The sequence below is a fragment of the Azospirillum sp. genome (assembly GCF_035628975.1).
GTDB lineage: Bacteria > Pseudomonadota > Alphaproteobacteria > Azospirillales > Azospirillaceae > Azospirillum.
In genome coordinates this window covers 1-53,230 of sequence record NZ_DASPIS010000007.1, presented here as the reverse complement: position 1 = coordinate 53,230, position 53,230 = coordinate 1, and the positions used below count along the sequence as shown (strand labels likewise).

Genomic DNA, 53,230 nt, shown 5'->3' with positions numbered 1-53,230 from the left:
AACGTCGGTGGCCGAAACGATGGCGCCGAGGCGCTTGGCGGTGGCGATGGCCTGCAGGCCGGCGACGCCGACGCCCATGATGAAGGCACGCGCCGGCGGAACGGTGCCGGCGGCGGTCATCATCATCGGGAAGGCGCGGCCATACTCGCTGGCGGCATCCACCACGGCTTTGTAGCCGGCGAGGTTGGCCTGGGAGGACAGCACGTCCATGACCTGGGCGCGGGTGATGCGCGGCATGAACTCCATGGCGAAGGCGTTGACGCCGGCATCGGCGTAGGCCTTCACATGGTCGCGGCTGTTGTAGGGGTTGAGGATGGCGAACAGCAGCGTGCCTCGGCGCATCAGCGCCAGCTCGTCCTCGCCGCCTTCAGCGGCGATGAGCGGACGCTGCACCTTCAGCACGATGTCGGCATCGGCCAGAGCCGAGGCCGCATCGGCGGCGATGGCGGCCCCCGCCGCCTCATAGGCCGCGTCGGGAAGGCTGGAACCGAGACCGGCCCCGCTCTCCACCACCACGTCCAGTCCCAAACCCTTCAGCTTCTTCACCGTCTCCGGTGAGGCGGCCACGCGAAGTTCGCCCGCACGTCGCTCCTTTGGAATGGCGACTTTCATTAGATAAGACTCCCCTGCCTCAGATACGCCGATCCCGGCATCCCCCATGGGTCATCGGCCCAGACGACGGGCATACATGCCGCATCCGTGTGACTTTGTGAAGCCGAACCCCTCGATGGTAATACCAGCCTATACAGTGCATCGCAACAAAGGGAATGGCTGCGTGAGCCTATCGTACGATTGTTTCAGATAATAAGACAAACCAGCCACGGGCTGTTCAAATCCGCGCGGCGGAACCGGGTGTACGAAGGAACCAGCGCGACGCGATGACGCAGGCGCAAGCCCGCCCCGTCCGACCGGGTCACATCGTCGGCTTGCCAATCCCCCCGCCCGCCGATATTGTCCCGCCCCTGTTCCAGAACACCCCCATCGTTTGAGGTTTTGCCATGTCCGACGTCGGCGGCATCGCGGCTGATCGCCTGAAGTCCTTCGTCGAGCGCATCGAGCGTCTCGAAGAGGAAAAGCGCGGCCTGCAGGAAGACATCAAGGAAGTCTACGCCGAGGCGAAGGGCACCGGTTTCGACACCAAGATCATCCGGCAGATCATCCGCCTGCGGAAGATGGACAAGGCCGACCGCCAGGAGCAGGAAGCCATCCTGGAGCTGTACAAGGAAGCGCTGGGCATGGTGGAGTAACGACCCGGGAGGTGACGGCCGTCAGTTGCAGCCGGCCATCATCAGCCCCAGCGTCTTTTCGTCCGCCTCGTCCGGCAGAACCTCGCCGACGATGTGGCCGTCGAACATCACGACGATGCGGTCGGCCAGGGCGCGGATCTCGTCCAGTTCCACCGAGACCAGCAGGATGGCCTTGCCCTGGTCGCGCAGGGCCACCAGCCGGCGGTGGATGAACTCGATGGCGCCGATATCGACGCCGCGGGTCGGCTGCCCGACCAGAAGCAGGTCGGGATTCCGTTCGATCTCGCGCGCCAGCACGATCTTCTGCTGGTTGCCGCCGGAGAAATTGGCCGCCGCCAGCGTGCCGTCGCGCGGCCTGGTGTCGTAATCCTCCATCTGGCGGGCGCAGTTGGCGGCGATGGAGTCGCGGTCCAGCAGCACCCGCCCGTTCCAGGCCGGATCGTCCTGGAAGCCCAGGATCGAACACTCCTCCGCCGAAAACCCGGTGACGAGTCCGACCTTCTGCCGGTCCTCCGGCACATGGCCGACGCCGAGCCCGCGCAGCGCGCGGGCGTTGAAGCGGTTCGCATGGCCGGCCAGTTCCTCCCCCCGCAGCCGGATCGAGCCGCCAGTTATGGGCCGCATGCCGGCCAGCGCCTCCAGCAGTTCGGACTGGCCGTTGCCGGACACCCCGGCGATGCCGACGATCTCGCCCGCCCGCACCGACAGGCCGACGCCCTTCACCCGCTCCACGTCCGACGGATCGCGCACCCGCAACCCCTCGACCCGCAGCACCTCCGCCCCCGGCTTGGCCGGCGTCTTGTCGACGCGCAGCAGAACCTTGCGGCCGACCATCAACTCGGCCAACTGCTCCCGGCTGGTGTCGCGTGTGGCGACGTTGGCCACCACCTGCCCGCGGCGCATCACCGTGACGTTGTCGGTCAGCTCCATGATTTCCCGGAGCTTGTGGGTGATGATGATGACCGTCTTGCCCTGCTGGCGCAGCGCCCGCAGGATGCGGAACAGGTGGTCGGCCTCCTGCGGGGTCAGGACGCCGGTGGGCTCGTCCAGGATCAGGATGTCGGCGCCGCGGTAGAGTGCCTTCAGGATCTCCACCCGCTGCTGGGCGCCCACCGGCAGCTCGCCCACCGGGCTGTCGAGATCGACCTCCAGCCCATAGTCGCGGGCCAGCCGGGTCAGTTCGGTCCGGGCGCGGGCAAGGCCGCCCGACAGGGTCACCCCGCCTTCCGCCCCCAGCAGGACATTCTCCAGCACGCTGAAGGGATCGACCAGCATGAAGTGCTGGTGGACCATGCCGATGCCGGCGGCCAGCGCGTCGCGCGGCGTCCGGATGGCGGCAGGATTGCCGTTCACCCGGATCTCCCCGCCATCGGCGCGCAGATAGCCGTAGACGATGCTCATGATCGTCGACTTTCCGGCGCCGTTCTCGCCGATCACCCCGTGGATCGTTCCGGCCGGCACGGACAGCGACACGTCGCGGTTGGCATGGTTGGTGCCGAACCACTTGTTGATCGCCACCGTTTCCAGAGCGATGCCGGAGCGGGCGGGCGGCGGGTTTTCCTGCATCATCGACGGAGCCGGTCCCAGGGAGTGTATCAGGGCTTGTACGGCTTGACCGCCAGCGAGCCCGCGATGATCTGCTTCTCGGCCTCCTCCAGCTTGGCTTCCATCTCCGGCGTGATCAGCTTGCGGTTATGCTCGTCCAGCGCATAGCCGACGCCGTCCTCCTTCAGGCCGACGACGCGGTGGCCGGCCTTCCAGCTGCCGTCCTTCGCCGACTTCATGCAGTCATGGACGACGACGTCGACCCGCTTGACCATGGAGGTCAGCACCTTGCCGGGATGGACGTGGTTCTGGTTGCTGTCGACGCCGATGGCGAGCTTGCCGGCATCCGATGCCGCCTGCATCACGCCGAGGCCGGTGGCGCCCGCCGCGGCGAAGACCACGTCGGCGCCGCGCGCGAACTGGCTCTTGGCCAGCTCGGCCCCGCGGCCGGGATCGTTCCAGGCGGCCGGCGTGGTGCCGGTCATGTTGACGAACACCTCGTCGCTGGCCGCGACATGCTTCACGCCCTGCTCGTAGCCGGTCAGGAAGTTGCGGATCAGCGGGATGTCCATGCCGCCGATGAAGCCGACCTTGCCGGTCTTCGACGCCAGAGCCGCCGCCATGCCGACCAGGAAGGAGCCCTCCTCCTCCTTGAAGGTCACGGACTGGACGTTGGGAGCCTCCAGCTTGTCGTCGATCAGGCAGAACTTGGTGTTGGGCGACTCCTTCGCTACCTTCTCCACCGCCGCGGTCTGCGAGAAGCCAACGGCGACGATCACCGAGGCGCCACGGCGGACCAGCGTGCGCATGGCCTGTTCGCGCTGCCCCTCGTTCGTGATCTCGAACTCGCGATAGGCGGTGCCGGTCTCCTTCTTGAAGCGCTCGGCGCCGTTATAGGCGGCCTCGTTGAAGGACTTGTCGAACTTGCCGCCCTGATCGAACACCACGGCCGGCGAGAAGTCCTGCGCCAGCGCCTGGGGGCCGACCGCGGTGATCGCCGTCATCGCCAGCATAGCGGCAAGGATACGCGTCTTCATGTCCCACCCACTCCGGAAAGCCGAAACTTGACCCAAAGGATAACCGCGCCATCATTCCGCACAACAGGGAAAGCGGACGATACGGTGCAGCGAATCGCGGCGCCCCCGGTTGACGACGGGAACGGGGGCGTTTATCACCCCCGCCGATAGTCGTTGCGTCGAACCGGTGGCGGATTGCCGCAGCCAGCGGGCCACGGGAACGACCACGGCAATTGGCGACAGAAGTACGGGGGCGACGCTCGGTGGATGAAGTCTGGGTGCTTTTGCAGGGAATCGTTCTCGGATTCGCCATCGCCGCACCCGTGGGGCCGATCGGTCTTCTGTGCATCCGCCGCACCCTGCAGCACGGCCCCCTGATGGGTTTCTTCACCGGATTCGGCGCCGCGGTGGCCGACACCATCTATGGCGCCATCGCCGCCTTCGGCGTTTCGGCGGCGCTCAGCTTCCTGCGCGGGCACGAGACGGCCTTCCAGCTGATCGGCGGCATCTTCCTGCTGGTGGTGGCGATCCGCACCTTCCGCCAGCAGCCCGACGCGGAAGAGCGGGAGGCGGCATCCGCCCCTGACACCAAATCCTGGTTCACCGGCTTCATGACCGGGCTGTCGCTGACCCTGACCAACCCGGCGACCATCATGGCCTTCATCGCCATCTTCGCCGGGTTCGGGTTGGGCGGCACGCTGGACCGGCTGGAGGCCTCGACCCTGGTGCTGGGCGTCTTCATCGGATCGTCGCTGTGGTGGATGACGCTGTCGATGGGCGTCGCCGCCGTCCGCCACCGCATCTCCGACCGCGGGCTGACCATGCTGAACCACTGCACCGGCGTGGCACTCGGCGTTTTCGGCCTGTGGGCGCTGGGCATGGCCGCGACCGGCATCGTCGGCATGGCCTGAGCCCATAAGAAGCCGACCGTCAGCAGCCTGCGGTCGGCGTGGCGGAAGGGGCGTCCGGCGCCGCGGTTCCCTTGCGCAGCAGATGCAGGTGCTTGGTCAGCCGCCACAGATAGAGCCCGACCAGCACCACCAGCAGCCCGACGGTGAAATAGCCGATCAGCCGATGCGCGAAGGGCCAGGTGGACAGCATGTAGCCGGTCCAGGCCAGCAGCGCCGTCCAAAGGATCGAGCCGATGCCCGAAGCCAGCGAATAGTTCAGGATCGACATCCTGCACGCCCCGGCCGGGATCGAGATCAGGGTCCGCACCCCCGGCACCGGCTGCGAGAACAGCACGGCGATGCCGCCGTGCTTGGCGAACCAGTCGGTGCTCTGCCGCACCTTCTTCGGGTTGATGGTCAGCCAGGGACCGTATTTCTTCAGGAAGGCCTCAAGCCGATCACGGCCCATCAGCCGGCTGGGCAGGAACCACACCAGCTGCCCGGCCAGCGAGCCGAGCCCGCCGGCGATGGCGACCCCGACCAGCGTGAACTCGCCGGTCGCCGCTCCGATCCCGGCCAGCGGGATCACCGACTCGGCCGGCAGCGGCGGAAAGATCCGCGCGAGCGCCACCAGCAGGAAGATCCCGATATAGTGGAGGTGGTGCATGGTGTGCACCAGCCAGTCCGTCAATCCGCCATCCATTCCGTTCCGTCCTCCCCCAGCGGTCGATATGACCCGCATCAGGAAAACGGCCGGCTGTGGCGGGCGGTTCCCGCCCCCTTCGGCAGGGCAGGATTGAGCCGTCGGGGTAAGGCGGACCGGCATTCGGCGGCCGGAGTCGGGAGCGTGTCGATAGGAAAAGCCGATCGGTGGACAGGCGCATCGCGCGGGGCCACTCAGGCCGCCGTCGCCATCCCTCCGCCGGAGCCGCTGTTCTCCCGGTGGCAGCGCCGCAGCCGGAAGGCGGTCACCAGCGCCAGCATCCCGAACGCGATCAGATAGGCCGCCACCCCCCAGGCAAGCGCCAGCAGGCCCAGCGCCGGCAGCACCCACATGCTGAGACCGAACAGGATCGACAGCAACCCGGCCACGCCCCAGGCCCATTTGCCGTGGGTGCGGTCCATGCGCCAGGCGCTCATCACCTCGGCGAAGCCGGTGATGACCGACCAGGCGGCGATCAGGAAGACCAGGGCGAACAGGCTGGCGGCCGGCCACAGCGCGGCGACGATGCCGGCAACCAGGCTGACCACGCCCTCCAGGATGAAGGGCAGCGAGCGTTCATGGTGGCGGGAGGCGCGGATGCCGGCGAGGATGGCGAAGACGCCGTCCAGCAGCAGATAGGCGGCGAAGGTCAGCGCCAGCGTGGCCACCGTCACGCCCGGCATCATCAACGCCAATATTCCCAGCAGGATGGCCGCCGCCCCGCGCAGCGCCAGCGCCCACCAGTTGCGCGCCAGCAGCATGTTCATGCTGCGCAGGCGGCTTGCAGGCTCGGGCGTCGCCCGCCGTGCCGGATCGTAGGACATGAAACGCCTCCCGCTGCCCGTTTTGCGAAATGACAACAGGAGGCGAAGGGTTTTGTTGCCGGCCCTGGCAGGGACGATGCGGGACCGCTCAGTTGCCGCGGCCGAAATCCGATCCGCGTGCCGGCTCCTTGAAATAGAACATCTCGCGGTCGAAGGCGACGTCGGTGCGCGGGTTCAGCAGGGCGACCTCGGTGGTCATGCCCTGGGCGTCCAGCACCCGCCACTTGCGCAGCTGGAAGGGGCGGTCCTCGAACACCAGGGTCAGCGTGCCCTTGCCGGGATCCTTGGTCTCCAGCAGACTGACCTCGATCACGCCGGGGGCCTGGAAGACCTCGGTGACGGTCACGTCACCCGACAGGCGGATGTTCTTGCGCAGGATGAAGTCGGCCAGCGTCGATCCGATGGGGGCGCTCGACTGCTGGCGCATCTCGCCGTCCCAATAGAAGACGAAGCTGCCGTCGGCGACGATGAAGTCCTTCAGCGGCCGGTCATATTCCAGCCGCATCCGGCCGGGCCGCCACAGATAGAAGGTCCCGGTCGCCTGCCGCCCGTTGGGCGCCACCTGCAGGAACTTCGACTGCAGGGTGGTGATGTCGTTCAGATACTCCTCCACCTTGGCGACGATGGCCTGGTCCTGCGCCGACAGCGACACGGGCGCGGCGGGCGCGGCGACGGCGGACGGAGCGAGCATGGCCGGCAGCGAAGCCAGGAGTGCGGCGGACAGCAGGGCGCCAGGCAACAGGGAGCGGGAGAGGCGGCGAAGCACGATCTTCATCCTTGGTCGTAGTGGCCCGTATTGCTTGGCCGGGCAGTGTGGCGGACATAAGGCGTCCGCCCCCCGCTGCCAAGGATTACCGATGCCGGCAGAGTGGCTGCTTCAAAGTGGCTGCTTCAAAGCGGCTGGCCCCGGATCATCCGGGGCAGGTCGCCGACCACGCCCATGGCGTGCTTCATGAAGAAGCGCTTGACCGGCGGCAGGCGGTTGATCGCCGCCATGCCCAGGTTGCGCGCCAGCTTCAGCGGCGGGATGCTGTTGGAGAACAGGTGGACCAGCCCGTCGCACACCGCCGCCAGAAGCACGGTGTCGAAGCGGCGCCAGCGCTGGAAGCGGGCCAGCACCTCCGGCCCGCCGACGTCGAGGCCGAGACGGTAGGCGTCGACCACAACCTCGGCCAATGCCGCGACGTCGCGCATGCCCAGGTTCAGCCCCTGCCCGGCGATGGGGTGGATGGCGTGCGCCGCCTCCCCCACCAGGGCCAGCCGGTCGGCGACGAAGCGGTCGGCCAGAAGCACCGACAGCGGCCAGGCCTCGCGCTTGGTCAGCAGCGTGATCTCGCCCAGATAGCCGCCGGAGCGGTGCTGCAACTCGTCGATGAACTGGTCGTCGGGCAGATTGAGGTAGGTGTCGACCAGCGAGGTCTTCTCGCTCCACACGATGGAACAGCGGTTGTCCGTCATCGGCAGGACGGCAAAGGGTCCGTTGGGCAGGAAATGCTCGACCGCGACGCCGTTGTTCGGCTCGGTGTGGCGGATGGTGCAGATGATGGCGCTCTGATCGTAGGACCAGCGCCGCACCCTGATGCCGGCGCTCTCGCGCGCCAGCGACCGACGCCCGTCGGCGCCGACCAGCAGCCGGCCCCGCACCGTCCGCCCGTCGGCAAGCCGCACCGACACGCCGGACCGCGTGCGCTCCACCGCCGTCGCCTGGGCCGGCGCCAGATGGACCAGCCCCGGCAGTTCGGCCGCGCGGGCGAACAGGGCGCGGCGGATGTCCTTGTTGTCCAGAATCCAGCCGAAGGGCTGGTGCTTGCCCTCCATCGCCAGTTCGGTGTGGTCGTAATGGATGAACATCGGCGAGAACTGGTCGGCGATCCGGATGTCCAACATCGGGCCGGCCTGATCGGCCATGTGGCGCCAAACGCCCGCCGCCTCCAGCACCATCTTGGAGGCGTAGGAGATGGCGGTGGTGCGGATGTCGAAATCCCCGCCGCCCATCCGTTCCGGGCTGTCCCGGTCGATGCAGACCACCGGCACGCCGGCGCTGGCCAGCGCCGCCGCCATGGTCAGCCCGGCCAGACCGCCGCCCAGCACTACGACCTCGGTGGTGATGTCGCCGCCGACGCCTCCCTGGGGGGGGACGGTCGCGTTGCCCGATTCGGTGCCCGGTACGGCCATGATGCTCGCTGCCCTCTCGCCTTCTTGTGCCTGCGCTGCGACCGGCCGGCCGGACTTGAGCCTTGCCGGTGCCACGCGCGGTGAAACAATTGTCGCACAGGGGCGTCCTGTCCAGTCTCCTGTCCCCGGCCGATGGTCGCCGTGCAGCGGACAGATTGCCGCTGAGCAATTTTTGAGCAAATGCCGCCCTTTTGAGCGCTCAATCAACAGGCATATTCCCATTGTTGCGGCGCATTTCAACCGGCACGATTCTTGTAATCGTTGCTTTTTGCGGTCGACGCGAACAGGCTTGGGCCATATCAGCGGAAGGACGGAACGGCTGTCGGGCCGGACTGGAACCGCAACTGGCGGCCACAGCCTTTATCCGCGGCCGGAACAACGCTTTAAGGGGAAGCCACATGAAACTGGTTATGGCCATCATCAAGCCGTTCAAGCTCGACGAAGTGCGCGAGGCGCTGACGTCGCTCGGGATCCAGGGCCTGACCGTCAGCGAGGTCAAGGGCTTCGGCCGCCAGAAGGGCCAGACGGAAATCTACCGCGGCGCCGAATATTCCGTGAGCTTCCTGCCCAAGGTGAAGGTCGAGGTCGCGGTGTCCGACGACCAGTACGAACAGGTCGTCGAGGCGATCCAGAAGGCCGCCAACACCGGCCGCATCGGCGACGGCAAGATCTTCGTGCTGGAGATCGCCCAGGCCGTGCGCATCCGCACCGGTGAGACCAACTCCGAGGCGCTGTAAGGCTGCCAGCCCCAAGGCTGCCGGCCCAAGGCTGCCGGCAATGACGGGCGCGCGTCTGCGCGCCTGTCCGCTTTCTCAGCCGGCAAACGCATCCGCCGCCATCGCACGCGCATAGTCGCGCAGGTCGGTCGGCCAGTCCGCCGTCAACGCATCGAACCGCGCATGGTCCGCGGCATAGAGCGCCCGAACCGCCTCTTCATAGCCCGGCCGATCGCCGGCCAATTCCAGCATGACGTGATAGGCGGCCTCCTGCGCACGGCGCACGCGGTCCTTCGCCTCGTTCCCCTTGCGCGCCTCGTCCACCAGCTTGCGCAACGCCACCGACGCCCCGCCCGGCTGGGCGTTCAGCCACTCCCAATGACGCGGCAGCAGCGTCACCTCCCGCGCCACCACCCCCAGCTTCGGCCGGCCCGGCCCCCGCGGCGGGGGAGCGAGACGCCACGCGACCTCCTCATCGCTTCCCCGCAGATCGAGGTCGACCGCCTTTCCGGTGGCATCGTCGAACACCAGCACCGGCGGTCCGTCCGGTTCCGCGTCCAATACCGCCCGCAACGCCCGTGCGACGCTCAGCGCATCCCCGGCGGCAAGACGTCGCTCGCCCCGGAAGGCGGTGCAGAGGGTCTCGGCGGTGACGGACATGGATGGACTCCGGTTGTGAGAACGGTGTTTTACCCGGATGGAATATGGGAGTCACTATCATCCGGGTATAATGCTGGCGCAGGAAAGGGAATGACTCCCCTGTGACCGTTCGGCCACCTGCCGCGCTCAGCCGCAATCAAGGGCTTTGGGCGCTTGTGCCCCCCGTGCCCCGCCGATAGGATCGGTCGCTCGTAAGGCGTGGCCGTCGCCCCTGGCCGGGGTGTGGCACCCAGGGTGGGAAGAGGGTTCCGGTCGTCATGGTCTCTGCCGATTTCAGCGTCAACAGCGGTGCCGTCTTCACCGAGGCGATCGGCAACGATCGGCTCGACCTGCTGACCGACTATCCCTTCACCCGGCTGGCCAACCTGCTGGCGCCGATCACCCCGCGCGCCAATGTCGCCCCCATCCTGCTGACGGTGGGCGAGCCGCAGCACACCCCGCCCGCCATCATCGAAGAGACGCTGCGCGCCAACGCCGCCGGCTGGAACAAGTATCCGCCGGTCGGCGGCACGCCGGAATTCCGCGCCGCCGCCGGCGACTGGCTGAACCGCCGCTACGACCTGCCGGCCGGGCTGCTGCATGCCGACAGCTCGATCCTGCCGCTGTCCGGCACGCGCGAGGCGCTGTTCATGCTGGCCCTGCTGGCGGTGCCGACGCGCAAGGCCGGGCGCCAGCCGGCGGTCCTGATGCCGAACCCGTTCTACGCTCCTTACGAAGGGGCGGCGGTGATGGCGGGGGCGGAGCCGGTGTTCCTGTCGGCCAGGCGCGAGACCGGCTTCCTGCCCGACCTCGACGCGCTGACGCCGGAGTTGCTGGAACGCACCGCCCTCTTCTATCTCTGCACCCCCGCCAACCCGCAGGGCGCCGCCGCCTCGCCGGCCTATCTGGCCAAGGCCATCGGGCTGGCGCGGCAATACGGTTTCGTGCTGGCGGTCGACGAGTGCTATGCCGAGATCTGGCTGGACGCGCCGCCGGTCGGCGCCCTCCAGGTCGCAACCGCCCTGCCACACGAGGACGGGAAGCCCTGGGCGAACCTGCTGGTCTTCCATTCCCTCTCCAAACGGTCGAGCGCCGCCGGCCTGCGCTCCGGCTTCGTCGCCGGCGACCCGGCGCTGATCGGGCGCTTCTCGCGCCTGCGCAGCTACGGCTGTGCCGGCATGCCGCTGCCGATCCTGGCCGCCAGCACCGCGCTGTGGCGCGACGAGGCGCATGTCGAGGAGAATCGCGCCGCCTACCGCGCCAAGTTCGCGGCGGCGGAGGCGGAGCTTGGCGGGCGCTACGGCTATCACCGGCCGGCCGGCGGCTTCTTCCTGTGGCTGGAGGTCGGCGACGGCGAGGAGGCGGCCAAGCGGCTGTGGGCGGAGGGCGCCGTCCGCGTGCTGCCCGGCGCCTATCTGTCGCGCAGCAACCCCGGCGAGCCGAACCCCGGCGAGGCCTTCATCCGCGTGGCCCTGGTGCAGGACACCGACACCGTCGCCCAGGCCTGCGCCGCCATCGTCCGCATTCTCGGCTGACCGGTTCCGGCCAGTCCCTGCTCCGACCAGCCCGTCTTTTCGGTTTCTACAGCACGAGGTTTCCGCCCCATGGCCCGACCCGCCGGCCCCACCTCCGCGCGCCCCCGGCCCAGCCTGGGACGGACCGCCCCCAGCCCGCGCAAGGGGTCGCCCCGCGACGGCGGCAAGGAGTTGGGCGCCAAGGATCCGGGGAAGGACCGCCTGCGTGCCGGCCGCAGCCGGCAGGAAAAGCCGCCCTTCTTCTCCCCGGCCATGCGCGCCTTCGTCGTCGCCCGCGCGCGGGAGGCGATGGGCTTCGTGCTGGGGCTGTTCGGCCTGCTGCTGATGGTGCTGCTGGGCAGCTACGACCCGCGCGACGCTTCGCTGAACTCGGTTCCCGCCACGGCGGGGGACACCCACAACCTGTTCGGCCCCCCCGGTGCCTATGTCGCCGACCTTCTGATCCAGTCGCTGGGTTGGGCCGCCTTCGTCATCGCGCTGGTGCCGATGTTCTGGGGCTGGCGGCTCGGCGCCCAGCGCAAGCTGGGGAACCCGCTGTTCCGCACCGTGCTGGCCCTGTGGGGGGTGATCCTGGTGTCGATGGCGCTGGCCGGCCTGACCGACGCCTCCACCGATCCTCTCGCCCCGCTGCCCGGTGGCAGCATCGGCCAGATCCTGCTGCGCGGCGTCGGCAACCTGTTCGGGGCCGAGCCGATGGTGGCGACCGTCGCTGCGGTCGGCGGCGGGCTGGTGCTGTTCCTGGCGGCCGGCCTGACGATCGGCGAATGGATCGCCAGCTTCCGTGCGCTCGGCCGCGGCACGGTGAACGGCGTCCATCTGATCCGCAACAGCGCTCGCAACGGCGTCGACGCGCTGCGCCGCCATGGCCGCAGTGCGGCGCAGGCCGCGGTGCAGACCGCCTCCATCGCCGTGGACGACGCCTTGCGCGGCGATGAGGCTTCCAAGCGCAAAGGCCCCCGCTTCGACGATGCCGTGCGCGTCGATCCGCTTCCCCCCGCCGGCCTGGACGCCGGGCCGGTGCCGCTGCCGGCCACGCCGTCCGCCGCCGACAAACCGCTGCGCCCGGTCCCCATCGTCACCCCACCGAAAACCACCGCGCCGGAGAGCAGGGGCGACAAGGCCGGCACCTTCCAGCACCGCCTGCCGCTGGGCGAGGAAGACGGGCCGCCGGGCTATGAGCTGCCGCCGCTCGACCTGCTGCAGGTGCCGCCCACCGGCATCCGCGGCGAACAGCTGGACGAGGCGGCGCTTCAGCGCAACGCCGGCCAGTTGGAAGGCGTGCTGGGCGATTTCGGCGTGCGCGGCGAGATCCAGAAGGTCCATCCCGGCCCGGTCGTCACCCTGTACGAGCTGGAACCGGCCCCCGGCACCAAATCGTCCCGCGTCATCGGCCTTGCCGACGACATCGCCCGTTCCATGAGCGCGGTGTCGGTCCGTGTCGCCGTGGTGCCCGGCCGCAACGTCATCGGCGTCGAACTACCCAATGCGAAGCGGGAGACCGTGCTTCTGCGCGAGTTGATGGCGGCGGAGGGCTTCGACAAGCATGGCGGCAAGCTGGCGCTGGCGCTCGGCAAGGACATCGGCGGCCAGCCGGTGGTCGCCGACCTCGCCCGCTTCCCCCACCTGCTGGTCGCCGGCACCACCGGTTCGGGCAAGTCGGTGGCGATCAACACGATGATCCTATCGCTGCTCTACCGGCTGCCGCCGGAACGCTGCCGCTTCATCATGATCGACCCCAAGATGCTGGAGCTGTCGGTCTACGAGGGCATTCCCCATCTGCTGACGCCCGTCGTCACCGACCCTAAGAAGGCGGTGGTCGCGCTGAAATGGACGGTGCGGGAGATGGAGGACCGCTACCGCAACATGTCCAAGCTGGGCGTGCGCAACATCGAGGGCTACAACGCCCGCCTGCGCGAGGCGCGCGAGGGCGGCGAATCACTGACCCGCCGCGTCCAGACCGGCTTCGATCCCGACACCGGCAAGCCGCTGTTCGAGGAACAGCCGCTCGACCTCACCGAGCTGCCCTACATCGTCGTGATCGTCGACGAAATGGCCGACCTGATGCTGGTCGCCGGCAAGGACATCGAGGCGGCGATCCAGCGTCTGGCCCAAATGGCGCGCGCCGCCGGCATCCACCTGATCATGGCGACGCAGCGCCCGTCGGTCGACGTCATCACCGGCACCATCAAGGCCAACTTCCCGACCCGCATCAGCTTCCAGGTGACGTCGAAGATCGACAGCCGCACCATCCTGGGCGAACAGGGCGCCGAACAGCTGCTGGGCCAGGGCGACATGCTCTACATGGCCGGCGGCGGCCGCATCACCCGCGTCCACGGCCCCTTCGTCTCCGACCACGAGGTCGAGCAGATCGTCAGGTTCCTCAAGGCGCAGGGCGAGCCGAATTATGTCGACGCCATCCTGGAGGACGAGGAGGGTGAGGAGTCCTTCGATGACGGCAGCCTGCCCGGCACCGGCGGCGGGTCGGGCGACGACCTCTACGACAAGGCGGTGGCGGTGGTCTGCCGCGAGCGCAAGGCCTCGACCAGCTTTATCCAGCGCCAGCTGCGCATCGGCTACAACTCCGCCGCCCGCCTGATCGAGCGGATGGAGACCGAAGGGGTGGTCAGCAAGCCCAATCACTCCGGCAAACGCGAAGTGCTGGCGCGCAACATCGACGAATGAGTGTTTTTGGACACCCCGTTGACAGCGGGCGGGTGCAACACCAATATCGGGGGTAGGCAGGCCTGGGACTGGTACTCCCCGGCCCGCCCGCCCGATCTTAGTGCATCAGAAGGTCAAGCAGCCGCTTGACGATCTCCAGCACCAGGATCAGGAGAGTGAGGAAGCGTTCCATCCTCAAGCCCTCCGTTCGTGCGGCGGCGATGGCGGCCCTTCCGCCATCGCGTCCGCCGGCGGACTATGGCGCAGGCGGGCACGTCCGCAAACGGGAAACTCACGCAGTCGTATTCTTTCCCCGATTGCACTCAGCGCCGCAACGGCACCAGCGATCCCAGCAGGAACAGGGCGGCGGCGGCCACAACCACGCTTGGGCCACCCGGCAAATCCCAGTTCAGCGACGCCAGCAGTCCGGCGACCACTGCCAGGACGCCCAGGACCGATGCCAGCGCCGCCATCCCTTCCGGCGTGCGGGCGAAGCGGCGGGCGGCGGCGGCCGGGATGATCAGCAGCGAGGTGATCAGCAGGATGCCGACGATCTTCATGGCGATGGCGATCACCAGCGCGATCAGCAGCATGAAGGCCAACCGTAGGGCGTCGACCGGCATGCCCTCCACCCGCGCCAGATCCTCGTCCACCGTCACCGCCAGCAGCCGGCGCCACAGCAGCGCCAGCCCGGTCAGCGCCACCGCGCCGCCGCCATAGATCGCCATCAGGTCGCCGTCGGTCACCGACAGGATGTCGCCGAACAGATAGGCCATCAGGTCGACGCGCAACGTCTCCAGGAAGGCCAAAGCCACCAGCCCCAGCGACAGCGAGCCATGCGACAGGATGCCCAGAAGCGTGTCCGCCGCAAGGTTGCGCCGCCGCTGCAAGGCCACCAGCGCCAGCGCCAGCGCCACGCAAACCGCCATCACGCCGACCATCGGGTTGACGCCCAGCAGGAAGCCCAGCGTCACGCCCAGCAGAGCCGAATGGGCCAGCGTGTCGCCGAAATAGGCCATGCGCCGCCACACCACGAAGGATCCCAGCGGCCCCGCCAGCAGGGCGATGCCGCCGCCGGCGATCAGGGCGCGGATCACGAAATCATCCATGGCAGCAGCCCCCGTCATGATCGGGCACGACCTTGCCGTCCTCGGCATGGGCGTGGTCGTGATGATGGACATAGACGGCGAGGTCGCCGGCATGGCCGCCGAACAGCGCATGATATTCCGGATGCCGGCTGACATCCTCCGGCCGTCCGGAACAGCAGACATGGCCGTTCAGGCACACCACCCGGTCGGTGCGCGCCATCACCGTGTGCAGGTCGTGGCTGACCAGCAGCACGCCGCAGCCGCGCCGCTGCCGCACCTGGGCGATGCGGTGGAACAGCTCCGCCTGCCCATGGACGTCCACCGCCTGGTCCGGCTCGTCCAGAACCAGCAGGTCGGGGTCGCTTAGCAGGGCACGGGCCAGCAACACCCGCTGCATCTCGCCGCCGGAAATGGTCTGCACCGCCGAGTCGGCCAGCCGCGCCACCCCGGCCTCCTCCAGCGCCGCTTCCACCCGGTCGGCGGTCACCGGCCGCCAGAGCGCCAGGAAACGCCGGACGGTCAGCGGCAGCGTCTGATCCACCGACAGCTTCTGCGGCATGTAGCCGATGCGCAGGTTCGGGCGCCGCAGCACCCGTCCGCCGTCGGGCGCCACCAGCCCCAGCACGGCGCGCACCAGCGTCGTCTTGCCGGCGCCGTTGGGGCCGATCAGCGTCACCACCTCCCCCGGCTGGACGGCGACGTTGACGCGGTCCAGCACGGTGCGGCGGCCGAAGCGGACGGTCAGATCCTCGGTCCAGGCGAGCGGGCCGGCGAAGAGCGCGGAGGTATCGCGGCTTGGATGGGGTGTTGACATGTTATGTTATAACGTGACACCAAAGTGAACGTCGCTTCCCTATGCGCTGAAACCAGCAGCCTGTCCAGCAAGTCGAGAGGATCCCTCCCATGCGCCGATTCGCGCTGTTCACCACCCTGACCGCAGCCCTGACCGCAGCCGCCGCGTTGCCGGCCCATGCCGAGGTGCCGAAGGTGGTGGTGTCGATCAAGCCGATCCACTCCCTGGTCGCGTCGGTCATGCACGGGGTGGGCGAGCCGACGCTGCTGGTGCGCGGCGGCGCATCGCCGCACAGCTACACGATGAAGCCGTCTGACGCGAAGGCGCTGTCGACCGCCGATCTGGTGGTCTGGGTCGGGCCGGAGCTTGAGAGCTTCCTGGAAAAGCCGCTGAAGGCCAATGCGCCCAAGGCGACGCGGCTGACGCTGATGGACCTGAAGGGCCTGACCCTGCTGGAAACCCGCGAGGGCGGTGCCTGGGAGGCGCATGATCATGGCCACAAGGGAGGTCATGATCATAAACACGATCACAAGGGCCACGATCACGCCGAAGAGCACGAGGAACTGAACAGCCACATCTGGCTCGACCCCGCCAACGCCCGCGCCATCGTGACCGCTACGGCGGAGGCGCTTGCAGCCAAGGACCCCGCCGGCGCCGAGGCCTACCGCACCAACGCCGACCGCACGCTGCAGCAGCTCGACGCGCTGGACGCGGAGCTGAAGGCCGCGCTGGCGCCGGTGAAGGACAAGCCCTTCGTCGTCTTCCACGACGCCTACCAGTATTTCGAGGCGCGCTACGACCTGTCTGCGGTCGGTTCCATCACCGTCAGCCCGGACCGCCGCCCGTCGGCCAAGCGGCTGTCGGCGATCCGCGCCAAGATCGGCGGGCTGGGCGCCGCCTGCGTCTTTGCCGAACCGCAGTTCGAACCCGCGCTGGTCCAGACGGTGGTGGAGGGCACCAAGGCCAAGACCGGGGTGCTCGACCCCGAGGGCACCGAGCTGCCGGAGGGCGAGACGCTCTACCCCACCCTGCTGCGCAACCTCGCCGCATCGCTGCGCGGTTGCCTTGGCGCTTAAGCCCAGGCCGGGCCTGTGCTAAACCGCTGAGAGGGCGGAAAAGTCCGGCCGGAACGCTGAACAGGGGATGGGCGTCATGAAGATCGGTGTCGTCGGGTGCGCGGGGCGCATGGGGCAGATGCTGGTGCGCGAGATCGCGGCGACCGCGGGCTGCACGCTGGCCGGCGGAACCGAGCGGGTGGGCGGCCCGGCGCTGGGCAAGGACCTGGGCGTGCTGGCCGGGCTCGACCCGCTGGGCGTGACCGCCATCGACGATCCGGTCACCCTGTTCGCGGAGGCCGACGCGGTGATCGACTTCACCAGCCCCGACGCAACGGAGCGTCACGCCGCCCTGGCCGCCCAGTCCGAAACCGTGCTGGTCGTCGGCACCACGGGCCTGAACCCGTCGCAGCAGGCGGCCATCGCCACCGCGGCCACCCACACGGCGATCATCCAGTCGCCGAACATGTCGCTGGGCGTCAACCTGCTGCTGGCGCTGGTGGAGCAGGTCGCCCACACGCTGGACGACGACTTCGACATCGACATCCTGGAGATGCACCACCGCCGCAAGGTGGACGCGCCGTCGGGCACTGCGCTGGGCCTCGGCCATGCCGCGGCGGCCGGGCGCGGGGTCAAGCTGGAGGATGTCTGGCAGAAGGTCCGCGACGGCCACACCGGCGCCCGTCCGCGCGGCGAGATCGGCTTCGCCACGCTGCGCGGCGGCGATGTCATCGGCGACCACACCGTGATGTTCGCCAGCGAGGGCGAGCGGATCGAGCTGACCCACAAGGCCTCCGGCCGCCAAATCTACGCCAGGGGCGCCGTCCGCGCCGCCCTGTGGGCGCAGGACAAGACGCCGGGCCTCTACAGCATGCGGAACGTGCTGGGTCTCTGACCCTCCGCAGGGGGGCGGCTACACCCCCGCCCCTTCCCGCGTCAGCACCGCCAGGAAGGCGTCGACGACGCGCGGGTCGAAATGGCGGCCCGATTCGGCACGCAGCAGATCCAGCACCTCGTCGATGTCCCACGCCTTCTTGTAGGGGCGGCGGTGCAGCAACGCATCGAAGACGTCGGCGACGGCGACGATGCGGCCGGAGAGCGGAATGGCGTCGCCTGCCAGCCCATGCGGATAGCCGCTGCCGTCGAATTTCTCGTGATGGCTCTCGGCAATCTCCGCCCCCATCGACAGGTAGCCGCGCCGGTCGCCGCCGCAGGCGTCGCGCAGGATGCTGCCGCCGATGGAGGCGTGGTCGCGCATGACAGCCATCTCCGCCTCGTCCAGCCGGCCGGGCTTGCGCAGGATGGCATCCGGGATGCCGACCTTGCCCACGTCGTGCAGCACGCTGGCCAGCCCGATGGTGTCGCAGAACCAGTCGTCCAGCTCGTCCGCAAAGTCGCCGCGGGCGAGCAGTTCGCGCGCGATCGCCGTGGCCCAGCGGCCCAGCCGCTTCACATGGTCGCCGGTGACCTCGTCCTTGTACTCCGCCAGCTTGCCGAGCGCATGGACGGTGGCGACCTGCGCCTCGTTCAGCCGCTCGTAGAGCCGCAGATTGTCCAACCCGACCGCCGCCTTGGTGCAAAGCAGTTCCAGCAGCGGCCGGTCGCCCTCCGCAAACGGCCCGCCGAGCAGGCAGAGAGCCAGCGGCGCCGAATCACGGCCGCGCAGGACGGCCACGCCGTGCCGCGCCCCCCATCGCACCTGCCCATCGCCCGGTGCGGCGGCCAGCGCGGCGGCGATGTCGGCCACGGCCTCCGCCGGCGGATCGGCCGGCAGCCCGGCTTCGGCGAGGATCGTCACGCCTCCGTCCTCCCCGGCCCCGCACAGCAGGGCGGTGGTGGCGTCGGTCACCAGGGCGGACGCCCGTCCCACCAGACCGGCCAGGAACTGGGACCGCGACCGCAGACCGGCCAGATGGACGGCCGCCTCCATCACCCGCTCCAACCCCTGCCGGCCGCGTTCGATGGTCGCGATATGCTGGTAGGAGCGCAGGGCCGCGACGGTGGCGGTGTAGAGCTTCTGCGCCGTCAGCTCGCTCTTGGCCTTGTAGTCGTTGATGTCGTAGGCGGCGATCACCTGCCGCTCCGGCGCCTGCCCCGGCTGGCCGGTGCGCAGGATGATGCGGATTTGCCGGTTGCCCATCTCCTCGCGGATGTGGCGGACCAGCTTCAGCCCGGCATCGTCGGTCTCCATCACCACGTCCAGCAGAATGGCGGCAATCCCCGGATTCTCGGCCAGCAGCGACCGCGCCTGCCGCGCGGTGTAGGCGGACAGGAAGCGGACCGGCCGCTCCTCGAACGTCATTTCGCCGAGCACGACGCGGGTGATGGCGTGGACCTCGTGGTCGTCGTCGACGATCAGGATCTGCCAGGGCGGGTTCTGCCGAACGCCGGCCGCATCGACGGTCTCGGCGGCGAACTCCAACACATCCCCGGCGGACTCCCGCCGGACCTCTTCCGCCATCTCGCCCCTGTTGCAGCCGTCGGCCATCACCGCCCCCGCGGATCGATTCGCTTCCGCCGGCTCTATGAAAGTTACCGGCGCGTGCATCCCCCTGGTTGTCGACAATTTTCAGTGAAGTTATCTTGCTTTGTCAATAAATCGCCGGGTGCGTGCGTGTGTCGCGCGTCGCATTTCCCCGGGCCGCGAGCGCGTCAGGCGGTCCGCTTCCAGGCGACGGTCAGCAGCCCGGCCCCCATCAGCAGCGACCCTCCGACCCGGTTGACCGTGCGCTGCACCGACGGCGTCCGCACCGCGCGCCGTGCCGCCGAGGCCAGCAGGGCGTAACCGGCGGCGTTCAGCGTCGCCAGCACCAGGAAGGTCGCCTCCATCACCACCATCTGCTCGGCCAGCGGCCGGCCGGGATCGAGGAACTGCGGCAGGAAGGCGACGAAGAAGACGATGCTCTTGGGATTCAGCGCGGTGACGGCATAGGTGTGCAGCATCATGCGCCAGGGGCGGACGGCCGAGTCGTCGGCGTCCGTTTCGGCACCCCGGACCGGTGCCCGCCACAGCTTGATGCCAAGATAGAGCAGATAGGCGGCGCCGGCCCATTTCAGCAGGGTGAACAGCGCCGCGGAGGTCGACAGCAGCACCCCCAGCCCCAGCATCGAGGCGGTCATCGCGGTGAAGTCGCCCAGCGCCACCCCCGCCACGGTCGCCATGGCCGACTTGCGCCCGTGGCCCAGCGCGTAGGAAACGACGATCAGCACCGTCGGCCCGGGGATCATCAGCATCACGGCGGACGCGGCGGCGAAGGCGAGCCACAGGTCGGGGGACATCGAACGGGTCTCCGGTCAAGGCCAGGAACCCGTCCATCAATCCACAGTGCTGCGGCCCGCGCAATGGGTCTCTGCGACCTCAAATCCGCCGCAGCGGCCGCCTTGCACTCCACACCCCGGCCAGGAAGGGCAGCGCCAGCAGGACCTGCAAGGCCGCCCAGCCCAGCGCTTCCCAGTTCGGCAGGGTCCAATCGACCTCGTGCAGCGCCTCCATGAAGGGAAGCTGGCCGTAGATCAGCGATTCCAGCGGGACGAAGCCCTCGGCCACCACGGTCAGCAGGGCGCCCAGCAGCAGCCCGAAGCCCAGCAGCGACTCCACCGGCATGCGGCGGACGGCGCCGCAAAGCCCGCGCGGCTCCCCGTCTTCCACGGGAACCGCCGGGCGGAACAGGCTGGCGATGCCAAGCGCATCACGCGTTTCCGTCCCCACCGGCCGGCGGGCGGCACGGACCAGCCCCAGCGCCGGCAGCGCCACCGCCGGGATCAGCAGGTAGGGGTTGGGGAAGTCGCGATAGCGGCCGTCATAGATGATGAGCAGCGACCAGACCAGCGCCGCGACGCCCAGCGCCACCGCGCTCCACCGCCCCACCCGCTCGGTGCGGGTCAGGGCCGGACGGGCGTGGCGCAGGCCGACCAGCGGCTCGCGGGCCAGACCGCCGCTTGCCAGCGCGCGGTGGGCGGTCAGCAGCACCGCCAGCACCAGGGCGGCGGCCAGCGCCAGCATGCCAACGGCCAGAGTGGTGTCCTGCCAGTAATGCTTGCCATGCGCCGCCACGAAGCCGGCGCGGACATAGAGGGTGGACAGCGCCTGGGTCAGCAGGATCAGCACCACCCAGCCGGTGCCCGGCACATGGCGGCGCAGCAGGGCCAGCCCGCCCAGCAGCACCAGCGCCAGCCCGCTGGAGATCACGAACAGACGCGGCCAGGCGACATTGCCGACCACCGGCCCGGCCAGCGAGAATTTCGGCGTGCGGTCGGCGTTGTAGAGGCCCCAATGGCCGCCGACGGTGCCCTCCAGCTTCGCCTTCCATTCCTGGTCGAAGGCCTCGATCACGTTGTAGTCGAAGCCCTCCTGCTCGGCCATGCGGACGAAGGCGTTGACGAACTTCGCCTTGTTGACCAGCCCCGGCACGGCGGCGCCGCGCGAACGGCCTTGCGTCGGCCAGCCGGTCTCGCCGACCAGGATCGGCTTGCCCGGAAAGCGCTGGGCGATGGTGCGGTAGCTGTGGCGGATGCGCTCGGTGGCGCCTTCGACGCCGGCCGGCACGTCCTCCCAGTAGGGCAGCAGGTGGATGGTCAGGTAATCGACATGATCCGCGATCTGCGGGTATTTCAGCCACCATTCCCAGACATCGGCATAGGACACCGGCTGCTTCACCGCGGCCTTGACCCGGTCGATGTAGCCGGTGACCTGCTCGGGCGTCAGTTCGCGCCGCAGCAGCACCTCGTTGCCGACGATGACGCGGGTGATGACGTCGGGATAGCGGTTGGCGAGGTCGATCAGCGAGGCGATCTCCGCCTCGTTCTTCTCGGCCTTGGAGGACAGCCACGCCCCCATGGTGACCTGGATCCCGTGCCTGCGTGCCATCTCCGGCACCACCTGGAGCCCTTCCAGCGAGGTGTAGGTGCGGATGCCGGCCACCTGCGGCGCCAATGCCGCGAGGTCTTCCTCGATCTGGGCATTGGTCGGGAAGACCTGGGTCAGCGGGCTTTGGCCGTCGCGGAAGGGGGCGAAGGACACGCTGCGCAGCTTGCCCCCCGGCGGCGGATCGAGCGGCACCGGGCGGTTCGGCAGGGACCAGACGGCGAGATTCGCGAGGCCGGCGACGAGGATCGCGGCGAGGATGAGGATCAGGCGCATGGGCGGGATGTCTACACCAAAGGCTTGACGGTTTGAACGGGGACCGTCGCACCAACAGGCCGGACGGTGATTTTATTCACCGGCTGCGGTCAGAAAATAGGCGCGCCCCCCGGAGGAGGCGCGCCCAGTCGGTCAAGGATTGAGTGACGTGCCTTCGTCACGAATTGGTAAACCGGCGGGAGGGGGAGTTTATTCCGCTGGGGGCGTGACTTTGTGGGGAAGCGCTCTGCCCCCTCCCTAACCCTCCCCCACCTTTGGTGGGAGAGGGGACTGCCGCTGCTCTTGCACTTACTCCCTCTCCCGCGGAACGCGGGGGAGGGTTGGGGAGGGGGCATTCGTTAGACGCCCCACACCCTCACCGCTCCACGAACGCCTTCTCGATCACGAACCCGCCCGGCTCGCCGTTGGTGCCCATGACGAAGCCGCGCTTCTCCATCATCGCGGTGGTCTCGGCCAGCATCGCCGGGCTGCCGCAGATCATCACGCGGTCCTTCTCGGCGTCCAGTTCCGGCAGGCCCAGGTCGCTGTACAGCTTGCCGGTCTCCATCAGCGTGGTCAGGCGGCCCTGGTTGCGGAAGGGCTCGCGCGTCACGGTCGGGTAATACAGCAGCTTTTCCTTCACCTGCTCGCCGAAGAACTCGTTCTCCGGCAGGCTGTGATGGATCAGGTCGTCATAGGCCAGCTCCGCCACGGTGCGGGTGCCATGGGTCAGGATCACCCGGTCGAACTTCTCGTACATCTCCGGGTCCTTGATGATGCTGAGGAACGGCGCCAGGCCGGTGCCGGTGCTCAGCAGATACAGGTTCCGCCCGGGAAGCAGGTTGTCGGTGATCAGCGTGCCGGTCGCCTTGCGGTTCACCAGCAGCGTGTCGCCTTCCTTCAGGTGCTGGAGCCGCGATGTCAGCGGGCCGTCCTGCACCTTGATGCTGAAGAACTCCAGCGTCTCCTCGTAATGCGCGCTGACGAGGCTGTAGGCGCGCAGCAGGGGCCGGCCTTCGACCTCCAGCCCGATCATGGTGAACTGCCCCGGCAGGAAGCGGAAGGACGGATCGCGCGTGGTGGTGAAGCTGAACAGCGTGTCGGTCCAGTGGTGAACGGTCAGCACGCGCTCTTTGATCAGATTGCTCATGGGGGCGTTCCAAAACCTGTCGAGGCAAAGCTCGGTTGGCGGTGTTCAAGCCGCACTGTTCAAACCATCATCCGGGACGCTGCATCAGGTGGCCGGTGCGCGATGACGCAAGCGGAGCTGCCGCGACGCAACGGCCGAAACCTATCAACAAACCCGGTCGAAGGCCACGGATTTATACCAGTCAAATGACGGGCTTTCCGGCAAACAACACAAACTCCGCCGTACAACATTGATCCCGGTCAATCGCCGTTTCATTCGGCACCTTATTCGGCGCTGGGCGGAGCGAACAGGTAGGGCGACAGGCCGCGCAGGTTCTCGTCCACGATAAGCCGATGATTCAGCGGCGGAAATGCCCGCTGCGAACAGTCCAGCCGCGGGCAGAGCCGGCAATTCACCCCGATCGGCGTCGCAGCACTGGTGTTGGAGAGGTCGAACCCGTCCGCATAGGTGACCTGAGCCGCATGCTGGACGTCGCAGCCGAGAGCGACGGCGAATTGCTGCGGCGGGCTGCGGTGGCCGCCGCCGGCCTTCACCACCGTGCGCGCAATCGAGAAATAGGCGGTGCCGTCCGGCATCTCCGCCATCTGGCTGTGGATTTTGCCCGGCGTGCGGAAGGCGTCGTAGACGATCCAGCGCGGGCAGCCGCCGCCGAAGCGGGCGAAATGAAATCCGGCTCCGGAAAAGCGCTTGGACACGTTGCCGGCGCTGTCCACCCGCATGAAGAAGAAGGGCACGCCCTTGGCCCCCGAGCGGTGCAGGGTGGTCAGGCGATGGCAGACCTGCTCGAACGACGCGTCGAAGCGCCGCCGCAGGATCTCGATGTCGTAGCGGACCTGGGTCGCCGCCTCGTGGAAGCGGGCATAGGGCATCAGCACCGCCGCGGCGAAATAGTTGGCCAGCCCGATGCGGGCCAGACGCCGCGCCTCGTCGCCGGACAGGTTGGCGGCGTCGACGATGCCGTTCAGCAGGTCGCGGTGGCGCAGCAGCGCGATCTGGCAGGCCAGTTGGAAGGTGCGGCCCGACGGCGCCAGCATTTCCGACAGCAGGATGCGCCGGCTGTGGCGGTCGAAACGGCGCACGGCATAGCCCATCACCTCCGATGGCAGCAGGCGGACGCGCACGCTGTGCTGGGTGTTCAGCCAGTCGACCAGCCCGCGATAGAGGTCGCCGCGTTCCAGCTTGCCGTCCTGCCACAGGCTTTCGGCCGCCGCCTCCAGGTCGGGGAAATGGTTGGAATGGGTCTGGAACAGGTCGCGCACCTCGTCCTGCGGAAAGCCGGCGCTCTGCACCAGATGCAGCTTCTCGCGGTCGGCCACCCGCTCCGCCAGCGCCTGCAGATCGTCGCGCGCCCCGCGGAACCCGCGATAGAGCGCCACCACCGCCTGACCCAGCGTCGGGGCCACCGCCGCCAGTTCGCGGAAATCCTGGTTCTTGATGTCGGAGCCGTCGAACAGCGGATCGGCGAACACCTCGCGCAGGCCCGCCACCAGCCGGCTTTCCTCGTCCTCGGCGAAAGCCTGCAGATCGACACCGAACTGATGGCCCAGCTTCAGCAGCAGCGGCACCGTGACCGGGCGCTGGTTGTGCTCGATCAGGTTCAGATAGCTGGGGGAGATGCCGAGCTGGTCAGCCATCTGGGCCTGGGTCAGGCCATGGTCGCGGCGCAGGCGGCGGACCTTCGGACCCAGCATCGCCTTCTTTTCCATGGTTGCCACGACAGCCCTCCACAGTTCTCTGACTTTACAAGATTTACGGATTTACAGGATTTGGAAAACGGTAGTTTACAAACGGACCTTTTTACAAACAAGGGCTTATTGCAACGCACTCAGGCGGGGTTTAAGTCTTGGTTCACGGCCGCGCTGTAAAGCGCAAGCGGCCCCGAAGACGGCAAAGTGCAGATGAAACCGGCGGGAGGAAACGCCGCTGCACATCAGCCGCAGGGATCGACAAAAGGCCCGCCCCGAGACCCCAGTTCCGCCCCGATCGACCGGGCGCACCGGACAATAAGGAACCTGACCCATGTCGCTCGATGAAAAGACCAAGGCCGCCATCCACGCCGCCCGTTACGAGGGCATCCGCCGCGACTACACCATGGACGACGTCAAGCGTCTGAGCGGCTCGGTCAAGATCGAGTACACGCTGGCCGAGCTGGGCGCGCGCCGCATGTGGGAGCTGCTGAACACCGAGCCCTACATCAACACGCTGGGCGCGCTGACCGGCAACCAGGCGATGCAGGCGGTCAAGGCCGGCCTGAAGGCCATCTACCTGTCGGGCTGGCAGGTCGCCGGCGACGCCAACACGGCCGGCCAGATGTACCCGGACCAGAGCCTGTATCCGGTCAACTCGGTCCCGGCGGTGGTCGAGCGCATCAACAACGCCTTCAAGCGCGCCGACGAGATCCAGACCTCCGAGGGCAAGGGCGACACCTACTGGTTCGCGCCGATCATCGCGGATGCCGAGGCCGGCTTCGGCGGCCCGCTGAACGCCTTCGAGCTGATGAAGTCGATGATCAAGGCCGGCGCCGCCGGCGTGCACTGGGAAGACCAACTGGCTTCGGAAAAGAAGTGCGGCCATCTCGGCGGCAAGGTTCTGATCCCGACGCAGCAGCACATCCGCACGCTGAACGCCGCCCGTCTGGCCGCCGACGTCTGCGGCACCTCGACCCTGGTGATCGCCCGCACCGACGCTGAATCGGCGCAGCTCATCACCTCGGACATCGACGAGCGTGACCATCCCTTCATCGACTTCGACGCCGGCCGCACCACCGAGGGCTTCTTCCGCCTGAAGAAGGGCATGGGCGTCGATCACTGCATCGCCCGCGGCCTGTCCTACGCGCCGTATTCGGACCTGATGTGGTGGGAGACCTCCAAGCCGAACCTGGACGAGGCGCGCCGCTTCGCCGAGGCCGTGCACAAGCAGTTCCCGGGCAAGATGCTGGCCTACAACTGCTCGCCGTCCTTCAACTGGAAGGCCAACCTGGACGACGCCACCATCGCCAAGTACCAGCGCGAGCTGGGCGCCATGGGCTACAAGTTCCAGTTCGTCACGCTGGCCGGCTTCCACAGCCTGAACTACTCGGCCTTCACGCTCGCCAAGGGTTACGCCGAGCGCGGCATGGCCGCCTACTCCGAACTGCAGCAGGCCGAGTTCGCGGCCGAGAAGGACGGTTACACCGCCACCAAGCACCAGCGCGAAGTCGGCACCGGCTACTTCGACGCGGTCGCCACGGCGATCTCCGGCGGCACCTCCTCGACCACCGCGTACAAGGACTCCACCGAGGCTGACCAGTTCCATTGATCGCAGGTTCCGATCATCGGGATTGGTCCGTGATCCGGTGTGCGAGCCGGATCTTTTCGAACGGCTGATGCTTTGACTTGCCGACGGCCGGGGGCCTTCCCCCCGGCCGCTTTTTTGTGCCCGAACGGTTTTGAAGCCGTTCATTCGGAATAAGCCGTCGGCGAAGCCACGCCCCTATGGTATGGCAGACCTGCGCCGCATCAACCGGTGGTACGGCCCGGTTGGGCCGAAAGTCTTGAACGGGGCTGGAAAATACCGCCAAATCCCTTGCCGGAGCGCGGAACAGCAGGCCGGCAGCCTTGGGTGCGGCGCGGAATCCGTTGTTGACTTGGCACCGCATCGGGACCAATTAAGTCCGCATGCTGAAAACAAACCGATCCGGGACGTAAAGGTCCCACACGCCGGCACCCCGATCTCGGGCCACCGGCGGGCGGAACTGGCCGCCGCGCATCCCCTTGCGCGGCGATGACCGTTTCCCGACCGCCCCCCTGCTCCGGCAGGGCCCCGGCGGGTTCTCCCCTGGTCGACATGCCATCGGAGATGTCCGGCGTTCTTTGGTGAAACGATGAAAGGACAAGACAGTATGGATCAATCGCTCGCAGGAAAGTCCATCGCCATCCTCGTCTCCAACGGCTTTGAAGAAGCGGAGATGACCGAGCCGCAACGCGCCCTGATCAAGACCGGCGCGACGCTGCGTACCATCTCCACCGAGACGGGTCTGGTCAACGGCTGGCACGGCAAGTCCTGGGGCCATTACTTCCCGGTGGACAAGCATCTGAGCGAGGCGCTGGGCGCCGACTTCGACATGCTGCTGCTGCCGGGTGGTGAGCGCAGCGTGGCGAAGCTGCAGCAGTCGGCCCACACCCGCCGCATCGTCGGCCATTTCCTGGATGCCGGCAAGCCGATCGCCGCCATCGACCAGGGCATCCAGCTGCTCGCCATTCCCGGCAAGCTGCGCGGCCGCCTGCTGGCCGCCCCGGAAGCCTACCGCGCCGACCTGACCGCCGCCGGCGGCCGGATCAGCGACGAGGCTCTGGTCGTCGACGACATCACGGTCTCGGCGCTTGGCCAGGACCAGCTGAACGAGTTCGTCGAAGCGGTGGTGAAGCTGTTCACCGAGTTGGGTTCCGTTCGCAAGGCCGCCTGACCTCCATCCTCAGCCGGTCCCGAAACGGCCGCCGCACCAACCGGGTGCGGCGGCCGTTTCGTTTTGGCATCCCGAGCGTCAGGGCCGTGATCATTTGCGTTCGCCTGCAATCTCCGACCAATTCGCTCACCTTCCGCGTTGATAATTTTAAACGTTCGGATTAGTAAGGTTGAGGGTCGAATAATTCCGTCGGTTGGGGGTTTCTCTTGCCGATGCCTTGGCGGGGATGCAGGCAAAATGGCTAAAATTCGTGCATTCGGGCGCCTCACCATCCGCGCCAAGATCATCGTCGCCGTGCTGGGCACCGTGGTGATGGCTGGTGCCTTCGGCCTGTTCACGCTCAGCCGGCTGGAAATCCTAAACAATGCTGCGGAAACCATGCGCAGCCGCTCGCTGCCGGCGACCCAGTTGGCCGGTCAACTGACCTCCGCCGCGCAGAGCCATCGGATCGCCGAAGCCGCCTATGCGCTCGCCACCAACGAGATGCAGGTGAACCAGGCGGAAAAGGGCTGGGCCGACGCGGTGGCCGAGGTCACGGCCCGCCGGCAGGACGCCGGAACCCGCTTCACCGCCGGCGAAGGGGCGGCGCGGCTGGCAGCGTTCGACGAGGCTTGGACCGCCTATGCCGCCGCCGCCGACCGGGTGCGGGGCCAGGCGCGCGACGGCAACGCCCAGTCCGCCGTCAGCGTCTTCAAGCGCCCGAGCGCGGTCGCCTTCGCCCGCGTGCAGGAGGCATTGGACGCGCTGGTCGACGGCACGATGGCCGATGCCGGTGCCGTCGCCGACCAGGGAGCGGAGGTCTACAACAACGCCCACGGCATGGTTCTGGGCGGGGTGACGCTCTGCACCCTGCTGGCGCTGGGCTTCGGCGTCGTGCTGGTGCGCGGCATCTCCCGCCCGATCCTCGACGTGGCGAGTTCGCTGGAACGGCTGGCCGCCCGCGACTTCTCCGCCAGTTTCGAGGAGGGCCGCCGCGACGAGATCGGCCGCATGGCGACCGCCGCCCGCGTCTTCCGCGACACCATGCTCGACACCGAACGCCTCCAGCAGGAGCAGGAGCGGCTGAAGACCGTGGCCGCCGAGGAACGCCGCCGCGAACTGCGCACTCTCGCCGACGGCTTCGAGGCGACGGTGAAGCGGCTGGTCGAAGCGCTGTCGGCCTCCACCGCCGAGATGGCCGCCGCCTCCACCGCGATGGCGCAGGGTGCGGCCGAGACCGCGCGCCATTCCGACGCCGTGTCGTCCGCCGCCGGCCGCGCCTCGGCCAATGTCGACAGCGTCGCCGCCGCCACCGCCGAGCTGTCGGCCAGCTTCGCCGGCATCGCCAGTCTGGTCGCCGATTCCGCCGGCATCGCCGCCGACGCCACCCGCGACGCCGAACGCAGCACCGCCGTGATGGGCAGCCTCGCCGAAGCGGCGGAGGAGATCGGCAAGGTCGTGGACATGATTTCCGGTATCGCCGGCCAGACCAACCTGCTGGCGCTGAACGCCACCATCGAAGCGGCCCGCGCCGGGGAGGCCGGCAAGGGCTTCGCCGTCGTCGCCAGCGAGGTCAAGCAGCTCGCCGGCCAGACGGCGAAGGCCACCGCCGAGATCCAGGCGCGCATCGCCGAGATCCAGAATGCGTCCGGCACCGCGGTCGACACCATCGGCGCCGTCACCCGCACCATCGCCCGCATCAACGAGATCGCCGCCGAGGTCGCCGCCGCGGTGGAGCAGCAGTCCGCCGCCGTTGGCGAGATCGCCGCCAACATCCAGGATGCCGCCGACGGCACCCGCACCGTCTCCGACAACATCGCCGCCGTCACCGCCGCCGCCGCATCCGCCGAACAGGCCAGCGGCGTGATGGTGCGCTCGGTGGATACGGTGACGGACGACGCCGGACGGATGCGGCAGGAGGTGGACGGCTTCCTGGGGGCGCTGCGGGCGTCGTAGCGGGCGTTGTTGGCCCCCTCCCCATCCCTCCCCCGCTTCGCGGGAGAGGGGGCAGGACGCTTGTCGGCATAAACTGAAACGCGAAGCTGCGGCAGTCCCCTCTCCCGCGGAACGCGGGGGAGGGTTAGGGAGGGGGCAACAGCAGTCCGCCCCCTCACGCCTGCTTGGCGTCGATGATCCCCCGACGCACCGCCCGCGTCTTCGTGAAGTGGTCCTGCAACTGCTCGCCCTCGCCCCAGCGGATGGAGCGCTGCAGCGCCGTCAAATCTTCCGTAAACCGCTGCAGAATCTCCAGAACCGCCTCGCGGTTGTTCAGGAAGATGTCGCGCCACATCACCGGATCGCTGGCGGCGATGCGGGTGAAGTCGCGGAAGCCGCCGGCGGAGAACTTGATCACCTCGGACTTGGTATCCTCCTCCAGGTCGGACGCGGTGCCGACGATGGTGTAGGCGATCAGGTGCGGGAGGTGCGAGGTGATGGCCAGAACGCGGTCGTGGTGGCTGGCCTCCATGATCTCCACGGTGGAGCCGACGCGGCGCCACATCTCCGTCACCTGCGCCACCGCATGGCGGTCGGCGCCGGTGGCCGGGGTCAGGATGCACCAGCGGCCCTGGAACAGGGTGGCGAAACCGGCCTCGGGACCGGAATGCTCGGTGCCCGCCACCGGATGGCCGGGGATCAGGTGGACGCCGTCGGGCAGATGCGGCCCGATGTCGCGCAGCGTCGCCTGCTTGACCGAACCGACGTCGGTGACGATGGTCCCGCGTTTAAGCAGCGGCCCGATGGCCTCGCCCACCGCGGCGAAGCTGCCGACCGGGGTCGCCAGAACCACCAGTTCCGCACCGGCCAGCGCCGCCGCCAGATCGGTGGTGGCCTCCGCCACGATGCCCAGTTCCAGCGCCTTGGCGCAGGCGTCCGGGTTGCGGTCGGCGCAGACGACCTGCCGCGCGATCCCATACTCCGCCAGCGCCCGCGCCAGGGAGGAGCCGATCAGACCGATGCCGACGATGGCGACGCGGTCGAACAGGGGGGCGGTGTCGGTGGTGACCATGACGCGGGGTGTCCCGAAAGCGGATTGGAAGGCGGATTGAACGGGCGAGAAACCGTCCCGTTTAAACCACCTCGCACCCGTCGGACCAAGCGTTTCTTTGCGGCACGGCCGCTCAACCGTCCTTCCGCGTCATCTCCGCCCTGAGCGCTTCGGCCAGCCGCTGGAAGGTCTCCTTCCGGCCGGAGGTGCGGCGCCAGGCCAGCGCGATGCGGCGGCCGGGGCGGTCGCCGGCCAGCGGGCGCACCGCCAGGTCGAGCCCGCGCAGGATGCCCGAATCGACCGCCATCTGCGGCAGCAGCGTCACCCCCAGCCCGTTCGCCACCATCTGCACCAGCGTGTGCAGGCTGGTGCCCTGGAAGGCGGTGTTGTGCGGCGTGGCGTCCAGGGCGCAGGCGGCCATGGCATGGTCGCGCAGGCAGTGCCCGTCCTCCAGCAGCAGCAGATCCTCCGACGGAACCGCCACGGGCTGCGCCGGGTCGCTGCCGCTCAGCCGGTGGCCGGTGGGGCAGACGAAGGAGAAACGGTCCTCCGCGATGTCCTCCGTCTCCAGATCGCCCATCGGATAGGGCAAGGCCAGCAGGGCCGCGTCGAGCTTGCCGGCATTCAGCTGGCCGAGCAGGCGGGCCGTCTGATCCTCGCGCAGGTACAGGCGCAGGCGCGGGAAGGTCTCGCGCAGGGCCGGCATCACGCGGGGGATCAGGAAGGGGCCGATGGTCGGGATCACCCCCAGATGCAGGGCGCCCGACATCGGGTCGGCGGCGGACCGGGTGATGTCCACCAACTCCTCCGCCCCCTTCAGCAGTTGGCGGGCCCGTTCGGCGATCTCGCGGCCGAGCGGGGTCGGCAGAACCGAACGGCGCGTGCGCTCCACCAGCGTGGCGCCCAGCAGGTCTTCCAATTCCTGCAGGCCGGCGCTGAGCGTCGATTGGCTGACGAGGCAGGCCTCCGCCGCCTGCCCGAAATGGCAGCGGTCGACGACGGCGACGAGATAGCGGAGCTGGCGCAGTGTGGGGAGCGGCTTCATGCCGGGATATGTAATCGGATTTATCGATCAGTTCAATTGGTATTTTCTACTTCTCTTGATCACAGATTTCCCGTATTCCTCCTCGGGTCAACGGGACAACGGAACGACGCCTCGCCCCCGCCACCTGAAACAGCCCCCCTTGTTCGACCCGGTGCGCCGCACTAAGTCGGGCATGTCACGGCCACCGGCCGGGGATCGAGGCGACAATCATTCATCGCACCCCATCGGAGAACACTAATGTCCTTGATCAACAGCGAGATTAAGCCCTTCAAGGCGACCGCGTACAAGAACGGCAAGTTCATCGACGTGACCGACGCCGACCTGAAGGGCAAGTGGTCGGTCGTGTTCTTCTATCCGGCCGACTTCACCTTCGTCTGCCCGACGGAGCTGGAAGACCTGGCCGACAACTACGCCGAATTCCAGAAGCTGGGCGTCGAGATCTACAGCGTCTCGACCGACACCCACTTCTGCCACAAGGCCTGGCACGACACCTCGCCGGCCATCGGCAAGATCGGCTACACCATGATCGGTGACCCGACGCTGGCCATCAGCCGCAACTTCGAGGTCCTGATCGAGGAAGTCGGCCTGGCCGACCGCGGCACCTTCGTCGTCGACCCGGACGGCAAGATCCAGATCGTCGAGATCACCGCCGGCGGCGTCGGCCGCGACGCCAAGGAGCTGCTGCGCAAGATCAAGGCCGTGCAGTACGTCGCCGCCCACCCGGGCGAGGTCTGCCCGGCCAAGTGGCAGGAAGGCGAGAAGACCCTCGCCCCGTCGCTCGACCTCGTCGGCAAGATCTAAGGGTCCTTCGGGAACCCTAAGGATCGGGGGCCGGTTCCGGCCGGCCCCCACCCCGCCGCCACGGCGGGTGTTGATTGCAGTACCCTTGGACGGGCCGACAAGGCCGCAAGGCGGTTTCCACGGGCCGGCTGCCATAGCCCTCCCGTGACGGGTTTCGTCGTCGGTTTCCCCATCCCCGCGAAGGCGGGCACCCAGACGCCGCGCTTTTTGTCGCAGTCCTTTCAAAGTCTGGATCCCCGCCTGCGCGGGGAGGACGATGACGTTTCGAACTCTTCACTGTTTCAAAACCGGACCACTCGCCGGAACCGATACCGCCTGCCCGACTCGACCTCCCGATTCGGGCCTCCTTATTCTCCGCCCGGACCGCCGCGCCCTTGGCGCAGGCGATCCGCCCCGGACACGAGACGTTGGGAAAGAGAGCCATGCTGGACGCCAATCTGAAGACGCAGTTGAAGGCCTATCTGGAGCGCATCACCCATCCGATCACGCTGGTCGCGTCGCTGGACGGCGGGGCGAAGTCGCAGGAGATGCTGGGCCTGCTGGAAGACATCGCCTCGTTGTCGGACAAGATCACGCTGGACCGCAACGGCGCCGACGCCCGCCGGCCGTCCTTCGCGATCAACCGCGACGGCAGCGACATCGGCGTCACCTTCGCCGGCCTGCCGATGGGGCACGAGTTCAACTCGCTGGTTCTGGCGCTGCTGCAGGTCGGCGGCCACCCGTCGAAGGAGTCGGAGGAACTGCTGGAGCAGATCCGCAACCTCGACGGTGACTTCCGTTTCGAGACCTATTTCTCGCTGTCCTGCCAGAACTGCCCGGACGTGGTCCAGGCCCTGAACCTGATGAGCGCGCTGAACCCGCGGATCAAGCATGTCGCCATCGACGGCGCGCTGTTCCAGCAGGAGGTCGAGCAGCGTCAGGTGATGGCCGTCCCCACCGTCTTCCTGAACGGCGAGCCCTTCGCCCAGGGCCGCATGGACGTGGCGCAGATCGTCGCCAAGCTCGACACCGGTGCCGTCGCCCGCGCCGCCGAGAAGATCAAGGCCAAGGCCCCGTTCGAGGTGCTGGTGATCGGCGGCGGCCCCGCCGGTGCCGCGGCCGCCATCTACGCCGCCCGCAAGGGCATCCGCACCGGCGTGGCGGCCGAGCGGTTCGGCGGTCAGGTGCTCGACACCATGGCGATCGAGAACTTCATCTCCGTCTCCCACACCGAGGGGCCGAAGCTGGCCGCGGCGCTGGAGCAGCACGTCAAGGACTATGAGGTCGACGTGATGAACCTGCAGACCGCCACCGCCCTGGTGCCGGCCACGCAGGAAGGCGGCCTGATCGAAGTGAAGCTGGCGAGCGGCGCCTCGCTGAAGTCCCGCACGGTGGTGCTGTCGACCGGCGCCCGCTGGCGCTCGATGAACGTTCCGGGCGAGGCCGAATACCGCAACAAGGGCGTGGCCTACTGCCCGCACTGCGACGGCCCGCTGTTCAAGGGCAAGCGCGTGGCGGTGATCGGCGGCGGCAACTCCGGCGTCGAGGCGGCCATCGACCTCGCCGGCATCGTGTCGCACGTCACGCTGATCGAGTTCGACAGCCAGTTGCGCGCCGATGCGGTGCTGCAGCGCAAGCTGCACAGCCTGCCCAACGTCACCGTCATCGTCTCGGCCCAGACCACCGAGGTGCATGGCGACGGCAACAAGGTCGTCGGCCTGTCCTACAAGGACCGCAACAGCGACGACCTGAAGCGGGTCGAGTTGGAAGGCATCTTCGTGCAGATCGGCCTGGTGCCGAACACCGAATGGCTGAAGGGCACGCTGGCGCTGACCCCGCGCGGCGAGATCGAGGTGGACAACCGCGGCCAGACCTCGCTGCCCGGCGTGTTCGCCGCCGGCGACGCGACGACGGTGCCGTTCAAGCAGATCGTCATCGCCATGGGTGAAGGCGCCAAGGCCGCACTCGCCGCCTTCGACCACCTGATCCGCACGGTGCCGGCCGAGGAAGCCGTGCGGGAGAGCGTCGCGGCGGAGTGAGGGACTTATTGCGAAGCGTAGGCTTCGAATGCCCCCTCCCTAACCCTCCCCCACCTTTGGTGGGAGAGGGAACTCCGCCACCCTTGCACTTAACCCCCTCTCCCGCGTAGCGGGGGAGGGTTGGGGAGGGGGCGCGGCGCCAGCCGCCCTGCGCCTTCACCCCTCCTTCTTGACCGCCGCCTTCTCCTTGTCGATCACTTCCAAAATCCGCTGCAGCGCCTCGGTGCTCAGCGCCGACTCCATCGTCAGCCCGTCGCCGAACTTGCGCAGCGCGCCGATGGCGCGGCGGCGGGCGATGAACTCGTCGTCGCCCGGCTCGAACGGCTCGACCACCGGGCCCTTGTAGTAGCCGCCGCGGAAGCCCCACTGGCGGCGCCCGTCGGCGCGCCATTCGCTGCCGTCGGACAGCACCATGCAGCGCCCCCCTTCGGTATAGCGCTCCACCGTTGCGGTGGATTGTGGAATGGACTGGCCGCTACGGATCGTCACGCGGTCGCCGACGCGGAAGCTGGCGGCAGTGAACATGCTGTCTCCCCAAATGGCGCTCGCCCTCTCAACCGGGCCGGGGCGCCGCAAAAATTCCGAAGGCGCTGTTTTCCACCAGTTGCCCCGGCAAATCCAGTCCTACAGCGCGAAACTCGCCACCACAGGCGCATGGTAGCTGACCGGCGACGGCTCGTCGGCATGATCGATCTCGTCGGTCAGATCCTCGTTGTGGATGGCGACCTCCTGCAGCCGTTCGGTCAGCCGGGGCGAGGTCATCAGATGGTCCAGCAGCACCGGCGTGCCGGCATGCAGGACGGTGTAGCGCCGCTCGTCCGGGATCGCCTGCTCCAGCGGCTCCAGCACGCGGTTCGCCAGCTCCGGGTTGCCGGTGAAGTCGGGGGCGGCGCGGATGATGCGGACGGCCGTCTGCTCCAGCTCGGCGTTGCAGTCGCCGGCCACCACGATCAGCGCGTCGGGATCGGCGTCGAACAGCCGGTCGACCGCCATGCGCGTCTCCAGCGCCTGCCCCGTCCGCTTGATCGAGGCGAGGTAAAAGCCCTCCGCCCAGCCGGACGCCGTCTTCCATGTCTGGGCATCGGCCTTCTGCCCCGGCACCGGGGCGGCGATTGGGGCGCGCAGATGCAGGTCGAAGACATGCAGGATGCGGCTGTCCGGCAACTCCACCTCGGCATGCAGCACCGGCCGGTCCCACCCGACCTCGATCTCCGTGTCCGCCACCGGGTCGGCGGTGGCGAGGCGCACGCGGGCCGGCGGCACAAGATGGTGGCGCAGCAGCCGCGTCGCCCTGATCGGCCAGCGGCTGACGATCACCGGGTTGTGGCGGTCGGCCGGCGACTCGGCGTCGCCCGCGGTGACGTGGTAATCGGCATAGCGCGTGCCCTCCAGAAGGCGGGTGAGCGCGCGCAGGGTCCGCGGCTCGCTCTTCACCGGGTGCTGGGCATCGACCTCCTGCAGGCAGAGGATGTCGGCCTCCAACCGCTCCAGCTGCGGGCGGAGCGTGGCGATCCGCGCCTCGAAGGGCGGCTCGTCGGCATCGTCGTCCAGGTTTTCCAGGTTGAAGGTGGCGATCCGGAACAGCGTGTCGGCCATGAAGGACTCCGCGGAGGAACAGCGGGTATCGACGGCGCGCCCGTGGACGAGAGCTGTGGACGGGAGCGCCGTCGGTCGAGCTTATCAGAACAGCTCGACGTCGCCTTCGATCCGCGTCTTACGTAGATGTTCCATGTAGGACGACTCGTTGCGGGCGATGTCGTGCAGAGTCTCGTCGCCGATCAGCCGGCGCTGGCTACGCCCGCTGGTGGGGAAGAAGCGCACGCCGCGGGGGCTGGCGCCACCGACATCCCAACTGACGGTGGGAATGCCTTCCGTCGCCAGATACTCCATCACGAATTCGACGTTGCGCTGGCCGATGTTGGCGGTGCGCAGCGTGGTCAGGTTCACGTTGGCGCCGCCGAACACCTTGGCGCGCAGCCGGTCGCGCCGGCCGGTGACGGCCAGCAGACGGTTGATCAGTTGTTCCATCGCCGTGGCGCCGTAGCGGGACGACAGCGACAGCGCGTCAGTGCCGGCATCGGGCAGCAGGAAGTGGTTCATGCCGCCGATCTCCGCCACCGGATCGTACAGGCAGGCGGCGACGCAGGAGCCCAGCGTGGTGGTGATGACGACGTTCGGATCGTCGGTGACGACGCAGCCGCCGACGACGATGTTGACGACCTCCGCCCCCAGCCGCCGGTCGTGGTAACGGTTGGCGGCGACGTCCTGCCGTTCCAGCCTGCGGCGCAGGGCGCTGCGCGCGGTAGAGGTGCTGGAACTGGCTGTCATCATCGGGGCTGGCACTCCCGCTGCCGAATGGGGACGGATATGGTTCGGATGGATGGGCATTCAATCCGCCTGCGGACCAGTTTGTATCGGATCGACTTTGCCTTGCATTTTAACGGACGCGTCATAGTCCGATGTATGACCTATGTCAGTCAATAGGTTAAAACCCACCGCTCCAATAGCCCGCTCTGCAACGCACGGGCGTCCGCGGCCCAGGCACGAGCGTCGGGCGGGATGGCGGTCACCCGGCGGTCCAGCGCGGCGTCCATGGCCGCCCGGCGTCGGGCATCGGCGATGAACAGAACGAAGCCCAGCCGCTGGCCGCTTGTTGCCGTCAGCAGCCCGGCCAACCCCTTGACATAGGCCAGGGTCCCGGATTTGGCCCGGACGCCGGGCGGCAGCGACTTGCCGTCCTCTTCCCCCGGCAGCAGGTCCCACAGCGCCGGCCCGCCGGCCCGCAGCAGCCCCGCCATCTGCCGTGGCGTGGCGCGCGACCCGGTGCCCAGCCCCGAATGGTTGGCCAGCCGCAACCCGCCCCACCCGGCGCCGTCCAGCGGTTGCCGCGCCAGCAGCCCCTGCAGCAGCGCCGCGGAACGCCCGAGCGTCGCGACGGCCGGATCCAGCCGGCGCGCGGCGGCCAGCCCGATCACCTCCGCCGACAGGTTGTTGGAATGGCGCAGAAGGCCGCGGACCAGTTCCGCCAGCGGCAAGCTGTCCAGGGTCGCGATCGGGACCGTCCCGGCCGGCGCCGGTCCCCGCAGGGGTGGCGGCAGGACGATGCCGGCATCGGCGGCCAACCGGCGGAACAGCGTGGCGGCGGCCAGCCCCGGCCGGGCCACCGGCACCCAGGCCGCCCCGGCCTCCCCCGCTGCCGGCGGCGTCATGCGCCAGCGGTCGGTCCCGTCCGGCAGCAGCGGAAAGCGGCCGCCCGCCGCCATCGGCAACACGGTGACGCTGTCCAGCGGCAGCCGTCCGGCGTCGGCGACGGTCAGCGCCTCCGGCCCGCCCCGGCCGCCGCGCCCCCAGCTCAGCAAGGCGCGGTTGTAGTTCAGCGACAGCGCCCCGGCGCCCGTGTTGTAGGGAGCGGCCCAGGGCTGGCCGGAATCGATCTCCGCCAGTTCGGGCAGCAGCGTGGCGTCGTAGAGGAAGCGCCCCTCCACCCGGCGAAGCCCGGCCGCCCGCGCCTGGTCGAGCAGTTGCAGCAGCCCTTCCGTCGCCAGGGCCGGATCGCCGCCGCCCTGCAGGATCAGGTCGCCGCGCAGCACCCCGTCGGAAGACGGTTCGCCGCCGAGCAACCGCGTGGCGAATCGGTGGTCCGGTCCCAGCAGGGCCAGCGCCGCCGAGGCGGTCGGCAGTTTCGCCACCGAGGCCGGGATGAAGGGGGTGTCGGCCGCCCGCGCCTCCACCGCCCGGCCGCTGTCGGGATCGAACAGGATATAGCCGACCGCGGTGCCTTCAGGTCCCCGACCCTCGAAATCAATGGTTGCGGCATAGGAAGGCCGCGCCACTGCGGGCAAAGCGAGGCAGCCGAGCAGGCCGAGGAACGGACGGCGGCCCAGCGGCATCGCGGGCAGGCGGCGCTTCCAATCGGCACGGTCGGAGTCGGGAAGGACTGTCAAGGGTCGGGTCTTTCCACTTCTGATGCAGGATTTCATAAAGTATTTTGGGGATAAATCGCTGGAAATCGCGAACAGGGACGTAGCCGGCAGCAGTCCGACAGGGGCAGGCCGAAGGGGGACGGTATGGCGATGTCCAAGCGGCGCGAGGCGCGCTTCGAGGTGGTGGTCGAACAGGGCGGCAAACCCAACATCGACGGCGTCTTCGATGACGAGAAGTCGGCGACGGAGCGCGCGAACTTCCTGCTGCGCCTTGCCAAGTTCCCGGTGGTGCGGGTGGTGAAGGTCACCGGCACCGGCCGGGAAGAGACGATCTTCCAGAAATCCTCCTCCGGCGGCGCCAAGCTGACCACCATCTCTCCGATCGAAGAGGCCAGCCTCTGCACGAGCGTGCTGCAGATCTTTTCCTTCGACAGCCGGATGACCCTGCTGCGGCTGCTGCGCGGTTATTGGGACGACCAGGGCGTCATTCCGTCGGAACAGCTTCACCGCTACTATCCGTTGCGGTATTTCGAGCGGGAGGCACTGCTGTTCAACCCGGCGGTCAGCCGGCTCGCCGCCATCCAGGCACCGATGCTGGGGCTGAAGCCGCATGAACGCTACGACCAGATCATCCGCCTGTTCGCCGGGCTGAAGGAACTCGCCCAGGCGTCCGACACGCTGGCCCCCTTCGATCAGGCGCTGATGCGCGGCGGGATTTCCGGCCTGCTGCTGGCCGCCGTCGACCGCCCGGTGGAGGAACGCGACCGCATCGTCACCCACGCCTTCGGCACGCTGCTGGAACCGCAGCGCGAGTGGGGGGCCAAGCTGGCGGCCGTCCTGCGCCTGCACCGGGAAGGCGACGGCGAGAACAGCCGGCTGGTGGACGAATTCACGGCGGAGATCGTCGACGGGCGGGAGCCGATCCGCGCGCTGATCGGCTACGCGCCCGATTTGGGCTCGGCCATCCTGTCGCTGCTGGCCACCCTGCGCGGCGATCTGGACGACCGCCTGCCGCATACCGAGCCCCTGCTGGCGCTGTCCGATGTGCTGGGGTCCGATGGAACGACAACCGGCTTCCCCCGGACGCGGGAGGCTCTGCTCAACCGCATCCGCGGCGGGATGGACGGGCTGACGCCGCTGACCCGCACCGGACTGTCCAGCGACGCCCGCGCCTTCGGCGCCATCGTCGACGGGATGATCGCCTTCGACGGCTTCATGGGCGGTCCGGCAATGGCGGAATCGCTGACCCGCCGCGGCAAGACGGTGTGGGCGGCCGGCGGCAGCGACCTGCCCTTCGAGGAAACGATGATGCGGCTGGCCGGACGCTTCAACACCGCGGCCGGGCGGCTGGGCTACCTGCTGGACCTCGGCACCAGCGCCTACGGCCACCGCAAGATCAGCACCGTCATCCAGCATGTCGCCGACGAGTTCGGCCGGGTGAAATCGGCCGCCGAGCTTGCCGCCCCCGGCGCCTCCCTCCAGGAGGTGCGCGAAGGGCTGGGCCGCCGCCTGCGTGCCGCCGGAATCCCGCGGGCCCTGGCCGACGGGCTGATCGCCAAGATCGCCGCCATCCCCGACGAGCAGCGGATGTCGGTGACCGGCAGCGGCATCCTGGCCGGATCGCGCCTCGCGCCTCGGATCCCGGAGGTGACGGTCGACCTGCAGGCGCCGCCCGCGCCGCGCCTGACGCTGAGCTTCCAGGGCCGGACGGTCGCCCTGCCCGATGCCGGCGGCGACGTCGTGATCGGCCGCGCCGCCGAATGCGGCATCGTGCTGGACCATGCCTCCGCCTCGCGCCGTCATGCGGTGGTGCGGCTGCGCGACGGCGCCTTCACGCTGGAGGATCTCAGCCGCAACGGCACCCGTCTGGTGCGGCAGAACGGCGAACAGAGGCTGCTGAAGCTGGGCGACGTGGTGCCGCTGTCCGGCCGGGGGGAGATCGTCATCGGCTCCCTCGACCTCGGCGAACATCCGGCACGGATCGCTTGGGACGTGTCCGCCCGTTGAAGGATCAGTCGCCCGCGCAGGCCTCGGCCAGCCGGGCGTCGGCGGCGCGGCTGGTCGCGCGGCTGGTGGCGCGGTCGTCCAGCATCGCCACCGCCCAGACCGCCAGACCGCCCAGCGCCAGCGCGGCGCCGACCCAGCCGGTGGAGGTCCAGCCCCAGCCGGCGGCGATCGCCATGCCGCCCAGCCAGGGGCCGAGCGCGTTGGCGGCGTTGAAGGCGCTGTGGTTCAGCGCGGCGGCCAGCGTCTGCGCGTCCTCCGCCACATCCATCAGCCGGGCCTGCAGCGGGGTGCCCAGCCCGCCGCCGCAGCCGATCATGAACACCACGACCGACACCAGCCAGACATTGCCGGCGGCGAAGGGATAGAGCGCCAGCGAGCCGGCGCTCCACAGCAGGAGGAAGGCGACGGTCGGCATCAGGGCGCGGTCGGCGGCCCAGGCGCTGACCAGCGTGCCGACGGTCATGCCGGCGCCGAACACCGCCAGCACCACCGGCACCGCCGACGGCGAGACCTGCGTCACCTCCATCAGGGTCGAGGCGACATAGGTGTAGACGGCGAACATGCCACCGAAGCCGATGGCGCCGATGCCCAGCGTCAGCCAGACCTGCCGCCGCTTCAGCGCGCCCAGTTCGCGCAGCGGGCTGGCGTTCGGGTGCGGGCGGTCGTTGGGGGCGAAGATCCAAACCAGCAGCACGGTCAGCAGGGCCAGCAGCCCGACGACGCCGAAGCCCCAGCGCCAGCCCAGCGCCTGCCCGATCCAGTTCGCCATCGGCACGCCGACGATGGTCGCCACCGTCAGCCCCAGCATGGTCCGCGACACCGCCTGCGCCCGGCGCTGCGGCGGCACCAGCGACGCCGCGACCAGGGCGGCCACGCCGAAATAGGCGCCGTGCGGCAGGCCGCTCATGAAACGGAAGACCAGCATCCAGCCATAGGAGGGCGAAAAGGCGCTGGCCACATTGGCGGCGGCGAAGACCGCCATCAGCCCGATCAGCAGGGTCCGGCGCGACAGCCGCGCCGCCAGCACCGCGATCACCGGCGCGCCCACCACCACGCCCAGCGCATAGGCGCTGATGACGTGCCCGGCGGTCGGCTCGTCGATGCCGAGGCCCCGGGCGAAATAGGGCAGCAGGCTCATCGTCGCGAATTCGGTCGTTCCGATGGCGAAACCGCCCATGGCGAGCGCCAGAAGCACCAGCCCGGGATGGGCCGGGGCCGCCTGCGCCTCGGCACGCATGTCGCCGTGATGGCCGGCAGAAGCCATGGTCGTTTCTCCGCTGTCGCCGCTTGATGAGGGAATTGTGGAACCCGGCGGTCAGGGGACGGAAAACGACCGGGACAGGGTCAGGATATTTGCCCCACCCATGCTGAGGCAATCCGCCGCAGGCCGCCAATTTCGCAGATGCGAGATGAGCGACGGGCATGGCTCGGGGAAACAACTCCCTCTCCCGGGGCGGGAGAGGGCATTCATGCCTACAGCAGATCCTTGAACAGCGGCATTTCCGGCGCTTTCGGAGTCTTGCCCTGCTTGCGCGGGGCGGACTTCCGTTTCGGCTTGTCCTCGGCGTTGGCGGGCTGCTCCACCGGGAGTTCCGGTGCGGCCATCGGCATCGGCAGTTCGGCCGCCGGTTCCGGCGCCTCCTGCGGCGGAGCGGGCTCAGGCTCCGGCGCGGCGGCAATCTCCGGCGCCGCCTCCGCCATCGGTCCCACAGGCGGCGCGGCCACCGGCGCCACTTCCGGGGCGACTTCGGACGCAACTTCCGGCGCGGCCTCCGCTTCCGGTTTCGCGGACTTCTTCCTGGACGGGCGGCGCGGCGCGATGCCGACGCCTTCCTTGGCGCGTTGCTTGCCCATGTCGCGCGCCTGGGCTTCCGGCGCCTCGGGGTCGTCGGTCAGCCATTTGCGGCGCTTGATGACCTCGTTCACCCGCCCCTGGTTCACGCCCAACTGGAAGGCGATCTCCTGCTGGGTCATGTTGGTGGTTTCGTGCAGATGCAGGATCTCGGCGGCCAGTTCCGGCGTCATCTTGCGTCCGGTCAGGCGCCGCGCCGGGCGGATGGAGCGCTGGCTACGGTCGCGCGCCCTCAGGGATTCCAGGATCTCCAGCGCCGCCGTGTTGCCCGCCGCCTTCAGCGCGTCCTCGAATTCCTTCAGCGTCGCCATCAGCTTTCCTCCCCCTGTCGCCGGCCCCTGTAGCCGGCCGGTCCCCGCTGCAACCGGCAGGATCACAGATAGTTCGTCCCATGGCGACGGAAAAGCCGCAATGGACATCTAGACAAGCGTGGGCGGGACAAGCATGGGCTCAGGTGGGAAAGCGCAGGTCGATCCGCGTACCGGCGCCGTCGGCGGGGCCGTAGCTCAGCTGGCCGGAAAGCTGGGCGGCCAGGCTCTGGATGATCTTCCAGCCCAGGCTGGGCAGGCGCAATACGTCGACTCCCTCCGGCAAACCGACGCCGTCGTCGGTCACCCGCAGGTGCAGATGGCCGGGATGGTCCGGCACGGCATGCAGTTCGATGGCGACGATCCCGCCCTCCCGGCCGACGAAGGCGTGCTTCAGGGCGTTGGTCAACGCCTCCACTATCAGCAGGGCCAGGGCCAGCAGCCGTTCAGGCGACTGCGGCGCCGCTCCGACCGAGACACGGCAGGTGACGTCGGGCTTGCCGGCGGCCTCCAGCATATCCTGGCACAGCGCTTCGATGTGGCGGCCGAAATCGTCGCCGGACCGGGGATCGTGCAGGCGCCGGTGTACCCGCGCCATGGTGTCCAGCCGCCGCCCCGCCTCCTCCAGCGCCGCCATCGCCCCTTCCGGCGACCGGCCGACGGACCGTCTCTGCAGGTCGAGCACCGACGAGACGAACTGCATGTTGTTGGCGACGCGGTGCTGCAACTCGTGGAACATGGTGGTCTGCGCGGCCAGCAGGGACCCGGTGCGGCCGCGCTCCTCGTGCAGGCGGGCCAGCGTCACCTGCATGCCGTGGATCAGCGCGATGTCCACCGTGACGATCACCGCGTAGAAGGCCAGCGCCAGCCCGCTGGAGGCATTCAGCGTGAAGCTGTCGTAAGGCGGAATGAAGAAGTACCAGGCGGCCAGCCCGGAGAGCACCGCCGTCACCACCCCCGGCCCCAGCCCGACGACGAAGGTGGTCAGGATCACCGCCGGGAAGAAGGTGAGATAGGGAAAACCGGACGGAAGGATGCCGTCGACGGCCCAGCGCAGCAGCAGGGCGATGACAAAGGTCAGTAGCCCCGCGCCATAGCGCAGGGCGGGACCGCGCCGCAGCAGCGAAAAGCGCGCCACCCGCTGCCAGACCGTCCGAACCGACCCCATCGACATCCCGTTCCAGCAAAACCCGGCACCAGCATATCACCGGCAGCCAGCGCTTGTAGGGGCAGTCTGCCGATGACGCACGAAAATTCACGAGGTTCCACCCGTGACCAGTATGGGGCGAAGCGCAACCGCCGGCCTCGCCGCGGGGGAAGGGAATTGTCCAAAGCTGTTCACATATCCGCCACATCCGTTCAAGGACGCGGGGCACTTTGTTCAATCCGCTGAGCGATTGTCGGCCTTGCGCAGCGGCCGGGACCATGCCCCGCCCCGGCGCCCCTAAAATGAACAAGGCTGAAGGAGCCACGCCCCGTGAAGACCCGTCTGAACGCGCTCGCCATCGCGGCCACCCTGTCCGTTTCCGCCCTCGCCCTGTCCGGCACCGCCCAGGCCGGCGCCACCTTCGACGGCGTGAAGCAGAAGGGCTACGTCCAGTGCGGCGTCAATCTGGGCCTCTACGGCTTCTCGTCGCCGGACGACAAGGGCAAGTGGTCGGGGCTGGACGTCGACGTCTGCCGCGCCGTCGCCGCCGCCATGTTCGGCGACGCCGAAAAGGTGAAGTACACGCCGCTGTCGGCGCAGCAGCGCCTGCCGGCCCTGCAGTCCGGCGAGATCGACATCCTCGCCCGCAACACCACCCGCACCCTGACCCGCGACACCGCCAACGGCCTGAACTTCGCGCCGACCAACTACTATGACGGCCAGGGCTTCATGGTGTCGGCCAAGCTGGGTCTGAAGAGCGCCAAGCAGCTGAACGGCGCCACCGTCTGCGTCCTGCCCGGCACCACGACCGAGCAGAACGTCGCCGACTTCTTCCGCGCCAACAAGATGACCTTCAAGCCGGTCGTCATCGAGAAGAACGAGGAGCTGCACAAGGCCTTCTTCAGCGGCCGCTGCGACGCCCTGACCTCCGACGCCTCGCAGCTGGCCGCCATCCGCGCCGCCGAGACGCCGAACCCCGCCGACTACGTCATCCTGCCGGAGCTGATCTCCAAGGAGCCGCTGTCCCCGGCCATCCGCCAGGGCGACGAGGAGTGGGCCAACCTGGTGACCTGGGCCTTCTACGCCATGGTCCAGGCCGAGGAAAAGGGCATCACGTCGGAGACCGTCGACGCCGCCATGACCTCCCCCGATCCGGACGTGAAGCGCCTGCTGGGCGTCACCGCCGGCAACGGCAAGGCCCTGGGCGTGGAAGAGAACTGGGCCTTCAACATCATCAAGCAGGTCGGCAACTACGCCCAGAGCTACGAGCGCAACGTCGGCGCCGGCTCCAAGCTGAAGATGCCGCGCGGCCAGAACGCCCTCTACACCGACGGCGGCATGATGTACGCCCCGCCGATGAAGTAAGGCGCCGGCATCGGATGCCCCCTCCCCGACCCTCCCCCCTCGGCCGGCCGTAGGCCGGTCCGATCGCGGGAGAGGGTGCCTTCCGCCAAGGCGGCGGCAGTCCCCTCCACCGCCAGAGGCGGGGGAGGGTTAGGGAGGGGGCATCCGCACTGTCACGTCGCCTTCACTCCCCCGCACGGAGCATCACCATGACCAACCTGATCCAGGCGCTGAACTCCGCGCGCGTGCGGGGGTGGCTGTACCAGGGGCTGTTCCTGGCCGGCGCCCTCGCCGTCGCCTGGTACCTCGTCTCCAACACGCTGACCAATCTCGCCAATCGCGGCGTCGCCACCGGCTTCGGCTTCCTCGAACGCGAGGCCGGGTTCGAGATCGGCGAAAGCCTGATGAACTACGCCGCGTCGGACACCTATCTGCGCGCCCTGGTCGTCGGCCTGCTGAACACGCTGTCGGTGTCGGCCGCCGCCGTGGTGCTGGCGACCGTGCTGGGCGTGGCCATCGGCGTGGCGCGGCTGTCGTCGAACTGGATGGTCGGCCGCTTCGCCGCCGTCTTCGTCGAGACGGTGCGCAACGTGCCGCTGCTGCTGCAGCTGGTGGTCTGGTACACCATCATGAACCGGCTGCCGAGCCCGCGCGAGGCGCTGGAGGTGGTCCCCCACGTCTTCCTCAGCAACCGCGGCATGAAGTTCCCGGTGCTGGCCGAGCATCCCGGCCATGGCTGGGCCTTCCTGGCGCTGCTGGCGGGCATCGCCGCCGCGGTCGCCATCGTCCGCTACGCCCGCCGCCACCGCGAGGCGACCGGCAAGCCCTTCCCCACCCTGCCGGCGGCCATCGCCGCGGTGGTGGTGCCGCCGGTCGCGGTGTTCGTCGCCACCGGTGCGCCGCTGGCCTTCGACGTGCCGGCGCTGGCCGGCTTCAACTTCGAGGGCGGCGGGTCGGTCACACCGGAATTCACCGCGCTGCTGATCGGCCTGTCGGTCTACACCGCCGGCTTCATCGCCGAGATCGTGCGCTCCGGCATCCTCGCCGTGCCGCATGGCCAGACCGAGGCCGGGCTGGCGCTGGGCCTGTCGCCGGTGCAGATCCTGCGCCTCGTCATCCTGCCGCAGGCGCTGCGGGTGATCGTGCCGCCGCTGACCAGCCAATACCTGAACCTGACCAAGAACAGCTCGCTGGCCGTCGCCATCGGCTATCCCGATCTGGTCAGCGTCACCAACACCTCGGCCAATCAGACCGGCCAGGTGGTGGAGGCGGTGGCGATGATGATGGCGGTCTATCTCGTCATCAGCCTGTGCATCGCCGGCTTCATGAACTGGTACAACCGCCGAGTGGCCCTGGTGACGCGATGAGCAAGGAAGTCCCGACCAACACCACCGCCTGGGCCGCCTCCTATGAGGAGGAGCCGTCGCAGGCCTCCGTCCCGCCGCAGCCCAACGGCGTCACCGCGCTGAAGCCGCTGGGCTGGGCGCCCGTCAACTGGGCGAAGGCCAACCTGTTCGACACGCCGCTGAACACGGGCCTGACCGTCCTCTGCCTCGCCATCCTGTGGTTGACCGTGCCGCCGATGGTGAACTGGCTGCTGCTGAACGCGGTGTGGAGCGGGTCGTCGGAAGCCTGCCGCGAGGCGGCCGGCGCCTGCTGGTCGATCATCGCGGTCAAGCACCGGCTGATCTTCTTCGGCACCTACCCCTACGAGGAGCAGTGGCGCCCGTTCCTGGCCTGCGGCCTGTTCGTGGCGATGCTGGGCGTCAGCGGCGTGCGCGCCTTCTGGCGGCCCGGGCTTGCCGTCGCCTGGGCGCTGGTTCTGGTCGGCATGGGCGTGCTGATGTGGGGCGGCATCCTCGGCCTGACCTATGTCGCCAACGACCGCTGGGGTGGCCTGCCGATCACGCTGATGCTGTCGGTCTTCGCCATCGCTCTCGCCTTCCCGCTGTCGATCCTGCTGGCTCTCGGCCGCCAGTCCTCGCTGCCGGCCATCCGCACCTTCTGCATCGGCTTCATCGAGCTGATGCGCGGCGTTCCGCTGGTCAGCGTGCTGTTCATGGCGTCGGTCATGTTCCCGCTGTTCCTGCCGGAAGGCGTGACGGTGGACAAGCTGCTGCGCGCCCTTGCCGGCCTGACCCTGTTCACCGCGGCCTATCTGGCGGAAGCCGTGCGCGGCGGCCTGCAGGCGATCCCCAAGGGCCAGTACGAGGCCGCCGACGCGCTCGGCCTGTCCTACTGGCAGAAGACGCGGCTGATCATCCTGCCGCAGGCGCTGCGCATCGTCATCCCGCCGATCGTCAACCAGTTCATCAGCTGCTTCAAGGACACCTCGCTGGTCACCATCGTCGGCCTGTACGACCTGCTGACCGCCGCCACCGTGGCGACGACCGATCCCGAATGGCGCCCCTACTTCGCCGAGGTCTATGTCTTCGCCGGCATGATCTTCTGGCTCTTCTGCTTCAGCATGTCCCGCTACAGCCAGTGGCTGGAGCGTCTGGCCAACCGCTACACCCGCCGCTGACCGGCCCCCCGGAGCGCTCCTTGGAGACCGAAAAATGACCGAGAACGCCATCATCGAACTCCGCAAGGTCGGCAAGTGGTACAACAGCTACCACGCGCTGCGCGACGTCAGCCTCAGCATCGGCAAGGGCGAGAAGGTCGTCGTCTGCGGCCCCTCGGGCTCGGGCAAGTCGACGATGATCCGCTGCATCAACCGGCTCGAGGCGCACCAGACCGGCCACATCGTCGTCGACGGCATCGAGCTGACCGACGACGTGAAGGCGGTGGAGAAGATCCGCCGCAAGGTCGGCATGGTGTTCCAGAACTTCAACCTGTTCCCGCACCTCACCGTGCTGCAGAACCTGACGCTGGCCCCGATCTGGGTCCGCGGCATGGCGAAGTCCGAGATCGAGGAAATCGCCATGATGTACCTGAAGCGGGTGCGCATCCCCGATCAGGCGCACAAGTTCCCCGGCCAGCTGTCCGGCGGCCAGCAGCAGCGCGTCGCCATCGCCCGCGCGCTGTGCATGCGCCCCGAAATCATGCTGTTCGACGAGCCGACCTCGGCGCTCGACCCGGAAATGGTCAAGGAGGTGCTGGACGTCATGACCGAGCTGGCGGGCGAGGGCATGACCATGGTCTGCGTCACCCACGAAATGGGCTTCGCCCGGCAGGTCGCCGACTCTATTGTCTTCATGGCCGAAGGCTCGATCATCGAGAGCGGGTCGCCGGCCGAATTCTTCGAGAACCCGAAAAGCGAGCGCACCCGCCAGTTCCTGGGCCAGATCCTAGAACATTGAGGCGAACATTGAGGCGGACCCACCGGCACGGTGGGGCGAGGAAAAGGCGGACGAGACGGCCATGCCGGCGACCATTGCCATCACCGACGACGACGCGGTGACGCGCGAGACGCTGAAGTCCTACCTGACGGACGAGGGCTTCGACGTCCTGCTGGCCCGAAGCGCGGAGGAGCTGAAGGAGCTGCTGACGACCGCCGCGGTGGACGTCGTGCTGCTCGACATCCGGCTGCCGCGCCAGGACGGTCTGACCCTGACCCGCGAGCTTCGCGCGGTGTCGGAGATCGGCATCATCCTGGTCAGCAGCCGGGCGGAGAAGCTGGACCGCATCATCGGGCTGGAGATGGGGGCGGACGATTACATCGCGAAGCCCTTCGAGCCGCGCGAGATCCTGGCCCGGGTGCGGAACCTGCTGCGCCGGCTGAAGGCACCGGGCGACCGGCGCGACGACCGCCAGCGCCGTTTCGCCGGCTGGACCCTGTGGCTGGACCGCATGCGCCTGACCGACCCGCAGGGGCAGCCGGTGCGGCTGACGGGGGCGGAGTTCGAACTGCTGTCGACCTTCGTCTGCAACCCCGGCCGTGTGATGAACCGCGACTATCTGCTGACGGCGACGACCCGGCGGAAGACGGACGCGACCGACCGCACCATCGATAGCCTGGTCCGCCGCCTGCGCCGCCTGATCGAGACCGACCCCGCCGACCCCCGGCTGATCGTGACCGTCCACGGCACGGGCTACCTGTTCGCCGGCGACGTCACGCAGGACGGGTGAGGAAACGCGCGCCCCCCGGCCGGTATCCCCTCTCCCCCCCCGGGGAGAGGGTTAGGGTGAGGGGGTTGCACGGCGAGGATCCTCAAGAACCGCGCACTGCCCGCTCGCCACGGAATCCACCCCATGCATCCCCCTCACCCCGCCCCTCTCCCCGGGGGGGAGAGGGAGTGAGGGCGGAGAGGGCGCATTCATCGAACCCCGAGCAAACTCCCCCGTCGCAGCAGTCTCGCGGCGGCCACGCGCTCGGCAACCTGGGCCACGGGACATGCGAAAAAATTCGCACGGTCCCGTGGCCCTATTTTTATGCATTTCCCGAGGCAGCCAGCCTGTTTTGAAATCAAACCGCCATGGGTGGTTGTACCTCATCTTGCATCGCTCTCCACATGGAAAGTCATAGCCCGTCGGCTCGGCGAAAAAGTCGCTCGATCCTTTATTGCCGGATCCTCCGCTTGTCTCAAATGCAAACGAAAAGACACGAGCTGTTCACAATTAGACGCTAAATCGTTCAAAGGGTCCTGCGACGATGTCCGTGTAGCAATCCGTGAAACCGTTCTGTGGCGGCGGGGGTTTGGGCATGAAGGCAGTCTCGACGAAAGCAGGCCGGGCGAAAGCGGGCGGCACACTGGACGACACCGGCGCCCGGTACCGGTTCTGGACGCTGCGCCGCGCCATGGTGTCGGTGGTCGGCGTGCTGGTGGCGGCGCTGATCGCCAGCCAGGCCTGGGTGTCGCAACGCTACACCGACTTCGCGCTCGCCACCTTCAACAGCAGTGCGGCGGCGACCCTGCGGGTGCTGTCCAACGACCGCATCCGCAAGAACTACACGGAATGGCTCCAGGGCCACGCCAATGAATGGAGCCGCGATTCCTTCCTGGTCGAGAGCATCAGCCAGAAGGACCCGGCCAAGACGACGCTGGCGCTGAAGAACATCAATTCCCGCCCGGTGGTGGTCGACCGCGAGGTCCGGCTGGTCTCGGTCGCGGTGTTCGATCCCGACATGAACCGCATCGCCGCTACCAGTGGCGAGCAGGACAGCGTCGCCACCGTCGCCCCGTTGTTCGAGGCGCTGAAGGCGCGCGACCTCGCCGACAAGCGCCGCCCGGCAAGCCTGCTGTGGCGCGACGGCCAGGGCCGGCCGCTCTACAGCATGATCGTCCCCATCGGCGGCTTCCGCGTCCTCGGCTTCCTGGAGGTGGTGACCGATCCGCTGCCGGCCCTGTCCAGCCTGGGTGCGGTGCTGGATGCCGACATTCGCTTCACCGACGCCAAGGGCGCCGTGCTGTTCGAATCCAAGGGCAGCGCGCCGTCGGACCATGCGCAGCTGTCCAGCACCACCGTGGCGCTCAGCGGCGACGGCGGGTTGCCTTGGGCGACGGCGGAGATCTCGCGCGACGTCGCCGAGTTCGTCGGCGCCACGGAGTCGTTGCGCAATGATGCGCTGAAGATGGTCGCCGCCTTCGCGCTGGCCGTCGCCATCGCAGCCACCCTGCTTCTGCGCGTCGCCGTCTTCGCCAACCTGCGCAAGTTCGCCCGCGCCATGGAGCAGATCGCCGCCGGAGACCTCTCCATCGAAGTCCCCCGCACCGGCCGGGACGAGTTGGCGGTGATGGGAACGGCGCTGCGCGGCCTGCGTGGCAGCGTGGAGCAGGTGCTTTTGATGAAGCGGATGGTCGACAGCAGCCCGGTGCCGACCGCGCTGCTGCGAACGGACGGTCAAGTAGGATTCGTCAACCCCGCCGCCCGCGCCTTCTGCGAGGCGCACGGCATCGACCCGACCGGTCCCGACCTGCTGGCCCAGGGGCCGGACTTCACCGCCGCCTGCACCGACCCGGCCCGCCCGCCGATCCCGCGCCGCACCCTGACCGTCGGCGAGACCACGGTGGAGGCGCATGTCGATACCGTGTTCGACGACCGGGGCAATGTGCTGGGCAAGACGCTGTCCTGGACCGACGTGACGGAGCAGATGCGCTCCGCCGCCCTCGCCCGCCAGCTGATGGAGGACGTGCATCAGGTGGCGTCGGGCGTCGCCACCCAGTCGGGCCAGCTGCGCGAATTGGCCGACGCGCTGCGCCGGGAGTCGGCCGGCACCATCGACAGCACGGTCAGCGCCGGCAGCTTCGTCGCCGAGAGCAACCGCAACGCCACCACCTGCAACGACAGCGCGGAGGTGCTGATGGACACCATCGGCAGCGTCTCCAGCCTCGCGACCGAGGCGGCGGGGATGGTCGGCGCCACGCTGGGCGAGCTGACCGCCGCCCGCGGCGTGGTCGGCCAGCTGGGCGAGAACACCGAGCAGATCCGCCGCATCGTCGACGTGATCACCGGCATCGCCCACCAGACAAAGCTGCTGGCGCTGAACGCCACCATCGAAGCGGCGGCGGCCGGTGCCGCGGGGCGCGGCTTCGCCGTGGTGGCGGCGGAGGTGAAGAAGCTGGCGGAGGAGACCGCCAACGCCACCGTGCAGATCGCCGGTTCGGTCAACGCCATCAACGGCAGCATCCAGAACACCGTCGGCACCTTCGCCCGCATCTCCGGCTCGGTCGAGCGCATCAACGAGGTGCAGGAACTGATCGGCGAGGCGGTGGCGCGCCAGACCGACTCCTCCACCGACATCCGCAACCGGGTCGGCGTGATCGCCGGCAACACCGGCGAGGTGGCGGCGCTGATCGACGGGGTCAGCGCCCAGGCCGCGCGCACCGGCGACATCGCCGGCTCCCTGACCGTCACGGCGAACACGCTGGCCGAGGAAGCCGCGTCGCTGCATAGTCTGCTCGGCACGCTGCGCGCCAAGCAGGCGGCCTGACCCTGGCCCGCCCGGCGGCGGCGCCGGGACGGTTCGGGAGATGGATTTCGCGATGAGGCTGGTCGGAACCCTCCGGCGTTTCGCTGCCGGGATGCTGCTGGCATTGGGCGCGGTGCTGCCGCCGGCACAGGCTCTCGCTGGCGATGGCGAAACGCTGGAGCGCATCCACGGCCGCGGCTTCCTGGTCTGTGGGCTGCGCAGCGGGGTCAGCGGGATTTCCTTCTCCGACCCGCAGGGGCATCTGGACGGCTTCCTGGTCGATGTCTGCCGCGTCTTCGCCGCGGCGACGCTCGGCAACGCCCAGGCGATCCGCGTCGTCCGCCTTCCGGAGAAGCCGCAGGAATTCCAGGCGGTGGAGAAGCATGACGTCGACATCGCGCTGACCACCACGACCTGGACCTTCAGCCGCGAGCTGTCGCACGACATCGAGTTCCTGATGCCGCTGCTGCATGACGGCCAGGGCTTCGCCATCCACGGCGACGGCACCGCGCCGCCGCTCGACCGGCTGGGGCCGCGCACGGTCTGCGTCAAGACCGCGACCACCACCGTCCGCAATCTGGACGACCATATCCGCAAGTCCGACCTGCCCTGGTCGATCCGCACCTTCCAGACGCTGGACGAGGCGCTGCAGGCCTTCCTCGCCCATGAATGCGACCTGCTGACCACCGACCGCACGGTGTTGGTCACCTCGCTGGCAGGCTACCGCAAGGCGGGGATGGCCATCCACATCTACCCCGACGTGATCTCGCGCGAGCCGCTGACCCCCTATGTCGCGCGGGGCGACCGCAATTGGTACGACATCGCCCGCTGGGTCCTCCACGCCATCGTGCTGGCCGACGCCAAGGGCGTCACCGCCGCCGACGTGCAGGCCGGCCGCATCCCCGACGACCCCGAACTGCACCGCATGCTGGGCCATGCCGGCACCGCCGCCCGCACGCTGGGCCTGCCCGACGACTGGGCCCTGCAGGTGCTGGCGCAGGTCGGGAATTACGGCGAGATCTTCGACCGCAACCTGGGAGTCCCCTACGGCATGGACCGCGGGCAGAACAAGCCCTGGACCCAGGGCGGACTGCTCTATTCGCCGCCGTTCAGGTAACGCCGGAGAATGTCCCCTCTCCCCCCCGGGGAGAGGGTTAGGGTGAGGGGGGTGCGCGGCGAGGATCTTCAAGAACCGCGCACTTCCCGCCCCCACCAACTCCACCCCATGCATCCCCCTTGTATCTGGAATGGGTCCCTGTTTCGTGATGGAACTTGGATAGCGCCGGGTCCGGTGGCCACCGGACCCGGCGCGAGGCGGACGGCGCCCGACGCCCCTCAGGCCACAACCGTGGGTGAGCCATGGGACC

Annotated in this window: 43 protein-coding genes and 1 pseudogene; 20 read left to right on the top strand and 24 right to left on the bottom strand. The window is 68.6% G+C overall.

The features are described 5' to 3' along the window. Positions 1-612: pseudogene (locus VD964_RS02200) on the bottom strand (NAD(P)(+) transhydrogenase (Re/Si-specific) subunit alpha); the annotation flags it as partial. Between the two features lie 386 nt (positions 613-998). Between VD964_RS02200 and VD964_RS02195 the strand changes: the two are divergent. After that, a complete protein-coding gene (locus VD964_RS02195) occupies positions 999-1,247 on the top strand; it encodes a DUF2312 domain-containing protein (protein WP_012973951.1) in 249 nt (82 codons plus the stop codon). Between the two features lie 21 nt (positions 1,248-1,268). Here VD964_RS02195 and VD964_RS02190 read toward each other — a convergent pair whose 3' ends face one another. Together VD964_RS02190 and VD964_RS02185 are read right to left on the bottom strand one after the other, a co-directional pair. Then, positions 1,269-2,816: an ABC transporter ATP-binding protein gene (locus tag VD964_RS02190; RefSeq protein ID WP_324865087.1), complete on the bottom strand. Its 1,548-nt coding sequence runs from the start codon at positions 2,814-2,816 to the stop codon at positions 1,269-1,271. A gap of 26 nt (positions 2,817-2,842) precedes the next feature. Continuing rightward, positions 2,843-3,829: a BMP family ABC transporter substrate-binding protein gene (locus VD964_RS02185; RefSeq protein WP_324865085.1), complete on the bottom strand. Its 987-nt coding sequence runs from the start codon at positions 3,827-3,829 to the stop codon at positions 2,843-2,845. A gap of 257 nt (positions 3,830-4,086) precedes the next feature. Here VD964_RS02185 and VD964_RS02180 point away from each other — a divergent pair, with 257 nt between their 5' ends. Beyond that, complete coding sequence (locus VD964_RS02180; RefSeq protein ID WP_324865083.1) at positions 4,087-4,719, top strand: LysE family translocator; 633 nt, start codon at positions 4,087-4,089, stop codon at positions 4,717-4,719. A gap of 19 nt (positions 4,720-4,738) precedes the next feature. On the opposite strand, the gene VD964_RS02175 is transcribed toward VD964_RS02180, so the two are convergent. The 4 genes from VD964_RS02175 to VD964_RS02160 all read right to left on the bottom strand — a co-directional run bounded on the left by VD964_RS02175 (position 4,739) and on the right by VD964_RS02160 (position 8,400). Further along, the gene (locus VD964_RS02175) at positions 4,739-5,401 is read right to left on the bottom strand and encodes a DedA family protein (RefSeq protein ID WP_324865081.1); all 663 of its coding nucleotides are present in this window, start codon (positions 5,399-5,401) and stop codon (positions 4,739-4,741) included. Positions 5,402-5,595: 194 nt separating this feature from the next. Continuing rightward, complete coding sequence (locus VD964_RS02170) at positions 5,596-6,225, bottom strand: HdeD family acid-resistance protein (protein WP_324865079.1); 630 nt, start codon at positions 6,223-6,225, stop codon at positions 5,596-5,598. An 88-nt stretch (positions 6,226-6,313) separates the two neighbouring features. Continuing rightward, on the bottom strand, positions 6,314-7,000 hold the full coding sequence (locus VD964_RS02165; protein ID WP_324865077.1) for an outer membrane lipoprotein carrier protein LolA: 687 nt from the start codon (positions 6,998-7,000) through the stop codon (positions 6,314-6,316). Between the two features lie 116 nt (positions 7,001-7,116). Further along, on the bottom strand, positions 7,117-8,400 hold the full coding sequence (locus VD964_RS02160) for a UbiH/UbiF/VisC/COQ6 family ubiquinone biosynthesis hydroxylase (protein ID WP_324865075.1): 1,284 nt from the start codon (positions 8,398-8,400) through the stop codon (positions 7,117-7,119). Positions 8,401-8,798: 398 nt separating this feature from the next. On the opposite strand from VD964_RS02160, the gene glnK reads away from it, so the two are divergent. Continuing rightward, positions 8,799-9,137, top strand: a complete 339-nt coding sequence (gene glnK, locus VD964_RS02155; protein WP_014189833.1) for a P-II family nitrogen regulator — start codon at positions 8,799-8,801, stop codon at positions 9,135-9,137. 75 nt (positions 9,138-9,212) lie between these two features. Here the strand turns inward: glnK and VD964_RS02150 are convergent, their stop codons facing one another. Continuing rightward, complete coding sequence (locus VD964_RS02150; RefSeq protein WP_324865070.1) at positions 9,213-9,776, bottom strand: DUF2239 family protein; 564 nt, start codon at positions 9,774-9,776, stop codon at positions 9,213-9,215. Positions 9,777-10,033: 257 nt separating this feature from the next. Between VD964_RS02150 and VD964_RS02145 the strand changes: the two genes are divergently transcribed. Next, positions 10,034-11,290, top strand: coding sequence for an aminotransferase class I/II-fold pyridoxal phosphate-dependent enzyme (locus VD964_RS02145; RefSeq protein WP_324865068.1), 1,257 nt, complete (start codon positions 10,034-10,036; stop codon positions 11,288-11,290). 69 nt (positions 11,291-11,359) lie between these two features. Beyond that, complete coding sequence (locus VD964_RS02140; protein WP_324865066.1) at positions 11,360-13,972, top strand: DNA translocase FtsK; 2,613 nt, start codon at positions 11,360-11,362, stop codon at positions 13,970-13,972. A 302-nt stretch (positions 13,973-14,274) separates the two neighbouring features. On the opposite strand, the gene znuB is transcribed toward VD964_RS02140, so the two are convergent. Both znuB and znuC read right to left on the bottom strand, forming a co-directional pair. Then, a complete protein-coding gene (znuB, locus tag VD964_RS02135) occupies positions 14,275-15,060 on the bottom strand; it encodes a zinc ABC transporter permease subunit ZnuB (protein WP_324865064.1) in 786 nt (261 codons plus the stop codon). Continuing rightward, positions 15,053-15,853 carry a zinc ABC transporter ATP-binding protein ZnuC gene (gene znuC, locus VD964_RS02130; RefSeq protein WP_324865061.1) on the bottom strand — a complete coding sequence of 267 codons (801 nt, stop codon included), beginning with the start codon at positions 15,851-15,853 and terminating at the stop codon, positions 15,053-15,055. Before znuC ends, znuB begins: the two co-directional genes overlap by 8 nt. An 89-nt stretch (positions 15,854-15,942) precedes the next feature. On the opposite strand from znuC, the gene znuA reads away from it, so the two are divergent. Together znuA and dapB are read left to right on the top strand one after the other, a co-directional pair. Further along, the gene (znuA, locus tag VD964_RS02125) at positions 15,943-16,908 is read left to right on the top strand and encodes a zinc ABC transporter substrate-binding protein ZnuA (protein ID WP_324865060.1); all 966 of its coding nucleotides are present in this window, start codon (positions 15,943-15,945) and stop codon (positions 16,906-16,908) included. Positions 16,909-16,984: 76 nt separating this feature from the next. Beyond that, entirely contained in the window at positions 16,985-17,782 is a 798-nt protein-coding gene (dapB, locus tag VD964_RS02120; protein WP_324865058.1) for a 4-hydroxy-tetrahydrodipicolinate reductase, read from the top strand. A gap of 18 nt (positions 17,783-17,800) precedes the next feature. Here the strand turns inward: dapB and VD964_RS02115 are convergent, their stop codons facing one another. The 5 genes from VD964_RS02115 to VD964_RS02095 all read right to left on the bottom strand — a co-directional run bounded on the left by VD964_RS02115 (position 17,801) and on the right by VD964_RS02095 (position 24,862). Then, complete coding sequence (locus VD964_RS02115) at positions 17,801-19,375, bottom strand: HD domain-containing phosphohydrolase (protein ID WP_324865056.1); 1,575 nt, start codon at positions 19,373-19,375, stop codon at positions 17,801-17,803. A 164-nt stretch (positions 19,376-19,539) separates the two neighbouring features. Beyond that, the gene (locus tag VD964_RS02110; protein ID WP_324865054.1) at positions 19,540-20,166 is read right to left on the bottom strand and encodes a LysE family translocator; all 627 of its coding nucleotides are present in this window, start codon (positions 20,164-20,166) and stop codon (positions 19,540-19,542) included. Between the two features lie 79 nt (positions 20,167-20,245). Further along, positions 20,246-22,027, bottom strand: a complete 1,782-nt coding sequence (locus VD964_RS02105) for a glycosyl hydrolase family 17 protein (protein WP_324865052.1) — start codon at positions 22,025-22,027, stop codon at positions 20,246-20,248. Between the two features lie 355 nt (positions 22,028-22,382). Further along, positions 22,383-23,156 (bottom strand): ferredoxin--NADP reductase, encoded by a 774-nt coding sequence (locus VD964_RS02100; RefSeq protein WP_109443955.1) that lies wholly within the window; start codon positions 23,154-23,156, stop codon positions 22,383-22,385. Between the two features lie 263 nt (positions 23,157-23,419). Beyond that, positions 23,420-24,862 carry a helix-turn-helix domain-containing protein gene (locus VD964_RS02095; RefSeq protein WP_324865094.1) on the bottom strand — a complete coding sequence of 481 codons (1,443 nt, stop codon included), beginning with the start codon at positions 24,860-24,862 and terminating at the stop codon, positions 23,420-23,422. Positions 24,863-25,175: 313 nt separating this feature from the next. On the opposite strand from VD964_RS02095, the gene aceA reads away from it, so the two are divergent. From aceA to VD964_RS02080, 3 genes are all read left to right on the top strand, one after another. Continuing rightward, on the top strand, positions 25,176-26,453 hold the full coding sequence (gene aceA, locus VD964_RS02090; RefSeq protein ID WP_014189846.1) for an isocitrate lyase: 1,278 nt from the start codon (positions 25,176-25,178) through the stop codon (positions 26,451-26,453). A gap of 583 nt (positions 26,454-27,036) precedes the next feature. After that, positions 27,037-27,600, top strand: coding sequence for a DJ-1/PfpI family protein (locus VD964_RS02085; protein WP_042697580.1), 564 nt, complete (start codon positions 27,037-27,039; stop codon positions 27,598-27,600). A 237-nt stretch (positions 27,601-27,837) separates the two neighbouring features. Then, the gene (locus VD964_RS02080) at positions 27,838-29,535 is read left to right on the top strand and encodes a methyl-accepting chemotaxis protein (RefSeq protein ID WP_324865042.1); all 1,698 of its coding nucleotides are present in this window, start codon (positions 27,838-27,840) and stop codon (positions 29,533-29,535) included. A gap of 154 nt (positions 29,536-29,689) precedes the next feature. Here the strand turns inward: VD964_RS02080 and VD964_RS02075 are convergent, their stop codons facing one another. Further along, complete coding sequence (locus VD964_RS02075; RefSeq protein WP_324865040.1) at positions 29,690-30,586, bottom strand: prephenate/arogenate dehydrogenase family protein; 897 nt, start codon at positions 30,584-30,586, stop codon at positions 29,690-29,692. A gap of 112 nt (positions 30,587-30,698) precedes the next feature. Then, positions 30,699-31,610, bottom strand: coding sequence for a hydrogen peroxide-inducible genes activator (locus VD964_RS02070; RefSeq protein WP_324865038.1), 912 nt, complete (start codon positions 31,608-31,610; stop codon positions 30,699-30,701). A gap of 237 nt (positions 31,611-31,847) precedes the next feature. Here VD964_RS02070 and ahpC point away from each other — a divergent pair, with 237 nt between their 5' ends. Next, positions 31,848-32,411 carry an alkyl hydroperoxide reductase subunit C gene (gene ahpC, locus VD964_RS02065; RefSeq protein ID WP_012977724.1) on the top strand — a complete coding sequence of 188 codons (564 nt, stop codon included), beginning with the start codon at positions 31,848-31,850 and terminating at the stop codon, positions 32,409-32,411. Between the two features lie 422 nt (positions 32,412-32,833). Continuing rightward, positions 32,834-34,429, top strand: a complete 1,596-nt coding sequence (gene ahpF, locus VD964_RS02060; RefSeq protein ID WP_324865035.1) for an alkyl hydroperoxide reductase subunit F — start codon at positions 32,834-32,836, stop codon at positions 34,427-34,429. A gap of 156 nt (positions 34,430-34,585) precedes the next feature. Here the strand turns inward: ahpF and VD964_RS02055 are convergent, their stop codons facing one another. From VD964_RS02055 to VD964_RS02040, 4 genes are all read right to left on the bottom strand, one after another. Beyond that, positions 34,586-34,954 carry a hypothetical protein gene (locus VD964_RS02055; protein ID WP_324865033.1) on the bottom strand — a complete coding sequence of 123 codons (369 nt, stop codon included), beginning with the start codon at positions 34,952-34,954 and terminating at the stop codon, positions 34,586-34,588. Between the two features lie 99 nt (positions 34,955-35,053). Continuing rightward, positions 35,054-36,025, bottom strand: coding sequence for an endonuclease/exonuclease/phosphatase family protein (locus VD964_RS02050; RefSeq protein WP_324865030.1), 972 nt, complete (start codon positions 36,023-36,025; stop codon positions 35,054-35,056). 84 nt (positions 36,026-36,109) lie between these two features. After that, positions 36,110-36,760, bottom strand: coding sequence for a chemotaxis protein (locus VD964_RS02045; RefSeq protein ID WP_324865028.1), 651 nt, complete (start codon positions 36,758-36,760; stop codon positions 36,110-36,112). A 146-nt stretch (positions 36,761-36,906) separates the two neighbouring features. After that, positions 36,907-38,373, bottom strand: a complete 1,467-nt coding sequence (locus VD964_RS02040) for a D-alanyl-D-alanine carboxypeptidase/D-alanyl-D-alanine-endopeptidase (protein ID WP_324865026.1) — start codon at positions 38,371-38,373, stop codon at positions 36,907-36,909. 123 nt (positions 38,374-38,496) lie between these two features. On the opposite strand from VD964_RS02040, the gene VD964_RS02035 reads away from it, so the two are divergent. Next, positions 38,497-40,359 carry an FHA domain-containing protein gene (locus VD964_RS02035; protein WP_324865024.1) on the top strand — a complete coding sequence of 621 codons (1,863 nt, stop codon included), beginning with the start codon at positions 38,497-38,499 and terminating at the stop codon, positions 40,357-40,359. 4 nt (positions 40,360-40,363) lie between these two features. On the opposite strand, the gene VD964_RS02030 is transcribed toward VD964_RS02035, so the two are convergent. From VD964_RS02030 to VD964_RS02020, 3 genes are all read right to left on the bottom strand, one after another. Next, positions 40,364-41,623 carry an MFS transporter gene (locus VD964_RS02030; protein WP_324865022.1) on the bottom strand — a complete coding sequence of 420 codons (1,260 nt, stop codon included), beginning with the start codon at positions 41,621-41,623 and terminating at the stop codon, positions 40,364-40,366. 209 nt (positions 41,624-41,832) lie between these two features. Continuing rightward, positions 41,833-42,522 (bottom strand): hypothetical protein, encoded by a 690-nt coding sequence (locus VD964_RS02025; protein ID WP_324865020.1) that lies wholly within the window; start codon positions 42,520-42,522, stop codon positions 41,833-41,835. Between the two features lie 139 nt (positions 42,523-42,661). Continuing rightward, the gene (locus VD964_RS02020; RefSeq protein WP_324865018.1) at positions 42,662-43,687 is read right to left on the bottom strand and encodes a sensor histidine kinase; all 1,026 of its coding nucleotides are present in this window, start codon (positions 43,685-43,687) and stop codon (positions 42,662-42,664) included. Between the two features lie 309 nt (positions 43,688-43,996). Here VD964_RS02020 and VD964_RS02015 point away from each other — a divergent pair, with 309 nt between their 5' ends. From VD964_RS02015 to VD964_RS01985, 7 genes are all read left to right on the top strand, one after another. Further along, positions 43,997-45,031 carry an amino acid ABC transporter substrate-binding protein gene (locus tag VD964_RS02015; protein ID WP_324865016.1) on the top strand — a complete coding sequence of 345 codons (1,035 nt, stop codon included), beginning with the start codon at positions 43,997-43,999 and terminating at the stop codon, positions 45,029-45,031. 188 nt (positions 45,032-45,219) lie between these two features. Then, a complete protein-coding gene (locus VD964_RS02010) occupies positions 45,220-46,377 on the top strand; it encodes an ABC transporter permease subunit (RefSeq protein ID WP_324865014.1) in 1,158 nt (385 codons plus the stop codon). Then, a complete protein-coding gene (locus VD964_RS02005) occupies positions 46,374-47,534 on the top strand; it encodes an amino acid ABC transporter permease (protein ID WP_324865012.1) in 1,161 nt (386 codons plus the stop codon). Before VD964_RS02010 ends, VD964_RS02005 begins: the two co-directional genes overlap by 4 nt. Positions 47,535-47,568: 34 nt before the next feature. Continuing rightward, positions 47,569-48,312 (top strand): amino acid ABC transporter ATP-binding protein, encoded by a 744-nt coding sequence (locus VD964_RS02000; RefSeq protein WP_282186992.1) that lies wholly within the window; start codon positions 47,569-47,571, stop codon positions 48,310-48,312. A 61-nt stretch (positions 48,313-48,373) separates the two neighbouring features. Continuing rightward, the gene (locus VD964_RS01995; RefSeq protein WP_324865005.1) at positions 48,374-49,081 is read left to right on the top strand and encodes a response regulator; all 708 of its coding nucleotides are present in this window, start codon (positions 48,374-48,376) and stop codon (positions 49,079-49,081) included. A gap of 574 nt (positions 49,082-49,655) precedes the next feature. Then, complete coding sequence (locus tag VD964_RS01990) at positions 49,656-51,884, top strand: HAMP domain-containing methyl-accepting chemotaxis protein (protein WP_324865003.1); 2,229 nt, start codon at positions 49,656-49,658, stop codon at positions 51,882-51,884. Positions 51,885-51,924: 40 nt separating this feature from the next. Next, positions 51,925-52,980: an amino acid ABC transporter substrate-binding protein gene (locus tag VD964_RS01985; protein ID WP_324865001.1), complete on the top strand. Its 1,056-nt coding sequence runs from the start codon at positions 51,925-51,927 to the stop codon at positions 52,978-52,980. Positions 52,981-53,230 lie beyond the last annotated feature (250 nt).

What these genes read in the sequence shown, in the direction of transcription:
- VD964_RS02000 (WP_282186992.1), top strand. Translation starts at nt 47,569, where the DNA reads ATGACCGAGAACGCCATCATCGAACTCCGCAAGGTCGGCAAGTGGTAC.
- znuC (WP_324865061.1), bottom strand. Translation starts at nt 15,853, where the DNA reads ATGTCAACACCCCATCCAAGCCGCGATACCTCCGCGCTCTTCGCCGGC.
- VD964_RS02075 (WP_324865040.1), bottom strand. Translation starts at nt 30,586, where the DNA reads ATGGTCACCACCGACACCGCCCCCCTGTTCGACCGCGTCGCCATCGTC.
- VD964_RS02170 (WP_324865079.1), bottom strand. Translation starts at nt 6,225, where the DNA reads ATGTCCTACGATCCGGCACGGCGGGCGACGCCCGAGCCTGCAAGCCGC.
- ahpC (WP_012977724.1), top strand. Translation starts at nt 31,848, where the DNA reads ATGTCCTTGATCAACAGCGAGATTAAGCCCTTCAAGGCGACCGCGTAC.
- dapB (WP_324865058.1), top strand. Translation starts at nt 16,985, where the DNA reads ATGAAGATCGGTGTCGTCGGGTGCGCGGGGCGCATGGGGCAGATGCTG.
- VD964_RS02140 (WP_324865066.1), top strand. Translation starts at nt 11,360, where the DNA reads ATGGCCCGACCCGCCGGCCCCACCTCCGCGCGCCCCCGGCCCAGCCTG.
- glnK (WP_014189833.1), top strand. Translation starts at nt 8,799, where the DNA reads ATGAAACTGGTTATGGCCATCATCAAGCCGTTCAAGCTCGACGAAGTG.
- VD964_RS01995 (WP_324865005.1), top strand. Translation starts at nt 48,374, where the DNA reads ATGCCGGCGACCATTGCCATCACCGACGACGACGCGGTGACGCGCGAG.
- VD964_RS02045 (WP_324865028.1), bottom strand. Translation starts at nt 36,760, where the DNA reads ATGATGACAGCCAGTTCCAGCACCTCTACCGCGCGCAGCGCCCTGCGC.
- VD964_RS02165 (WP_324865077.1), bottom strand. Translation starts at nt 7,000, where the DNA reads ATGAAGATCGTGCTTCGCCGCCTCTCCCGCTCCCTGTTGCCTGGCGCC.
- znuA (WP_324865060.1), top strand. Translation starts at nt 15,943, where the DNA reads ATGCGCCGATTCGCGCTGTTCACCACCCTGACCGCAGCCCTGACCGCA.
- VD964_RS02100 (WP_109443955.1), bottom strand. Translation starts at nt 23,156, where the DNA reads ATGAGCAATCTGATCAAAGAGCGCGTGCTGACCGTTCACCACTGGACC.
- VD964_RS02175 (WP_324865081.1), bottom strand. Translation starts at nt 5,401, where the DNA reads ATGGATGGCGGATTGACGGACTGGCTGGTGCACACCATGCACCACCTC.
- VD964_RS02035 (WP_324865024.1), top strand. Translation starts at nt 38,497, where the DNA reads ATGGCGATGTCCAAGCGGCGCGAGGCGCGCTTCGAGGTGGTGGTCGAA.
- aceA (WP_014189846.1), top strand. Translation starts at nt 25,176, where the DNA reads ATGTCGCTCGATGAAAAGACCAAGGCCGCCATCCACGCCGCCCGTTAC.
- VD964_RS02195 (WP_012973951.1), top strand. Translation starts at nt 999, where the DNA reads ATGTCCGACGTCGGCGGCATCGCGGCTGATCGCCTGAAGTCCTTCGTC.
- VD964_RS02085 (WP_042697580.1), top strand. Translation starts at nt 27,037, where the DNA reads ATGGATCAATCGCTCGCAGGAAAGTCCATCGCCATCCTCGTCTCCAAC.
- VD964_RS02050 (WP_324865030.1), bottom strand. Translation starts at nt 36,025, where the DNA reads ATGGCCGACACGCTGTTCCGGATCGCCACCTTCAACCTGGAAAACCTG.
- VD964_RS02145 (WP_324865068.1), top strand. Translation starts at nt 10,034, where the DNA reads ATGGTCTCTGCCGATTTCAGCGTCAACAGCGGTGCCGTCTTCACCGAG.
- VD964_RS01985 (WP_324865001.1), top strand. Translation starts at nt 51,925, where the DNA reads ATGGATTTCGCGATGAGGCTGGTCGGAACCCTCCGGCGTTTCGCTGCC.
- ahpF (WP_324865035.1), top strand. Translation starts at nt 32,834, where the DNA reads ATGCTGGACGCCAATCTGAAGACGCAGTTGAAGGCCTATCTGGAGCGC.
- znuB (WP_324865064.1), bottom strand. Translation starts at nt 15,060, where the DNA reads ATGGATGATTTCGTGATCCGCGCCCTGATCGCCGGCGGCGGCATCGCC.
- VD964_RS02095 (WP_324865094.1), bottom strand. Translation starts at nt 24,862, where the DNA reads ATGGAAAAGAAGGCGATGCTGGGTCCGAAGGTCCGCCGCCTGCGCCGC.
- VD964_RS02150 (WP_324865070.1), bottom strand. Translation starts at nt 9,776, where the DNA reads ATGTCCGTCACCGCCGAGACCCTCTGCACCGCCTTCCGGGGCGAGCGA.
- VD964_RS02115 (WP_324865056.1), bottom strand. Translation starts at nt 19,375, where the DNA reads ATGGCCGACGGCTGCAACAGGGGCGAGATGGCGGAAGAGGTCCGGCGG.
- VD964_RS02080 (WP_324865042.1), top strand. Translation starts at nt 27,838, where the DNA reads ATGGCTAAAATTCGTGCATTCGGGCGCCTCACCATCCGCGCCAAGATC.
- VD964_RS02110 (WP_324865054.1), bottom strand. Translation starts at nt 20,166, where the DNA reads ATGTCCCCCGACCTGTGGCTCGCCTTCGCCGCCGCGTCCGCCGTGATG.
- VD964_RS02030 (WP_324865022.1), bottom strand. Translation starts at nt 41,623, where the DNA reads ATGGCTTCTGCCGGCCATCACGGCGACATGCGTGCCGAGGCGCAGGCG.
- VD964_RS02190 (WP_324865087.1), bottom strand. Translation starts at nt 2,816, where the DNA reads ATGATGCAGGAAAACCCGCCGCCCGCCCGCTCCGGCATCGCTCTGGAA.
- VD964_RS01990 (WP_324865003.1), top strand. Translation starts at nt 49,656, where the DNA reads ATGAAGGCAGTCTCGACGAAAGCAGGCCGGGCGAAAGCGGGCGGCACA.
- VD964_RS02020 (WP_324865018.1), bottom strand. Translation starts at nt 43,687, where the DNA reads ATGGGGTCGGTTCGGACGGTCTGGCAGCGGGTGGCGCGCTTTTCGCTG.
- VD964_RS02025 (WP_324865020.1), bottom strand. Translation starts at nt 42,522, where the DNA reads ATGGCGACGCTGAAGGAATTCGAGGACGCGCTGAAGGCGGCGGGCAAC.
- VD964_RS02055 (WP_324865033.1), bottom strand. Translation starts at nt 34,954, where the DNA reads ATGTTCACTGCCGCCAGCTTCCGCGTCGGCGACCGCGTGACGATCCGT.
- VD964_RS02005 (WP_324865012.1), top strand. Translation starts at nt 46,374, where the DNA reads ATGAGCAAGGAAGTCCCGACCAACACCACCGCCTGGGCCGCCTCCTAT.
- VD964_RS02105 (WP_324865052.1), bottom strand. Translation starts at nt 22,027, where the DNA reads ATGCGCCTGATCCTCATCCTCGCCGCGATCCTCGTCGCCGGCCTCGCG.
- VD964_RS02185 (WP_324865085.1), bottom strand. Translation starts at nt 3,829, where the DNA reads ATGAAGACGCGTATCCTTGCCGCTATGCTGGCGATGACGGCGATCACC.
- VD964_RS02160 (WP_324865075.1), bottom strand. Translation starts at nt 8,400, where the DNA reads ATGGCCGTACCGGGCACCGAATCGGGCAACGCGACCGTCCCCCCCCAG.
- VD964_RS02070 (WP_324865038.1), bottom strand. Translation starts at nt 31,610, where the DNA reads ATGAAGCCGCTCCCCACACTGCGCCAGCTCCGCTATCTCGTCGCCGTC.
- VD964_RS02010 (WP_324865014.1), top strand. Translation starts at nt 45,220, where the DNA reads ATGACCAACCTGATCCAGGCGCTGAACTCCGCGCGCGTGCGGGGGTGG.